Origin of the sequence: Frigidibacter sp. MR17.24, from assembly GCF_037095655.1 — a bacterium.
Taxonomy (GTDB): Bacteria; Pseudomonadota; Alphaproteobacteria; order Rhodobacterales; family Rhodobacteraceae; genus Frigidibacter.
The window spans coordinates 1-56,671 of sequence record NZ_JBAWKE010000007.1 but is presented as its reverse complement, the minus strand read 5'-3'; the positions used below and the strand labels follow the sequence as shown (position 1 = coordinate 56,671).

Annotated in this window: 48 protein-coding genes (1 of these 48 cut by a window edge); 19 read left to right on the top strand and 29 right to left on the bottom strand. The window is 72.2% G+C overall.

The window, feature by feature from the left end; translation table 11 throughout:
• Together V8J39_RS18500 and V8J39_RS18495 are read right to left on the bottom strand one after the other, a co-directional pair.
• Positions 1 to 592, bottom strand: partial view of an MFS transporter gene (locus V8J39_RS18500; RefSeq protein WP_336462440.1) — the 5' portion only. It extends 698 nt beyond the left edge of the window; 592 of the gene's 1,290 nt are visible here — the first part of the coding sequence; the start codon lies at positions 590 to 592; the stop codon falls past the left edge of the window.
• A 318-nt stretch (positions 593 to 910) separates the two neighbouring features.
• Complete coding sequence (locus tag V8J39_RS18495; protein WP_336462439.1) at positions 911 to 2,125, bottom strand: aminopeptidase P family protein; 1,215 nt, start codon at positions 2,123 to 2,125, stop codon at positions 911 to 913.
• 188 nt (positions 2,126 to 2,313) lie between these two features.
• Here V8J39_RS18495 and V8J39_RS18490 point away from each other — a divergent pair, with 188 nt between their 5' ends.
• The 4 genes from V8J39_RS18490 (at position 2,314) to V8J39_RS18475 (ending at position 6,133) form a co-directional block, all read left to right on the top strand.
• Entirely contained in the window at positions 2,314 to 3,327 is a 1,014-nt protein-coding gene (locus V8J39_RS18490) for a P1 family peptidase (RefSeq protein ID WP_336462438.1), read from the top strand.
• Positions 3,328 to 3,395: 68 nt separating this feature from the next.
• Positions 3,396 to 4,874, top strand: coding sequence for an NAD-dependent succinate-semialdehyde dehydrogenase (locus tag V8J39_RS18485; RefSeq protein ID WP_336462437.1), 1,479 nt, complete (start codon positions 3,396 to 3,398; stop codon positions 4,872 to 4,874).
• A 93-nt stretch (positions 4,875 to 4,967) separates the two neighbouring features.
• A complete protein-coding gene (locus tag V8J39_RS18480; protein WP_336462436.1) occupies positions 4,968 to 5,354 on the top strand; it encodes a hypothetical protein in 387 nt (128 codons plus the stop codon).
• Positions 5,355 to 5,425: 71 nt separating this feature from the next.
• Entirely contained in the window at positions 5,426 to 6,133 is a 708-nt protein-coding gene (locus V8J39_RS18475; RefSeq protein ID WP_336462435.1) for a L,D-transpeptidase, read from the top strand.
• Positions 6,134 to 6,259: 126 nt separating this feature from the next.
• Here the strand turns inward: V8J39_RS18475 and V8J39_RS18470 are convergent, their stop codons facing one another.
• From V8J39_RS18470 to V8J39_RS18450, 5 genes are all read right to left on the bottom strand, one after another.
• The gene (locus V8J39_RS18470) at positions 6,260 to 6,724 is read right to left on the bottom strand and encodes an Hsp20 family protein (RefSeq protein ID WP_336462434.1); all 465 of its coding nucleotides are present in this window, start codon (positions 6,722 to 6,724) and stop codon (positions 6,260 to 6,262) included.
• 273 nt (positions 6,725 to 6,997) lie between these two features.
• Entirely contained in the window at positions 6,998 to 7,897 is a 900-nt protein-coding gene (locus V8J39_RS18465) for a trypsin-like serine peptidase (protein ID WP_336462433.1), read from the bottom strand.
• An 83-nt stretch (positions 7,898 to 7,980) separates the two neighbouring features.
• Positions 7,981 to 9,354, bottom strand: coding sequence for a glycolate oxidase subunit GlcF (glcF, locus tag V8J39_RS18460; RefSeq protein WP_336462432.1), 1,374 nt, complete (start codon positions 9,352 to 9,354; stop codon positions 7,981 to 7,983).
• A gap of 11 nt (positions 9,355 to 9,365) precedes the next feature.
• Positions 9,366 to 10,496, bottom strand: coding sequence for an FAD-binding protein (locus tag V8J39_RS18455; protein WP_336462431.1), 1,131 nt, complete (start codon positions 10,494 to 10,496; stop codon positions 9,366 to 9,368).
• Positions 10,486 to 11,991 (bottom strand): FAD-linked oxidase C-terminal domain-containing protein, encoded by a 1,506-nt coding sequence (locus tag V8J39_RS18450; RefSeq protein ID WP_336462430.1) that lies wholly within the window; start codon positions 11,989 to 11,991, stop codon positions 10,486 to 10,488. The genes V8J39_RS18455 and V8J39_RS18450 overlap by 11 nt, the downstream gene beginning before the upstream one ends.
• 92 nt (positions 11,992 to 12,083) lie before the next feature.
• On the opposite strand from V8J39_RS18450, the gene V8J39_RS18445 reads away from it, so the two are divergent.
• On the top strand, positions 12,084 to 12,788 hold the full coding sequence (locus V8J39_RS18445) for a DUF599 domain-containing protein (protein ID WP_336462429.1): 705 nt from the start codon (positions 12,084 to 12,086) through the stop codon (positions 12,786 to 12,788).
• A 68-nt stretch (positions 12,789 to 12,856) separates the two neighbouring features.
• On the opposite strand, the gene V8J39_RS18440 is transcribed toward V8J39_RS18445, so the two are convergent.
• The 5 genes from V8J39_RS18440 to V8J39_RS18420 all read right to left on the bottom strand — a co-directional run bounded on the left by V8J39_RS18440 (position 12,857) and on the right by V8J39_RS18420 (position 20,411).
• Positions 12,857 to 13,429, bottom strand: a complete 573-nt coding sequence (locus V8J39_RS18440; RefSeq protein ID WP_336462428.1) for a YceI family protein — start codon at positions 13,427 to 13,429, stop codon at positions 12,857 to 12,859.
• Positions 13,430 to 13,581: 152 nt separating this feature from the next.
• Entirely contained in the window at positions 13,582 to 15,675 is a 2,094-nt protein-coding gene (locus V8J39_RS18435; RefSeq protein ID WP_336462427.1) for a hypothetical protein, read from the bottom strand.
• Positions 15,676 to 15,691: 16 nt separating this feature from the next.
• A complete protein-coding gene (locus V8J39_RS18430) occupies positions 15,692 to 18,484 on the bottom strand; it encodes a DUF4159 domain-containing protein (protein ID WP_336462426.1) in 2,793 nt (930 codons plus the stop codon).
• On the bottom strand, positions 18,484 to 19,311 hold the full coding sequence (locus V8J39_RS18425; RefSeq protein ID WP_336462543.1) for a DUF58 domain-containing protein: 828 nt from the start codon (positions 19,309 to 19,311) through the stop codon (positions 18,484 to 18,486). Before V8J39_RS18425 ends, V8J39_RS18430 begins: the two co-directional genes overlap by 1 nt.
• Positions 19,312 to 19,373: 62 nt before the next feature.
• The gene (locus tag V8J39_RS18420; RefSeq protein WP_336462425.1) at positions 19,374 to 20,411 is read right to left on the bottom strand and encodes an AAA family ATPase; all 1,038 of its coding nucleotides are present in this window, start codon (positions 20,409 to 20,411) and stop codon (positions 19,374 to 19,376) included.
• Positions 20,412 to 20,496: 85 nt separating this feature from the next.
• Between V8J39_RS18420 and V8J39_RS18415 the strand changes: the two genes are divergently transcribed.
• Both V8J39_RS18415 and V8J39_RS18410 read left to right on the top strand, forming a co-directional pair.
• Complete coding sequence (locus V8J39_RS18415; RefSeq protein WP_336462424.1) at positions 20,497 to 21,165, top strand: DUF1285 domain-containing protein; 669 nt, start codon at positions 20,497 to 20,499, stop codon at positions 21,163 to 21,165.
• Between the two features lie 128 nt (positions 21,166 to 21,293).
• The gene (locus V8J39_RS18410; protein ID WP_336462423.1) at positions 21,294 to 21,716 is read left to right on the top strand and encodes a group III truncated hemoglobin; all 423 of its coding nucleotides are present in this window, start codon (positions 21,294 to 21,296) and stop codon (positions 21,714 to 21,716) included.
• Here V8J39_RS18410 and V8J39_RS18405 read toward each other — a convergent pair.
• Both V8J39_RS18405 and V8J39_RS18400 read right to left on the bottom strand, forming a co-directional pair.
• Positions 21,713 to 22,726, bottom strand: a complete 1,014-nt coding sequence (locus tag V8J39_RS18405; protein ID WP_336462422.1) for a YcjF family protein — start codon at positions 22,724 to 22,726, stop codon at positions 21,713 to 21,715. The two genes, V8J39_RS18410 and V8J39_RS18405, sit on opposite strands and share 4 nt — an antisense overlap.
• Positions 22,723 to 24,144: a YcjX family protein gene (locus V8J39_RS18400; RefSeq protein ID WP_336462421.1), complete on the bottom strand. Its 1,422-nt coding sequence runs from the start codon at positions 24,142 to 24,144 to the stop codon at positions 22,723 to 22,725. The genes V8J39_RS18405 and V8J39_RS18400 overlap by 4 nt, the downstream gene beginning before the upstream one ends.
• Before the next feature lie 223 nt (positions 24,145 to 24,367).
• Between V8J39_RS18400 and mqo the strand changes: the two genes are divergently transcribed.
• On the top strand, positions 24,368 to 26,032 hold the full coding sequence (gene mqo / locus V8J39_RS18395) for a malate dehydrogenase (quinone) (RefSeq protein WP_336462420.1): 1,665 nt from the start codon (positions 24,368 to 24,370) through the stop codon (positions 26,030 to 26,032).
• Positions 26,033 to 26,225: 193 nt separating this feature from the next.
• Positions 26,226 to 27,005, top strand: coding sequence for a tRNA pseudouridine(38-40) synthase TruA (gene truA / locus V8J39_RS18390; protein WP_336462419.1), 780 nt, complete (start codon positions 26,226 to 26,228; stop codon positions 27,003 to 27,005).
• On the opposite strand, the gene V8J39_RS18385 is transcribed toward truA, so the two are convergent.
• The 8 genes from V8J39_RS18385 to acs all read right to left on the bottom strand — a co-directional run bounded on the left by V8J39_RS18385 (position 26,959) and on the right by acs (position 37,176).
• Entirely contained in the window at positions 26,959 to 29,055 is a 2,097-nt protein-coding gene (locus tag V8J39_RS18385) for a 3'-5' exonuclease (protein WP_336462418.1), read from the bottom strand. The genes truA and V8J39_RS18385 overlap by 47 nt on opposite strands.
• Positions 29,052 to 29,477, bottom strand: coding sequence for a response regulator transcription factor (locus tag V8J39_RS18380; RefSeq protein ID WP_336462417.1), 426 nt, complete (start codon positions 29,475 to 29,477; stop codon positions 29,052 to 29,054). The genes V8J39_RS18385 and V8J39_RS18380 overlap by 4 nt, the downstream gene beginning before the upstream one ends.
• A gap of 10 nt (positions 29,478 to 29,487) precedes the next feature.
• Positions 29,488 to 30,006, bottom strand: a complete 519-nt coding sequence (locus V8J39_RS18375; RefSeq protein WP_336462416.1) for a hypothetical protein — start codon at positions 30,004 to 30,006, stop codon at positions 29,488 to 29,490.
• Between the two features lie 120 nt (positions 30,007 to 30,126).
• Complete coding sequence (locus V8J39_RS18370) at positions 30,127 to 31,995, bottom strand: DUF294 nucleotidyltransferase-like domain-containing protein (RefSeq protein WP_336462415.1); 1,869 nt, start codon at positions 31,993 to 31,995, stop codon at positions 30,127 to 30,129.
• Between the two features lie 308 nt (positions 31,996 to 32,303).
• The gene (locus V8J39_RS18365; RefSeq protein WP_336462414.1) at positions 32,304 to 34,106 is read right to left on the bottom strand and encodes a sodium:solute symporter family protein; all 1,803 of its coding nucleotides are present in this window, start codon (positions 34,104 to 34,106) and stop codon (positions 32,304 to 32,306) included.
• Between the two features lie 16 nt (positions 34,107 to 34,122).
• Positions 34,123 to 34,410: a DUF4212 domain-containing protein gene (locus V8J39_RS18360; protein ID WP_336462413.1), complete on the bottom strand. Its 288-nt coding sequence runs from the start codon at positions 34,408 to 34,410 to the stop codon at positions 34,123 to 34,125.
• Between the two features lie 89 nt (positions 34,411 to 34,499).
• Positions 34,500 to 35,174, bottom strand: a complete 675-nt coding sequence (locus V8J39_RS18355; protein ID WP_336462412.1) for an adenylate kinase — start codon at positions 35,172 to 35,174, stop codon at positions 34,500 to 34,502.
• Between the two features lie 16 nt (positions 35,175 to 35,190).
• Complete coding sequence (gene acs, locus V8J39_RS18350; RefSeq protein ID WP_336462411.1) at positions 35,191 to 37,176, bottom strand: acetate--CoA ligase; 1,986 nt, start codon at positions 37,174 to 37,176, stop codon at positions 35,191 to 35,193.
• Between the two features lie 417 nt (positions 37,177 to 37,593).
• On the opposite strand from acs, the gene V8J39_RS18345 reads away from it, so the two are divergent.
• The gene (locus V8J39_RS18345; RefSeq protein WP_336462410.1) at positions 37,594 to 38,079 is read left to right on the top strand and encodes a HugZ family pyridoxamine 5'-phosphate oxidase; all 486 of its coding nucleotides are present in this window, start codon (positions 37,594 to 37,596) and stop codon (positions 38,077 to 38,079) included.
• Positions 38,080 to 38,117: 38 nt separating this feature from the next.
• Here V8J39_RS18345 and V8J39_RS18340 read toward each other — a convergent pair whose 3' ends face one another.
• Together V8J39_RS18340 and V8J39_RS18335 are read right to left on the bottom strand one after the other, a co-directional pair.
• Positions 38,118 to 40,406, bottom strand: a complete 2,289-nt coding sequence (locus tag V8J39_RS18340; RefSeq protein ID WP_336462409.1) for a glycosyl hydrolase family 28-related protein — start codon at positions 40,404 to 40,406, stop codon at positions 38,118 to 38,120.
• A 142-nt stretch (positions 40,407 to 40,548) separates the two neighbouring features.
• Complete coding sequence (locus V8J39_RS18335) at positions 40,549 to 40,974, bottom strand: DUF4864 domain-containing protein (protein WP_336462408.1); 426 nt, start codon at positions 40,972 to 40,974, stop codon at positions 40,549 to 40,551.
• 122 nt (positions 40,975 to 41,096) lie between these two features.
• Here V8J39_RS18335 and V8J39_RS18330 point away from each other — a divergent pair, with 122 nt between their 5' ends.
• The gene (locus V8J39_RS18330; RefSeq protein ID WP_336462407.1) at positions 41,097 to 41,984 is read left to right on the top strand and encodes a CHAD domain-containing protein; all 888 of its coding nucleotides are present in this window, start codon (positions 41,097 to 41,099) and stop codon (positions 41,982 to 41,984) included.
• On the opposite strand, the gene V8J39_RS18325 is transcribed toward V8J39_RS18330, so the two are convergent.
• Positions 41,981 to 43,549, bottom strand: coding sequence for a lysine--tRNA ligase (locus tag V8J39_RS18325; protein WP_336462406.1), 1,569 nt, complete (start codon positions 43,547 to 43,549; stop codon positions 41,981 to 41,983). The genes V8J39_RS18330 and V8J39_RS18325 overlap by 4 nt on opposite strands.
• 113 nt (positions 43,550 to 43,662) lie before the next feature.
• On the opposite strand from V8J39_RS18325, the gene V8J39_RS18320 reads away from it, so the two are divergent.
• Both V8J39_RS18320 and V8J39_RS18315 read left to right on the top strand, forming a co-directional pair.
• Entirely contained in the window at positions 43,663 to 44,106 is a 444-nt protein-coding gene (locus tag V8J39_RS18320) for a tellurite resistance TerB family protein (protein ID WP_336462405.1), read from the top strand.
• Positions 44,107 to 44,207: 101 nt separating this feature from the next.
• Positions 44,208 to 45,083, top strand: coding sequence for a type IV pili methyl-accepting chemotaxis transducer N-terminal domain-containing protein (locus V8J39_RS18315; protein ID WP_336462404.1), 876 nt, complete (start codon positions 44,208 to 44,210; stop codon positions 45,081 to 45,083).
• 256 nt (positions 45,084 to 45,339) lie between these two features.
• Here V8J39_RS18315 and dacB read toward each other — a convergent pair whose 3' ends face one another.
• The 3 genes from dacB to V8J39_RS18300 all read right to left on the bottom strand — a co-directional run bounded on the left by dacB (position 45,340) and on the right by V8J39_RS18300 (position 48,530).
• Positions 45,340 to 46,872, bottom strand: a complete 1,533-nt coding sequence (gene dacB, locus V8J39_RS18310) for a D-alanyl-D-alanine carboxypeptidase/D-alanyl-D-alanine endopeptidase (protein ID WP_336462403.1) — start codon at positions 46,870 to 46,872, stop codon at positions 45,340 to 45,342.
• 163 nt (positions 46,873 to 47,035) lie between these two features.
• The gene (locus V8J39_RS18305) at positions 47,036 to 47,638 is read right to left on the bottom strand and encodes a nicotinate-nucleotide adenylyltransferase (protein ID WP_336462402.1); all 603 of its coding nucleotides are present in this window, start codon (positions 47,636 to 47,638) and stop codon (positions 47,036 to 47,038) included.
• Between the two features lie 133 nt (positions 47,639 to 47,771).
• Positions 47,772 to 48,530 carry a hypothetical protein gene (locus V8J39_RS18300; protein ID WP_336462401.1) on the bottom strand — a complete coding sequence of 253 codons (759 nt, stop codon included), beginning with the start codon at positions 48,528 to 48,530 and terminating at the stop codon, positions 47,772 to 47,774.
• 446 nt (positions 48,531 to 48,976) lie between these two features.
• On the opposite strand from V8J39_RS18300, the gene ettA reads away from it, so the two are divergent.
• A complete protein-coding gene (ettA, locus tag V8J39_RS18295; protein ID WP_336462400.1) occupies positions 48,977 to 50,632 on the top strand; it encodes an energy-dependent translational throttle protein EttA in 1,656 nt (551 codons plus the stop codon).
• 151 nt (positions 50,633 to 50,783) lie between these two features.
• Here the strand turns inward: ettA and V8J39_RS18290 are convergent, their stop codons facing one another.
• Positions 50,784 to 53,177, bottom strand: coding sequence for a DNA topoisomerase IV subunit A (locus tag V8J39_RS18290; protein ID WP_336462399.1), 2,394 nt, complete (start codon positions 53,175 to 53,177; stop codon positions 50,784 to 50,786).
• A gap of 172 nt (positions 53,178 to 53,349) precedes the next feature.
• On the opposite strand from V8J39_RS18290, the gene V8J39_RS18285 reads away from it, so the two are divergent.
• The 5 genes from V8J39_RS18285 to V8J39_RS18265 all read left to right on the top strand — a co-directional run.
• A complete protein-coding gene (locus tag V8J39_RS18285; RefSeq protein WP_336462398.1) occupies positions 53,350 to 53,979 on the top strand; it encodes an SH3 domain-containing protein in 630 nt (209 codons plus the stop codon).
• 161 nt (positions 53,980 to 54,140) lie between these two features.
• The gene (locus V8J39_RS18280; protein WP_336462397.1) at positions 54,141 to 54,980 is read left to right on the top strand and encodes an SDR family NAD(P)-dependent oxidoreductase; all 840 of its coding nucleotides are present in this window, start codon (positions 54,141 to 54,143) and stop codon (positions 54,978 to 54,980) included.
• An 82-nt stretch (positions 54,981 to 55,062) separates the two neighbouring features.
• Complete coding sequence (locus V8J39_RS18275; RefSeq protein ID WP_336462396.1) at positions 55,063 to 55,272, top strand: twin transmembrane helix small protein; 210 nt, start codon at positions 55,063 to 55,065, stop codon at positions 55,270 to 55,272.
• Positions 55,273 to 55,285: 13 nt separating this feature from the next.
• Positions 55,286 to 55,867 carry a cob(I)yrinic acid a,c-diamide adenosyltransferase gene (locus V8J39_RS18270; RefSeq protein ID WP_336462395.1) on the top strand — a complete coding sequence of 194 codons (582 nt, stop codon included), beginning with the start codon at positions 55,286 to 55,288 and terminating at the stop codon, positions 55,865 to 55,867.
• A gap of 135 nt (positions 55,868 to 56,002) precedes the next feature.
• The coding region (locus V8J39_RS18265) for an electron transfer flavoprotein subunit beta/FixA family protein (protein ID WP_336462394.1) at positions 56,003 to 56,671 on the top strand (669 nt) is incomplete at its 3' end.

Below are 56,671 nucleotides of genomic sequence, written 5' to 3'. Positions count from 1 at the left end.
GCCACAGCGTGCCCATCGTGCCGATCCGCGGGATGGCGAGGCTCGCGACCAGCGAGCCGAGCGTCGGCAGCCCGGCGGCATAGGCGAACCAGAACCAGCTGGCGGCCATGCCAAGCCGGCGCGCCGGCGTCGCCGCGGCGATCCAGACGAGGAAGCCATAGGCGAACAGCGGATAGCCGAAGCCGCGCAGGGCGTAGGTCAGCAGCATCATCGGAACGTTCATCGCCCCGATCCCGACGGTCAGGAAGGCGACTTCCAGCACCCCCCAGATCGCGAGGCCGACCCACATGACGCGGCGCGGACCATAGACCTGCGACATCGGGCCCGACAGCCACGAGGCGATCGCGACGGTGATGCCGTAGACGGTGAAGAGAAGCGCCACCTGGCCTTCGCCGATGCCCTGCGACTGCAGGTAGGGGGCGAGATAGCCAAGCTCGATGCCGTCGCCGATCATGAAGACCAGCAGGCCGAGGAAGCCCCATTTCAGGCTGCTTGGCAGGCCGATGCGGTCGAGAAAGCCCTCGCGGGCACCGGCGGTGGAAGACGTGGAGGAACGAGCGGGGGAGGTGTGTGTGTCTGGTGTCGAAGTCACTATGCTTGCCGGGCAGTGCCGGCTGTTGTTGATGTCAGCCCTCCCTGGGCGGCCGCGACCCCCTCCTCCGAGGGTGTTTTGCGACATTCGGCAGGTCGTATATGGCTGGTCATGTGCAGTACAGCACGAAACCGTGACTGCGACGTTGTGTCTGAGCGGAACGGGCAGACATCGGGACCGGTTGCGCCGCCCCGTTCCAAGGCCGGCTTGCGCCGGGTCGGGCCGGGCGGCCCGGTGGAACCCGCCCGTATTCGCCCACCCGTACCGGCCCGGCCCGAGATGCCGGGGCGGCGCGGCCGGGGCCCGCCGCCGCCGCGATCAGCCGAGGATGTTGGTCTCGGGGCCGTAGGGATAGGCGGTGATGTTCTCGGCGCCGTCCTCGGTGATCACGAGGATGTCGTGCTCGCGGTAGCCGCCGGCGCCGGGGGTGCCCTCGGGCACCGTCAGCATCGGCTCCATCGAGATCACCATCCCGGGTTCGAGCACGGTGTCGATATCCTCGCGCAGCTCGAGCCCCGCCTCGCGGCCATAGTAGTGCGACAGGATCCCGAAGCTGTGGCCATAGCCGAAGCTGCGGTATTTCAGCAGGTCGCGTTCGGCAAGGAAGCCGTTGATCCCGTGGGTGATTTCGGCGCAGCTCGCGCCGGGCTTCAACAGGCTCATGCCGAATTCATGCGCCGCGACATTCGCCTGCCACAGCGACAGCGAGGCCGGGTCGCAGGCCCCGGCGAACAGCGTGCGCTCAAGCGCGGTGTAATAGCCCGAGATCATCGGGAAGCAGTTCAGCGACAGGATGTCGCCCCGGCGGATCTCGCGCGCGGTGACCGGGTTGTGGGCCCCGTCGGTGTTCAGGCCGGACTGGAACCAGACCCAGGTGTCGCGGTACTCGGCCTCGGGGAAGCGCCGGGCGATCTCGGCCTCCATCGCGTCGCGGCCCGCCATCGCCACGTCGATCTCGCGCGCGCCGATCCGCACCGCGTCGCGGATCGCGAAGCCGCCGATGTCGGCCACCTCGGCGCCCTGCCGGATCAGGGCGATCTCGGCCGCGGATTTCACCATCCGCTGCTGCATCGTCGCGGGGGCGATGTCCATGCCGCGCTTGACCTGCAGGAACTGGTTCACCTTCTCGGCCTGCACCATGGTCAGGTGGTCGGCCTCGAAGCCCACCGCGCGGCCGATGCCCACCAGCGAGGCCACAGCGCGCCAGAAGTTGTCGCGCGCCCAGTCGGTGTAGGTCAGGCTCTCGCCCACCGACCGCCGCCAGGGCTGGCCCGCGTCGATGCCGGCGCTGACCACCGTCACCTGCCCGGGCGTCACCACGCAGGCATAGGGCCGGCCGAAGCTGCAGTAGAGAAAGCCCGAGTAATAGGCCACGTTGTGCATCGAGGTCAGCACCACGGCGTCGAGCGAATGCAGCTCCATCAGGTCGCGCAGCCCCTCGAGGCGGGCCTCGTATTCCTCGGGCGCGAAGGGCAAGGGCGCCTTGTCGCCGTTGCGGAAGGCATAGCTTTCGGGGCGCAGAGTGTTCGTCATCGTCAGACCTATGGGATGGGGGCCGGGCAAGACCCCGGGACCCCGAAGATCCCGGCGTGCAGGACGCAGGCCCCGGGCGCCGGGGCCAAGCTGGGACCGGTCCGGTCCGACGGGGACGCCATCCCCGCGCGCTCGGGCGGCACCATCGCAGCTTCCGCGCGGGCCGGCAAGCGGGCAGGATGGCCGGCATGAGCGACGAGATGCTGCGGACAGGGCCGCGAAACCTGATCACCGATGTCGAGGGGCTGGCCGTCGGCAATGCCGAGGACCACCGGCTGAAATCCGGCACCACCGTGCTGACCGCCGCGCAGCCCTTCGTGGCCGCGGTCAGCGTGATGGGCGGCGCGCCCGGCACGCGCGAGACCGACCTGCTGGCCCCCGACCGGCTGGTGCAGCAGGTCGACGCGATCACGCTGTCGGGCGGGTCGGCCTTCGGGCTCGATGCCGCCTCGGGCGTGGCCGATGCCCTGCGCGCCGCCGGGCGCGGCTTTTCCGTCGGCGACCAGCGGGTGCCGATCGTGCCGGGCGCGATCCTGTTCGACCTGTTGAACGGCGGTGAGAAGCGCTGGACCGAGAACCCCTATCGCGGCCTTGGCGCCGCGGCGCTGGCGGCGGCGGGGACGACGTTCGCGCTGGGCACCGCAGGCGCGGGCACCGGGGCGATGTGCAAGGGGGTGAAGGGGGGGCTCGGCTCGGCCTCGGTGCGGGTGCCGGGGGGCTTCACCGTGGGGGCGCTGGTGGCGGTGAACGCGCTTGGCAGCCCCACCGTCGGCGAGGGTGCGCACTTCTGGGCCGCCCCGTGGGAGATCGGGGCCGAATTCGGCGGCCTCGGCCTGCCTGCACGGCTGCCCGCGCCAGACCTGCCGCCCCCCGGCAAGGGCGCGCGCGAGGCCACGACCATCGCCATCGTCGCGACCGACGCCGCCCTGACCCAGGCCGAGGCGCAGCGGATGGCCACGGCGGCGCAGGACGGGATGGCGCGGGCGCTCGTGCCCTCGCACACGCCCTTCGACGGCGACCTCGTCTTTGCCGCCGCGACCGGCGCGCGCCCGCTTGGCGATCCGGGCACGGACCTCTTCCGTCTCGGTCACGCGGCCGCGATCTGCCTGGCACGGGCGATCGCGCGCGGCGTCCACCTGGCGCGGCCGGCCGCCGGCGATCCGCTTCCCTGCTGGCAGGACCGCCTGTCCCGCCCTAGATGAGGCCCACAGCCCGGCCCCCCGAGGCCACCCGGGACGCCACCCGGCCGGGCGATCCCGCGGAGACCGCCATGCTCGACCAAACCACAGACCTCGCCTCGCTGCTCAAGGACCCCGGCCTTCTGGTCACCCGCGCCTATGTCGGCGGCGCCTGGACCGATGCCGCGGACGGCGCCACCTTCCCGGTGCGCAATCCCGCGCGCGGCGACGTCATCGCCGACGTGGCCGACCTCGGCCGTCCCGAGGTCGCCCGCGCCATCGCCGCCGCCGAGACCGCGCAGAAGGCCTGGGCCGCGAAGACCGCCAAGGAACGCGCCACCCTGATGCGCGCCTGGTTCGACCTGATGATGCGCCATCAGGACGACCTCGCCACGATCCTGACCGCCGAGATGGGCAAGCCGCTCGCCGAGGCGAAGGGCGAGATCGCCTATGGCGCAAGCTTCATCGAATGGTTCGCCGAAGAGGCCAAGCGCGTCTACGGCGAGACGATCCCCGGCCACATGCCCGACAAGCGCATCACCGTGATCCGCCAGCCGGTGGGGGTCGTGGGCTCGATCACGCCGTGGAACTTCCCCAACGCGATGCTGACGCGCAAGGCCGGCCCCGCGCTGGCCGCCGGCTGCGCCTTCGTCGCCCGGCCCGCGGCCGAGACGCCGCTGTCGGCGCTCGCGCTCGCGGTGCTGGCCGAACGCGCGGGGATCCCGGCGGGGGTGTTCTCGGTCGTGACCTCCAGCCGGTCCTCGGACGTGGGCAAGGAGTTCTGCGAGAACCCGGCCGTGCGCAAGCTGACCTTCACCGGCTCGACCGAGGTCGGGCGGATCCTGCTGCGGCAGGCGGCGGACCAGGTGATGAAATGCTCGATGGAGCTGGGCGGCAACGCGCCCTTCATCGTCTTCGACGACGCCGATCTGGACCAGGCGGTGAAGGGCGCGATGGCGTCGAAGTTCCGCAACAACGGCCAGACCTGCGTCTGCGCCAACCGCATCTACGTGCAGGCCGGGGTCTACGACGCCTTCGCCCAGAAGCTGAAGGCGGCGGTCGAGGCGATGCGCGTCGGCGACGGGCTGGGCGCGCCGGTCGATGCGGGGCCGCTGATCAACGAGGACGCGGCGCGCAAGGTCGAGGACCACATCGCCGACGCGCTGGCCGGCGGGGCAAAGCTGCTGACCGGCGGCAGCCGGCACGCGCTGGGCGGCACCTTCTTCCAGCCCACCATCGTCACCGGCGTGCGCCAGGACATGAAGATCGCGGGCGAGGAGACCTTCGGCCCGCTCGCGCCGCTGTTCCGCTTCGAGACCGAGGACGAGGCGGTCGCGCTGGCCAACGACACGATCTTCGGGCTGGCCTGCTATTTCTACGCCCGCGACATCGGCCGCATCACCCGGGTGCAGGAGGCGCTGGAATACGGCATCGTCGGCGTGAACACCGGCCTGATCTCGACCGCCGAGGCGCCGTTCGGCGGCGTGAAGCAGTCGGGCCTCGGGCGCGAGGGCTCGCGCCACGGGATCGAGGACTATCTCGAGATGAAGTACATCTGTCTCAGCGTCTGATCCCGGCACCCCGTGGCGGCGGCGGCCCTCGCCCCGCGCAGATGTGATCCGCCGCCGCTCGACAGGGGCCGGCGCGCGGCCTAGGGCTGGGACATGCGCCTGCATGTCCTGGCTCTGCACCTGACCGTGATCCTGCTGATGCTGCCCTGGGGCGCATTCGGGCAGCGCCACGCCATGCCCGGCGCGGCGCCCGCGACACCGGCGGTGGTTGCCGAGCGGGCGCAGGCGCCCGCGGTCGCGTCTGCCGTCGCCACCGCGGCGACCTCTGCGGCGGTGCCCACGGTGACCAAGGTGGCCCAGGTCCGCCGCTGCCACGGCCCGGCGCTGCCGGGCGCGCCCTGCGGCCTGTTCCTGCCGCCCGCGGCCGTCGCGCCGCCCCTGCCCTACCTCGCGGCGCGCCGCATCGGCCCCGACGCCGCCGCACGCGCGCCGCGCGACCCGGCCCTGTCGCCGCCGCGCCGCCCACCCCGCCTGGCCTGAGCCGCCGGTTCCCGCGCCGCCCGATCCCGGGGGCGCGCCTTTCCCGCCTCAGACAGACAGGACATCCCAGGATGAACCCCTCCTCGATGGGCCGCCGCGCCCTGCTTGCCGCCCTGCCCGCCGCCGCGCTTGCCGCCTGCGCCCCGCGCCTGCCCGAGACCGCGACGCGGCTCGCGCCGATCACCCCCGACTGGCCGCCCCTGCCCGAGCGCTACGGCGCGATCACCGACGAACCCTACCCGGTGCCCGCGATCCCCGAGGGCGTCGTCGCCCCGCGCCTCTGGCGTCAGGAGGTCGACAACCCGTTCCCCGAGGAAGTGCCGGGCACGATCGTCGTCGATCCCGACGCGGCGCTTCTGCACCTGGTCGAGCCCGGCGACCGCGCGCTGCGCTATGGCGTCAGCGTCGGCGCCGCAGGCTTCGCCTGGTCGGGGCGCGCCGTGCTGCAATACGGGCAGAAATGGCCGCGCTGGAAGGTGCCGCAGGAAATGGCCGAGCGCTGGCCGAAATACGAACCCTACACCGTCGCCAACGGCGGCATGGACCCAGGGCCGGGCAACCCGCTGGGGGCGCGGGCGCTGTATCTCTACAAGGATGGCAAGGACACGCTCTACCGCATCCACGGCGGCTGCGCGCCCGAACACCTGGGCAAGGCGGTGTCGTCGGGCTGCATCCGGATGCTCGACCAGGACGTGATCGACCTCTATGGCCGGGTCGGGCACCGGGTCGCGGTCATCGTGCGCCCCTCGCGCCCGCCGATCCTGCCGCTGGTCTATTGACCCGGCCCAGCGCCGGGCGCTGATCGCGCACGGGAAAGCGGTGCGGAGTCAGCACGGGGGGCCCGAAGCCCCCCGGCTTTCTCGTGCCTGTCAGGCCTCGTGCCAGGCCCAGTGTCAGGCGTCCTGTCAGGCCTCGAGCGCCGTCGCCTCGACGGTCTCGCGGCCGGTTTTGGCCTCGATGGCGATGCGGCGGGGCTTCAGCGCCTCGGGCACCTCGCGCACGAGGTCGATGTGCAGCATGCCGTCGGCATGGGCCGCACCCGAGACCCGGACGTGGTCGGCCAGCGCGAAGCGGCGCTCGAAGGCGCGGGTGGCGATGCCGCGATGCAGGTAGCTGCGCGGGGTCTCGTCCGCGGCCTTCTTGGCCGCCACGATCAGCGCCCCGTCCCGCACCTCGACCGACAGCTCGTCGGCGGCGAAGCCCGCCACCGCGATCGAGATGCGATAGGCATTCTCGTCGGTCTTCTCGATGTTGTAGGGCGGATAGGTCGGCTGGGCGACATCGGTCGCGATCACGCGGTCCAGAAGGTCGGCGATGCGGTCGAAGCCGACGGTGGCGCGATAGAGCGGGGACATGTCGAAGTTACGCATGGGTCATCCTTGTCGAAGCGATGTGTGAGCGTCGCGCTCCGCCCTCCCCTGCGGGACCGGCGGAACCGTCCGGAACCCGTTGTGGCGTCCCGGTAAGGATGATGTGGGAAAGCCCCCGCGCGCTTTCAAGACGGGGGGCGGGACGCAGGCCGCCCCTGCGGCGGGCCCGGGCACCGGCCGCCGTGCCGACCACGGATCGTCAGGAAATTTGCGGCGGAGCGAAGCCGTCCCCGGTGGGGGATGTCCGGTGGCAGCCGGACCCGCGGGTCCCGGTCAGGGCCGCAGGAACTTCGCTCCGCCGGACGCGGCGCCCTCCCCGGCGCCGCGTCGGAACACCATGCCCGACACCGGGTAGAGCGTGCCCGCCAGCTCGGCCTTCAGCGTGCTCAGCGGCGCGTCGAGATCGGTGCCGAGCGCCACCGGGCGCCCCTCCATCTCGGCCTTGGCCGAGACCACCGAGACGATGCGCGCCACCCCGTCGCGCAGCGAGAAGATCGGCGAGCCGGACGAGCCGAAATCGACCGAGCAGCTGGTGATCAGCACCGCGTCCTGCCGGTCGAGCACCCGGCACCGATCCTGCAGCGAGGGCGCCTCGGCCCGGTCGAGCGCGTAGGACACCACCGCGACCCGGTCGCCGATCGCGACATGGGGGTCGGTCTCGTAGGGCGTGATCGAGGGCAGCCGGATCGGCTGCGCCAGCTCCAGCAGCGCGAGGTCGTGGCCGACCTTGTCGATCGCGCCCGAGCCGGTGAAGACATAGTCGGGATGGCCGATGGCGCGGCGCACGTCGCGATAGGCCGCGGCCCGGCCCTGGCGCCAGCCGGCCAGGAACTTCAGCTGCGCCGCCTCGAACCGCGCGCCGCTGGTCTTGTCGTAAAGGCAATGCGCCGCCGTCAGCACGAGGTCGGGCGCGATCAGCGAGCCGGTGCAGAACCCGCGCCCGCCAAGGTCGATCCGGCCCACCGCCTCCCAGCCGCGGGTGTCGTCGGCGGTGTCCAGTTCGCGCAGCGGCCCCGCGGCCGCGCCCTCTCCCGCCCCGACGTCCTGCGATCCGGCGTCCTGCGATCCGGCTTCCTGCGCCCCCGCGCGCGGCGCAAGCGCCCCCGGCGCAAGCGCCAGCCCCGCGCCAAGCGCGAGCATCGACAGAAGACGGAAAGGATTGCGGGAGGGCATCGGGCCGGTGCGTCGGTTGCGGGACCGCGCCATCTAGCCCCGGGGATGTGGAAAGATTAAGCCCGGGGTCCGGCGATTTGCGGTCAGGGTGGCGCCGAAGTCGCACCCCCGCGCCGCAGTTTCGCCGGCCGCGGACCGCCCGTGGCCCAGTCCAGAAGCTCGACCGTGTGCACCACGGGCACGCCGGCGGCCGATCCGATCTGCATCATGCAGCCGATATTTCCTGCCGCGATCAGATCGGGCTTGCGCGCCATCAGCGTTTCGACCTTGCGCGCCTTCAGCTGGCCCGAGATCTCGGGCTGCATCAGGTTGTAGGTGCCGGCCGAACCGCAGCACAGGTGGCTGTCGACGGGCTCGACCACCTCGAAGCCCGCGGCCTTCAGCAGCCGCTTGGGGTGGTCCTTCACCTTCTGGCCGTGCTGCAGCGAGCAGGCCGCGTGATAGGCCACGCGAATCCCCCGCCCCTCGGCGGCCGGCGCCTGCAGGTCGGCCCCCGCGATCAGGTCCCTGGCCGGGGTGACCGGCGCGACCGGCGCCTCGTCCATCAGCTCGGCCAGGATCTCGGTGATGTCCCGGGCCAGCGCCGAGACCTCGGCCGCATCGCCGGCCAGCGGATCGTTGCGGAACATGTGCCCGTAATCCTTCACCGTCGTGCCGCAGCCCGAGGTGTTGATCACGATCGCGTCGAGGCCCCCGGCCCGCTTCTCGGCCATCCAGGCGCGGATGTTGGCGGCGGCCTTGGCGTGGCTGTCGGCGACCTGGCCCATGTGATGCGTCAGCGCCCCGCAGCAGCCCATGCCGCGCGCCACCACCACCTCGCACCCGAGCCGCGTCAGCAGCCGGATCGTCGCGTCGTTGATGTCGGTGTCCAGCGCCTTCTGCGCGCAGCCCGTCAGCAGCGCCACGCGCCGCCGCCGGGGGCTTTCGGGGGCGAAGCTCTGGGGCGCGTCGTTGGGCGAGCGGGCCGGGACCGCCCGCGGCGCCATCGCCAGCATCGCGCGCAGCCGCGCGTCGGGCACGAGCCCGGCGAAGGGCCGCGCCAGCCGCGCGCCCCTCAGCGCCAGCCGGAACCGCCCCGGGTGCGGCAGCACGAAGGCCAGCACCCGGCGCAGCGCCCGGTCCATGAACGGCCGCCGATAGGTCGCCTCGATATGCGCCCGCGCATGGTCGACGAGATGCATGTAATGCACGCCCGAGGGGCAGGTCGTCATGCACGCGAGGCACGACAGGCAGCGGTCGACATGCTTGACCGTCTCGGCATCCGCCGCCCGGCCGCTCTCGAGCATGTCCTTGATCAGGTAGATCCGGCCGCGCGGACTGTCGAGCTCGTCGCCCAGCACCTGGTAGGTCGGGCAGGTCGCGGTGCAAAAGCCGCAGTGCACGCAGGCGCGCAGGATCTCGTTGGCGCGCGCGACGCCGGGGTCGGCCAGCTGCTCGGGGGTGAAGGTGGTCTGCATTGGTGGGATCCTCAGGCCGCGAACAGGCCGCGGGGGTCGAACTGCGCCTTCAGCGCGCGCGATAGCCGCGCCACCGGCTCGGGCTCGGGCGGCAGCGCCGGCGCGCCGAAGCCGCGCACCAGCGTCGCGTGGCCGGGCAGGCCCGCCAGCCGCGGCCGGATGTCCTCGCCCTCGGGCCAGAGCGCCCAGACGAGGCCGCCGCCCCAGTCCATCACCACCTCGCCGCCCAGCCGCCGCGCGACCTCGGCCCCCTCCGAGGGCCGGCACGACACCCGCCAGACGGCGCCCGGCCGGTCGTGGAAGGCCGCGACCTCGCCGATGTCGCGCCACAGGCGCGCCACCCTGGCAGGCTCGCTTTCGCGCACCGCCACGCCAAGGGGCGCGAGGTCGACGGCGAGCCGTCCCGCGCGGTAGTCGACCGAGGCCTCGAGCCCCTCGACCCGGATCAGCGTGCCCGTGCCCGGCACATAGGCCGCGCCGGTCACGTCATAGGGCGACCCCAGCGCCGCCGTCATCGCCGCCACCGCCCGCCCGGCCCCGGCATCGGGCAGGATCAGCGTCGCCGCCGCCGGCGGGATCGGCTGCAGCTTGAACGACACCTCGGTCAGCACGCCCAGCGTGCCCCGCGACCCCGCCATCAGCTTCACGAGGTCATAGCCGGTGACGTTCTTCATCACCCGCCCGCCATTGCGGATCACCTGGCCGCGCCCGTCGACAAAGCGCACGCCCAGAAGCGCGTCGCGCGCCGCGCCCGCCTGGATCCGCCGCGGCCCCGCGGCATTGGCCGCGACCACGCCCCCCAGGGTCGAGGTTCCCGTCGAGGCGCCCGCCGGGTCTCCCGTCGGGCCACTCGCGCGCCCGGTCAGCCGCTCCATCCGCGGCGGCTCGAACGCCAGCCGCTGGCGCTCGGCGGCCAGCACCGCCTCGATGGTGTCAAGCCGCGTGCCCGCCTTCGCGACCAGCGTCAGCGAGGCGGGCTCGTACAGCACCACCCCCGTCAGCCCGCCGGTCTCCAGCACCTCGGCCGGGCCGGCGCCCGGCCCAGGGCCGCCCAGCGCGCGCGTCCCGCCCCCGGTCACCCGCAGCGGGCCGGTGGCGGCGCGCACGATCCCGGCCAGCGCCTCTTCGCTCTCAGGCCGCATCCTGTCCTCCCCGCGTCTGTCCGGCCCCTGTCTGCCCGGCCCCTGTCTGCCCGGCCCGCGTCTGCCCGGCCCGCCGCCCGGCGCTCACCTCCAGCGGGAAGACCTTGGCCGGGTTCAGCAGCCAGGCCGGGTCGAACACGTCCTTCACCCGCATCTGCGCCTCGAGGTCAAGGGGCCCGAACTGCACCGTCATCAGGTCGCGCTTCTCGATGCCGACGCCGTGCTCGCCGGTCAGGCAGCCGCCGACCTCGACGCACAGCTTCAGGATCTCGGCCCCCAGCCGCTCGCACAGCTCCAGCTGGCCGGGCGCGTTGGCATTGTACAGGATCAGCGGGTGCATGTTGCCGTCGCCGGCGTGGAACACGTTCGCGACCTTCAGCCCGAATTCGTCCGACAGCGCGCCGATCCGCCCCAGCACCGCCGGCAGCGACGACACCGGGATCGTGCCGTCAAGGCACATGTAGTCGCCCATCACCCCCATGGCGCCGAAGGCCGACTTGCGGCCAAGCCAGATCCGCTTGGCCTCGTCCTCGGACCGGCTCTCGCGGAACTCCACCGGGTCGAACCCCTGCGCGAGGGCGCGGATCAACCCGATCTGCTCGGCGATCTCGGCCTCGGATCCCTCGACCTCGATGATCAGCAGCGCCTCGCAGTCGGGATAGCCCGCGCCGCAGAAGCTTTCGGTCGCCTCGATGCAGGGTCGGTCCATGAACTCGATGGCGACGGGCAGGATGCCCGCGCGGATGATCGCCGCGACGCAGGCGCCCGCCACCTCGGCCGAGGGGAAGCCCACCAGCACCGGCCGCGCGCCCTCGGGCTTCCTGAGGATGCGCAGCGTGGCCTCGGTCACGACGCCCAGCTGCCCTTCCGATCCGCAGATCACCCCCATCAGGTCAAGCCCGGGCGCGTCGAGGAACGGCCCCCCCAGCTCGATCACCTCGCCCTGCATGGTGACCAGCGTCAGCCCCATCAGGTTGTTGGTGGTCACCCCGTATTTCAGGCAATGCGCCCCGCCCGAGTTCATGCCGATGTTGCCCGCGATCGCGCAGGCCAGCTGACTGGACGGGTCGGGGGCGTAGAACCAGCCCTCGCCCTCGATCGCGCCGGTGACGGACAGGTTGGTGCGCCCGGCCTCGACCCGGATGAAGCGGTCGTCGAAATCGACCTCCAGCACCCGGTTCATCCGCGCGAGGCCCAGGATCACAGCATCCTCCGAGGGCATCGAGCCGCCGGCAAGGCTGGTGCCCGCGCCGCGCGGCACCACCTTGACCCCTTCGCGCGCGCAGACCTTCAGCGCCGCGGCGACCTCGGCGGTGGTGCGCGGCAGCACCGCCGCCAGCGGCAGGCAGCGATAGGCCGAAAGCGCGTCGCATTCATAGGCCTTCAGCTCGCGCGGGTGGTCGATCACCGCGTCGGCGGGCAGCACCGCGCGCAGCGCCGCGACGATCTCGGGCTTGCGCGCCAGCACCTGCTGGTCTGGCCGGGGCATCTGCATGGCGTCTCCCTCCTCCGGATCTGCCGATGCGGTCAACTAATATGACCAATATCAGGGTTTGGCAAGCCGTGACCGCTCGGCTAGATGGTTCCATGACCCAGGACGCGCTTCTTCACTTCACCTGGCTCGACGCTGTCGGGCTTGCCCTGCTGTGGATCGGCTGGCTGGTGATCGGCCGGGTGGTCGAGCATCCGCCGAAGGGCCGCCCCTCGGTCTCGGTGATCATGCGCGGCTATAGGCGCGACTGGATGCGCCAGATGGTGACGCGCACGCCGCGACTGTTCGACGGCAACGTGGTCAACAGCCTGCGCCAGGCCACCAGCTTCTACGTCTCGGCCACGATGCTGGCGATCGGCGGCGGGCTTGCGCTGCTGGGCAAGGGCGACCAGCTGGCCAGCCTTGCGCGGGACTTCACCGCCACCCCCACGCCCGAGGTGGTCTGGGACGTCAAGATCTTGGTCACGATCCTGTTCGTGGCCGATGCCTTCCTGCGCTTCGTCTGGGCGCACCGGCTGTTTGGCTATTGCGCGATCATGATGGCCGCGGTTCCCAACGACATCGATGCCCCCGACTGCTATCCCCGGGCCGAGCAGGCGGCGACGGTCAACATCCAGGCGGCGAAGAACTTCAACGCCGCCCTGCGCTCGATCTACTTCGCGCTGGCCTGCCTGCCCTGGCTGATCGGCCCGGTGCCGCTGATCGTCGCGGTGATCGGCACGCTCTATGTGCTGTGGCGGCGCGAGTTCAACTCCAGCTCGCGCCGGGCGATGCTGGCCCGCGTCCCCGACAGCGTCTGACCGCGACCCCGGCCCCGCGCCCGGCACCGCCCCCGGCCATGGCGTCGGGACCGGTCCGCCGCGGCGGGTCACACCCGCCGCAGCCGGGCCCGGACGGTGAAATCGACCCGGTCGCCGACCAGATCGGCATAGCCGGTCGAGCCGAAGTTGGCGCGGCTGATCCCGCCGTTCAGGGTCACGACGATCTGGCTGAGGTCATCGACCCCGGCCGCGCTGTTGACGCGGCCGCCGAAGGTGACGGGCCGGGTGGTGCCGCGCATGGTCAGGTCCCCGTCGACATCGGCGGCCGAGGGCGCGCCGGCGACGCGGGTCGAGACGAAGGTGATCGTGGGGTTGCGCGCGGCGTCCAGCACCGCTTCGCTCAGCATGGCCGAGCGGGCGAAGGGCATGCCCGCATCGGCATGGGCCGCGTCCAGCACCACCTCGACCGAGCTTTGCGGCAACCGGTCGAGGTTGATCTCAAGATCCGCCGACAGCGCCGCCATCCGGCCGGTGACGGGCGCGCCGTTCAGGGAATAGGTGAACTTGACCTCGGTCTGGCCGGGGATCAGCGCCCAGTTGGCGCGCCGGGGGCCGCCCGCGGCACGCGTGGCCAACAGCGCCAGCGGCGCGGCGATGACGAAGCGACGGTCGATCAGCATGGCCAGCCCTCCCCTGGTCGGCACTGCGGAAACCTTCCCACCAAGGCCTTAACGCGGCATTGACCATCGGGTTCCGCGGCGCGTGGCCGAAGCCGCGCGACCGCAGGCCCCGGGCAACAGGGGTGGGCAATCGGGTCAGGCGGCGGCGCGGCTCAGCGCCGGCCCTCGCGCAGCCAGGCGCCCAAGATCAGGCCAGTGGCGATCAGCAGGAAGGCCCAGGCCGGCAGCAGCGGCGCGACCGACAGCCCGACGGTGGCATGGGCATCGCGCGGGGTGATGCCGACCCAGCCGCGCCCGGCGGCGGGGCGCCCCTCGCGCACGGCGCGCACGTCGGGCAGCCCGTCCTCGATCCGCACGCTGCCGCCGTTCGTCGCCGCCATCGGCTCGGCCAGCGCCTCGTCCCCGGCGATGGTCTGCTCGAACTCCTTCGGGGCCGAGGGGCCGACGGCATAGACCCGCTCCATGTCGCCTTCCTTCAGCCGGTAAAGGCCGATCTCGGGCGCGTCGAAGACGGCGGTGAAGCGGCCGGGGCCGGTCTCCTCCATCGGCAGGACGATGGCGGTGCCGTCGGGCGCGGTGACGGTCACCTCGCGCGGGCCCTCGCCCAGGGTGCGCCGCGTGATCGTCATCCGCTGGCCCTGCGCGGTGGCGGTCAGCGCCTCTTCCTCCAGCTCGGGCTCCTTCATCATCCAGTGCGCGAGCCGGCGCAGCAGTTCAAGCTGCGGCCCGCCGCCCTCGAACCCGCGCCCCCACAGCCAGGCTTGGTCCGAGGCCAGCAGCGCGATCCGCCCCTGCCCCGCCCGGTCCAGCACCAGAAGCGGCTCGTCCTCGGCCCCGGTCATCACCGTCTGCCCGCGGGTGTCGCCCAGTTCGATCTGGCGCATCCAGCGGCCCCAGCGCGGCGCGCCCTCGGCCCGCCCGGGCAGGTCGGTGCCCTCGGGCTCCCACGTCTCCTCGAGCCCCTCGGTCACCGGGTGGCGATGCCCGAGATCCGAGACCCGCGGCAGGTAGCCGCGTTCCAGCACCCGCGCCGTCGGCCGCGCCGGCAGGATGTCGGCCAGCGCCGAGTGATAGAGGCTTTCCACGCTGGCGAATTCCGGCCCGGCCGAGACCAGCACCGCGCCGCCGTTCTCGACATAGCGCTTGATGTTCTCGAAGTAGCTCGGCGGCAGGATGCCGCGCTGGGAATAGCGGTCGAAGATGATCAGGTCGAACTGGTCGATCTTCTCGACGAACAGCTCCTGCGTCGGGAAGGCGATCAGCGACAGCTCGGTCACCGGCACGCCGTCCTGCTTTTCGGGCGGGCGCAGGATGGTGAAATGCACGAGATCGACCGAGCTGTCGGATTTCAGCAGGTTGCGCCAGGTCCGCTCGCCCGCGTGCGGCTCGCCCGACACCAGCAGGACCCGCAGCCGGTCGCGCACGCCGTTGATCTGCACGACGGCCTCGTTGTTGCGGTCGGTGATCTCGCCGGCGGCCGCCGGGACCGCGAACTGCACCACGTTCTGCCCGCCGTGGGTCAGCGTCAGCTGCAGCTGCAGGTCGGTGTTGACCGGCATCCGGTAGGTCTGCGGCTCGGCCCCGTCGATCGACAGGCGCACGTCCACGTCCTGCCCCGCCTCGGCGGCGGGCATCGCGCCCATCTCGTCCACCCGCACCGTGACCGCGAGCGGCTCGCCGATGATGCCGAAGGCGGGCGCGGTCTTCACCACCAGCCGGCGGTCCCAGTCGGCGCCGCGGCCCGACATCACCAGCGTCAGCGGCGCCGGCATCGACGGCGTCGCGGCCAGGTCGTGCGCGCGCCCGTCCGACACCAGGATCGCGCCCGCGACCCGCGCCCGCGGCTCCTCGGCCAGGGCTTCGGACAGCGCGCCCATCAGCTGGGTGCCGGCATCCTCGGGCCCGTCGCCGACATCGACGCGGCGCAGCTCGGTGTTGGGCATCGCCGCGACCTCGGCCTCGATCCGGGCGGCGGCGGCGTCGGTCTGGGCGGCGCGGTCCGACAGGCCCTGGCTCGACGAGCGGTCGACCACCATCAGCACGATGTCCGACAGCGGCTGGCGCTCCTCGGTCTCGATCGAGGGGCCCATGAGCGCGACGAGCAGCGACGCCGCGGCCAGCCCGCGCAGCCACCAGCCCGGCAGGCCCCGCCAGAGCGCCAGCGCCACCATCAGCACCGCGAGCGCCGCCGCGACCCAGATCACCGGCCAGGGGACGAGCGTGTCATAGACGAGACGACTGATCATGCGGTGCCCCTCGCGGTCACTGGCCCAGCCGCTCGAGCAGCGCGGGCACGTGAACCTGGTCGGATTTGTAGTTCCCCGTCAGCACATGCATCACGAGGTTGACGCCGAAGCGATAGGCGATCTCGCGCTGGCGCTCGCCGCCATAGCCGCGCCCGACAGGGAACATCGGCTGGCCCGCGCCATCGACCGCCCAGGCCGCGGCCCAGTCGTTGCCGCCGACGACGATCGGCGTCACGCCGTCGTTGAGGTCGCGGAACGGCATGCCCTCGGCCTGTTCGGCGGCGGGGGGCGAGGCCTCGACCCAGATGCCGCGGCCGGCATAGCGGCCGGGGAAGTCCTGCAGCAAATAGAAGGTCCGGGTCAGGACGTGGTCGGCCGGGATCGGCTCGATCGGCGGGATGTCGAGCGGCGCGGCCAGCGCCTGCAGCCGCCGGCCCTCGGGCGTGGCGGTGCCGAAATCGGCGACATCGGCATCGCGGGTGTCGAACAGGATCATGCCGCCGGTGCGCAGGAAGCGGTTGAGGCGCAGGTAGGCCTCGGGCGAGGGCGCGGGCTCGTTCGCGGTCACCGGCCAGTAGAGGAACGGGAAGACCGACAGGTCGTCGGTGTTCAGATCGACCGCCATCGGCGGCCCCGGCTCGACCGAGGTGCGCGCGCGCAGCACCTGGCTCAGCCCGGTCAGGCCGGCCATCGACACCTCGTCGACGCTGGCATCGCCGGTCTGGACATAGGCCAGCACCACCTCGGCGGTGGCGCGCAGCGCCTGCTGGTCGGCGGCGGCGCCCTGCGCCTGGGCGCGCCCGCCCGGCAGCGCCGCCAGCGCCGCCAGCGCCAGCCCGGCCACCAGCACCGTCGCCGCGGCCCGGCGCATCCGCGACAGCCGCCCGCCCAGAAGCAGCGAGGCCAGGATGTCGGCCAGAAGCAGCCCCAGCGCCAGCGCCAGCAGCGCCCCTTCCAGCGGCGTCTCGCCCCCCGCGCCCTCTTCGGCCAGCACGAGGCCGGCGGGCCAGCTGGCCGGGGTCAGCGCGCGGCCCTCGGGGATCGCGTTGATTGCAAGGCTGCGGTCGTCGCTGGCATAGATCCCCGGCGGCAGGTCGGCGCCCGGCACCGGGTCGGCCAGCCGGTCGCCGGGCACGCCGGCCATCTCGCCCGCGTCCGAGAGCGCGCCAAAGCCGTCGAGCACCCGCTGCGGCACCCAAGTGGTGCCGGCAAGATCGCCGGGCTCGGGCAGCGCGGCGCGCGTCGCCAGCGACAGCCGCTCGAGCATCTGGACGAACAGCCCCGACAGCGGCAGCGTCGACCACTCGGCATTGGCGGTGACGTGGAACAGGATCACCTGCCCCTGCCCCTCGCGCTTCTCGGTCACCAGCGGCGTGCCGTCGGCCAGCGCGGCGATGGTGCGCGCCGAGAGGTCGGGATCGGGTTCGGCCATCACCTGCGCCGTGACCGTGACATCCTCCGGCACCGCAAGCCCGTGGAAGGGCGAGCCCTCGGGGAACGGCGCCAGCGTCTTCGGCTCGCCCCAGCTCATCGCGCCGCCGATGCTGCGCCCGCCGGCGCGCAGCCGCACCGGCAGCAGCGGGTCCTCGCCCGAGCGCCCCTCGTCCGAGGCGGCGAGCCGCTGGCCCGCGAAGCGGATCAGCAGGCCGCCGCGGTCGATCCAGCCCTGGATCTCGTCGCGCTCCTGCGGGGTGATGCGGGCGACGTCGGCCATGACGATCGCGTCGGGATCGGCCAGCACCAGGTCCGACAGCGTGCCGCGGATGATGTCGGCCGAGGGCGCCAGCGCCTGTTCGAGGTAATGGGTGGGCGACAGCAGCTCGAGCCCCTCGGCATCGGCGCCGCCGCCGTCGACCAGCGCGATCTTGCGCCGCCGCAGGCTGTCGCCGGCCAGCGCGACGGCCCCCGCGGTCTGCTCGCCGACGATGTCGAAGCGGGTCACGCGGTTGCGCAGCTCGGGCGGCAGGTCGAAGCTGGCCTCGGTCCGGTCGGCGCCGGGCTCGAAGGCGACCTCGGCCCGGGCCAGCTCGCGCTGGATGCCCTGCGGGTCGAGCCCCATCGCGGCGACCTCGGCCGTGGCGGCGGCGCCGGTGCCGGCGCGCAGCACCGGCACGACCAGCAGCTGGTCCTCGATCCGCGCCGGGCCAAGGCCGCGGATCGCCCGGCCGCTTTCCAGCACCGACACCCGGCCATGCGCCTGCAGCGCCGCCAGAAGCGTGTCGCGCCCGGCACGTTCCAGGCCGTCCGACACCCACAGCGTGTCGAACCCGCCCTCGGGCAGCGACTCGGCCAGCGCCGCCATCTCGGACGCGCCCGGCTCCCAGGCCGCGGGCTCCAGCCCCGGCAGGTGCCTCGCCACCTCGGAGGCCGGGGTGAAGACCGGGTCCGGCGGCTCGTCCGAGGTCAGCGAGACCAGCGCCGCCGGCTGGCCGGCGATCCGCGCGCTGTCGAGCGCGGCCTCGATCCGGCCCTGCGCCCGGGTCCAGTCGCGGGCCGAGGCCCAGCTGCCGTCGGACACGATCATCAGCGGCCCGTCGCCGGGCCCGCGCGCGACCGGGTTCAGCACCGGCCCGGCAAAGCCCAGGATCGCCGCCGCCACCGCCAGGATCCGCAGCGCCAGCAGCCACCAGGGCGTGCGGTCGGTCACCTGTTCCTCGTCCGACAGCCCCAGCAGCAGCGCCACCCCCGGGAACCGCCGCCGGATCGGCGCGGGCGGCACCGCGCGCAGGATCAGGTACAGCAGCGGCAGCGCGATCAGGCCGACCAGCAGCCAGGGCGACAGGAAACCGAGGGGGCCGAGCGTGAACATCAGGCCATGCGCTCCATCGCGTGGTACAGCCACAGAAGCGCCCCGGGGGCCGGGTCGCCGGTGTGGTGGCAATGGTACTGCCACCCGGTGCGCTGCGCGAGCGTCTGCAGCTGCGCCTTGCGCTCGGCCAGACGTTCCAGATAGCGGCCGCGCAGGTCGCCGGCCTTGCGGGTCTCGTGCATCAGCCCGCCGGTCATCGATTCGAAGATGGTGCGGCCCTGGTAGGGGAAGGCCTCCTCGACCGGGTCGAGCACCTGCAGCAGCGCCCCCGTCACCCCGCGGTCCGAGGCCTGTGTCAGTGCCGCCTCGACCGCCGCCGGGTCGCCGAGGAAGTCCGAGATGAACACCGCGCGCGATTGCGGCAGAAGCGCCCGGCCCACCGGCGCGCCATAGTCGGCCTCGCCCGCGTCGGCGGTGAATCGGGTGGCCAGCCGCACCAGCTGCACCTCGCCCGCGCGGGGCGGGATCTCGGGGTCGGCCATGCCCACGCGTTCGCCCGCGCGGATCAGCAGCACCCCCAGCGCCAGCGCCAGCAGCCGCGCGCGGTCGGCCTTGGTCGGCCGCCCCTCGTCGCCGGTGAATTCCATCGAGCGGGCGTCATCGACCCACAGGTGCACCGACTGCGCCGCCTGCCATTCCCGCTCGCGCACGAAATGCGCGTCGGCCCGGCCGGACCGGCGCCAGTCGATCGCCCGCGCCTCGTCGCCGGCGGTGGCGGGGCGGTACTGCCAGAACTCGTCGCCCAGGCCCGCCTGCCGGCGGCCATGCGCGCCCAGCTGCACCGTCGCCGCCAGCTGCCGCGCCGCCGCCAGCAGCGGCGGCAGCATGTGCGACAGTTCCTCGGCCCGGCGGCGCAGGCCGGCCGAATTGTGGCTGATCGTCTGCGGGCTCAAGCCGCCGCCTCGATCCGGGTGACCTCGGTCGCGACGCTGTCGATGATCTCGGGCAGGCTCTCGCCGCGGGCGCGGGCCGCGAAACTCAGCGCCATGCGGTGCGTGAGCACCGGGCGCGCGAGTGCCGCCACGTCCTCGATCCCCGGCGCGAGGCGGCCGTTCAGAAGCGCGCGGGCGCGCACGCCCAGCATCAGCGCCTGCGCCGCGCGCGGCCCCGGGCCCCAGCTGACCGCCTGCCGGACGCGGGCCGTCGCCTCGGCCTCGCCGGGGCGGCAGGCCCGCACCAGGTCGAGGATCGCCTCGACCACCTGCTCGCCCACCGGCATCCGCCGCACCGTGGTCTGCGCGGCGAGGATCGCCTCGGGCGTGAACACCTGCGACACTTCGCCGGCATCAAGCCCGGTGGTCGCGAGCAGGATCGCGCGCTCGGTGTCGCGGTCGGGATAGTCGACGTCGATCTGGACGATGAAGCGGTCGAGCTGCGCCTCGGGCAGCGGATAGGTGCCCTCCTGCTCGAGCGGGTTCTGGGTGGCGAGCACGTGGAACGGCCGGCCGAGCGGGCGGTGCTGGCCCGCGACCGTCACCTGCTTTTCCTGCATCGCCTGCAGCAGCGCCGACTGGGTGCGCGGGCTGGCGCGGTTGATCTCGTCGGCCATCAGCAGTTCGCAGAACACCGGCCCCTCGATGAAGCGGAAGGCGCGGCTGCCGTCGGGCGCGGTCTCCAGCACCTCGGAGCCGAGGATGTCGGCGGGCATCAGGTCGGGGGTGAACTGGATCCGGCTCGACTTCAGCCCCATCACCGTCGAGAGCGTGTCGACCAGCATGGTCTTGCCCAGCCCCGGCAGGCCCACGAGCAGCCCGTGCCCGCCGCACAGGATCGCGGTCAGCACCAGCTCGACCACCTTTTCCTGGCCGATGAACCGCCCCTCGACGGAACCGCGCGCCTGGGCGAGCCGTTCGGCAAGGGATTCGATCTCGGCCACGAGGGCGGCACCGTCCAGCGCGGCGGAGGGGGTGAGGGAAGGCCCGGCCATGACAACGTCTCCTCGCTTGTCCATATACCGACAATAGAGGCAGATGTTGAGGACACCACCAATGGGAAAAAAGCCTGACACAGTTGTGAAGCAGGCGGAGGGTGCCTCCGCCCCGGCGTCAACCGTCTCCGGCGGCGGGGGGGCGGGCGATGCCGCGGGCCGGCTGGCCGCGGCGGCGAGCGCCGGCGCCAAGGGCCGCGGGCTGCCGCCGGTGCACCTGTGGAACCCGCCGTTCTGCGGCGACCTCGACATGGAGATCCGCCGCGACGGCACCTGGTTCTACCTCGGCACGCCGATCGGGCGGCCGGCGCTGGTGCGGCTGTTCTCGACGATCCTCAAGCGCGAGGGCGATGCCTATTTTCTGGTCACCCCGGTCGAGAAGGTCGGCATCCGCGTCGAGGACGCCCCCTTCGTCGCCGTCGACGCCGTGATCGAGGGCGCGGGCGACAGTAAGGGCGAGAGCGCGGGCGAGAGTGCGGGCGAGAGCGCGGTGATCACCTTCGAGACCAATGTCGGCGACCGCGTCGCCGCCGGGCCGGACACGCCGATCCGCGTCGAGCGCGACCCGGCCACCGGCGAGCCCGCGCCCTATGTCATGGTGCGCGCGGGGCTCGAGGCGCTGATCGACCGCAAGACCTTCTACCGGCTGGTCGAGGCCGGGGTCCGCGCCGAGCGCGACGGGGTCGAGTGGTTCGGGCTGTGGTCGGGCGGGGCGTTCTTCCCGGTGATCGCGGCGGCGGAGCTGGACGGCTAGGACGGGCGGACAGGACCGGCGGGGGCGCTCCCCCCGCGCCCCCGGGATATTTGGGCCAATGCGAAAGCAGGGCCGCGGTTGCGGGGGGCGGCCGGCGTGGCTAGCCTGCGCCGCGAAGGAGACCCAGCATGGCCGAGGCCGAGACATCTTCCGGGCTGCCGCCGCGCTTCGACGTGACCGGGGCCGAGATCGAGCGCGTCGTGGCGCGGTTCTATGCCGGGGTGCGGCTGCACCCGGTGCTGGGCCCGGTGTTCGGCGCCCATGTCGCGGACTGGCCGGCGCACGAGGCCAAGATCGCGCGGTTCTGGAAGAACGCGATCCTGATGGAGCGCGGCTACGAGGGATCGCCGATGGCGGCGCATCTGCGGGCCGGCAACGTGCGGCCGGGGATGTTCGAGCCCTGGCTCGCGCTGTTCGACCGCACCCTCGCCGAGGAGCTGGCGCCCGAGGCGGCGGCGGCGTGGTCGGCGCTCGCGCACCGGATCGGCCAGGGGCTGCGCTTCGGGCTGGTCGAGACGCCCTCGAAGGGCGGGGTGCCGATCCTGCGCTAGGCGCCGCCGCCGGTGGGGAACAGGCCGGCAAGGCCGCGGGCGATCAGGTTCGACACCTTCGGGCGCGGCAGGGCGCGGAACGGCAGCGGCCGGCAGACATCCATCGCCGCGACGCCCACACGCGCGGTCAGCGCGCCGTTGACGATCCCCTCGCCGAAGCGGCGCGACAGCTTGGCCAGAAGCCCGCCGCCCGCCACCGTGTGGATCACGTCGTCGCCCACCGCCACCGCCCCCGTCGCCACCAGATGCGTGAAGACCGAGCGCATCAGCCGCAGCGAGCCGAGCGTGCCGGCGCGGCCGCCGTAGATCTCGGCGATGCGGCGGATCATCCGCAGGTTGGTGGCCAGCGCCGTCGCCACGTCGGCCAGCGCCAGCGGCACCACCGCCGTCACCGTGGCCACCGTGCGCGCCGAGGCCTCGATCTCGCGCCGCGCGGCCTCGTCGAGCGGGCCCAGCAGCTCGGCCTCGGCGAGGTCGAGCAGGCCGTCGGCATCAAGCAGGTCCGGGGTGCGGGCCGCCAGCCGGTCGCGGCCCCAGGCCAGCTCGGGCCGCCCGGCATAGAGCGCGGCCATCCGCCCCGCGACCTCGCGCGCGGCCGACAGGTCGGCGCCGGCGATGGCCCTGGTCGCGTGCTGCTGCAACCGGTCGAGCCGCGCGAGCCGCGCGAAGGCCGCCAGCTCGCGCAGCGCGAGCGCCAGCACGGCGGCGAGGAACAGCCCGAACAGCCCCGTCGCGATCCAGCCCAGCGTCGGGTACTGCGCCATCAGCCCCTCGACGAAGCGCCAGGCGGCGATCGAGACCAGGAACGACACCAGCGCCCCGGCCGAGGCCCAGAAGAACCGCCCGATCCGCGAGGGCGGGCGCGCGGCGACGCGGGCCGCGATCCGCATCGCCCGGCCGTCCGGCAGCCCGCCGCCCGCGCCGCCCTCGTCAGGAAGCGGCGGCGCCTCGGCGGGGCTCGGCCCCGTGTCGTCGCGCTCGATGATCACCGGTCCGCGTCGCTCGGTCATGTCAGCCGGTCCCCGATCAGGAATTCCGCCGCGCGGTCGAGGCGGATGTGCGGCGGCCCCTCCCCCGGCACGAGGTGGATCGCCGCCGGCAGGAAGGCCATCGCGCCATAGTCTGCATCGAGCCAGCGCTCGGCCCCCTGCCGGGCGGGCACCAGCAGCTGCGCGGGATCGGCGGGCAGCGCCCCCGGCCAGAACGCCGCCTGCCGGCCCGTGGCCAGCCGGCCGCGCACCGCCGGAAGGCTGGCGCCGGCGTGGTCGATCCGCTCCTCGACCGTGGCGCGCAGGCTGGCGATCGACATGGCGGCGGTCTTCGCCCCGGCGAAATCGGCGCGGTCCCTGGCGTCGCGCAGCAGCGCGGTGACGATCGCGGTCAGCTGCGGGTGCTGTTCGTGGTGCAGGTGGTCGGCCTTGGTCGCGGCGAACAGGATCCGCTCGACCCGCCGCGCCCCCAGAAGCGACATCAGCCAGGACCCGGTCCCGGGCCGGAACGCCGCGAGGATGTCGGCCATCGCCCGGCGCAGGTCCTCGACCGCGCGGGGGCCCGCGTGGATCGCGCCCAGCGCGTCGACCAGCACCACCTGCCGGTCGATCCGGGCGAAGTGGTCGCGGAAGAACGGCTTGACCACCCGGGACTTGTAGGCCTCGAACCGGCGCTCCATCTCGCGCCAGAGGCTGGTGCGCGCGGGGGTGCCCGCGGGCTTCATCAGCGGCGCGAAGGTCAGCGCCGGCGATCCCGCCATCTCTCCGGGCAGGAGGAACCGCCCCGGCGTGCAATCCGACCAGCCCGCCGCCCGCGCCGCCTGCAGATAGCCCGCGAAGCTTTCGGCCAGGCCCTTGGCGCGGCGCTCGTCCATCGGCTGCGACGGGTCGGTGCCGCCGGCCTCGGCCAGGAAGGCCGCGGCCTCGGGGCGCGCGCCGATCCGGCCCAGCACGTCGGCCGCCCAGTCGTCGTAGCCGCGCTCCAGCAGCCCGAGGTCCAGCAGCCACTCGCCCGGGTAGTCGACGATGTCGAGATGCACGGTGCGCAGGCCGCGCAGGCTGCCCACCAGCCCGCCCGACTGCACCCGGAACGACAGCCGCAGCTCGCTCACCGCGCGGGTGCTTTCGGGCCAGTGCGGCGCGGGGCCGGTCATCGCGGCCAGGTGGCTTTCATAGTCGAAGCGCGGCACCGTGACGTCGGGCTGCGGCTGCAGGAAGACCGAGCGGATCGTGCCGTCCTGCGCGCCGCGCAGCTGCGCCATCCGGCCGCGGTCGAGCAGGTTTGCGACCAGCGAGGTGATGAACACCGTCTTGCCCGCGCGGCTCAGCCCCGTGACCCCGAGCCGGATCACCGGCTCGAAGAACGCCTCGGAGACCTGCGCGCCGAGGCTCTCGACCCCGCGCGCCACTCCGTCCGCAAGATCGCCGATGACCCGCACAGCCGCTCCTTCTGTCGTTCCGGCACCTACATAGGGGGCCGATGCGGCCCTGAACAGGGGCGGCGCGGGACGGCCGAATCCGGCAGTTTCGGCATACATATGCACACTGCGCAGCCGACCATTGCAAATACTGCATACCTGCTCCTCCCTGTGCGCGCTTGTCGCACCCCACCGACAGGGATAGGTCCCGACCGGGGAGGACGAACTGCGAAAGATCAGGACTTTGACTAAACTCTCCCAGGTCAAGACGTCTCGGCGCCGCACCCCCGCCACCTCCCCCGCCTCCTCTCCGGACGCCGCCTCCGCAGGCCAGGACGCCCCCGCCCCGCGCGAGGTCGACGTGCTGCTGGTCGGCGGCGGCATCATGAGCGCCACGCTCGGCGTCATGCTCAACGAGCTCGAGCCCGGCTGGACCATGCACATGGTCGAACGGCTGGACGGCGTGGCGATGGAAAGTTCGAACGGCTGGAACAATGCCGGCACCGGCCATTCGGCCCTGTGCGAGCTGAACTACACCCCCGAGGACGATCTTGGCACCGTGCGCGTCGAAGCGGCGCTGCGCATCAACGAGCACTTCCAGGTCTCGCGCCGCTACTGGGCGCACCAGGTCGAGCGCGGGGTGCTGCACGATCCGCAAAGCTTCATCCGCTCGACCCCGCATGTCAGCTTCGTCTGGGGCGAGAAGAACGTCGACTTCCTGCGCCGCCGCCACGCGGCGCTGGTCGGCCACCCGCTGTTCGCGGGCATGAAGTTCTCGACCGACCCGGCCGAGATCGCGAACTGGGTGCCGCTGATGATGGAGGGCCGCGACGGACGCGACCCCGTCGCCGCGACCTGGGCGCCGCAGGGCACCGACGTGAACTTCGGCGAGATCACCCGCCAGTCCATCGCCCATCTGCGCGCGCAGCCGGGCTTCAGCCTGGCGACCTCGTCCGAGGTGAAGCGGATCCGCCGCACCGCCGATGGCCGCTGGGAGGTCTCGACCACCCGCCACGACGGCCCGAAGCGGCGCGAGACGGTGACGGCGCGGTTCGTCTTCATCGGCGCGGGCGGCGGCTCGCTGCCGCTGTTGCAGATGTCGGGCATCCCCGAGGCGCGCGACTACGCGGGCTTCCCCGTCGGCGGCTCGTTCCTCGTGTGCGAGACCCCCGAGGTCGTCGAGCGCCACATGGCCAAGGCCTATGGCAAGGCCCCGACCGGCGCGCCGCCGATGTCGGTGCCCCATCTCGACACCCGGATCCTCGACGGCAAGCGCGTGCTGCTGTTCGGGCCCTTCGCCACCTTCTCGACCCGGTTCCTGAAGGAAGGCTCGCTGATGGACCTGCCCGCGTCGATGACGCCGGCGAACCTGCTGCCGATGGTCAACGTCGGCACCCGCAACTTCGACCTCGTGCGCTATCTCGCCCAGCAGCTGGGCATGTCCAAGGACGACCGGATGGCGGCGCTGCGGGACTACTTCCCCAATGCGCGCACCCGCGACTGGCGGCTGTGGCAGGCGGGCCAGCGGGTGCAGGTGATCAAGCACGAACCCGGCAAGGGCGGGGTGCTGAAACCCGGGACCGAAGTCGTCAGCGCCGCCGACGGCTCGATCGCGGCGCTGCTCGGCGCCTCGCCCGGGGCCTCGACCGCGGCGCCGATCATGGTGTCGCTGCTGCACAAGGTCTTCGGCGAGCGCTGCGCGAGCCCGGCCTGGGCCGAGGTGCTGGAGCGCATCGTCCCGGGCGGCGGCGCCGCGCTGGACGACCACCCCGAGACCGTGGCCGAGGAATGGACCCGCACCGGCGCGGCGCTGCAGCTCGAGATCGCCGCCCCGGCGATCGAGCAGCTGATGCACGCCCCCGCCGCGGCCCTGGGCCGGGTGCTGCCGGTGGCCGACATCGCGCTGTGAGACGGGCGGCCGGAGGGGGAGGCTCCTCCGGCGGCGGGCCCGGCCCGCGACTGTCGGAGGGGGCGCCGCGCTGCCCGGAGAGGGTCGGAGGGGGCGCTGCCCCCGCGGCCTGCGGCCGCCCCCCGGGATATTTGAACAAAGTCGAAAGCGGCCGCGGATTGCCAAGGCGGCGCGGCTGATCTAGGGGCGGGGCATGCCCCGCTACGCGCTTCTCATCGACTATGACGGCACGCCCTTCTGCGGCTGGCAGCGCCAGGCGGCGCAGCCCTCGGTGCAGGCGGCGGTCGAGGCCGCGCTGCGCAGGCTCGAGCCGGACTGCCCGGGGATCGCCGCGGCCGGACGCACCGACGCGGGCGTCCATGCCACCGGCCAGGTCGCCCATTGCGACATGGCGCGGGACTGGGACCCGTTCCGGCTGTCCGAGGCGCTGAACTTCCACCTGAAGCCGGCGCCGGTCGCGGTGCTGGCGGCGGCGCGGGTGGACGAGGAATTCCACGCGCGCTTCTCGGCCGTCGAGCGGCGCTATCTGTTCCGGCTGGTGCAGCGGCGCGCGCCGGTGACCCATGACCGCGGCCGGGTCTGGCAGGTGCAGAACCCGCTGTCGGCCGAGGCGATGCGCGCGGGGGCGCGCCACCTGCTGGGGCGGCACGACTTCACCACCTTCCGCTCGACCATGTGCCAGTCGGCCTCGCCGGTGAAGACGCTCGACGAGATCGCGCTCGAGGCCCTGCCCTATCCGGGCGGCGGCACCGAGTTCCGCTTTGCCCTGCGCGCGCGCAGCTTCCTGCACAACCAGGTCCGCTCGATCGTCGGCACGCTCGAGCGGGTGGGCGCGGGCGCCTGGCCGCCCGGGCGCGTGGCCGAGGCGCTGGCGGCGCGCGACCGCGCGGCCTGTGGGCCGGTCTGCCCGCCGCAGGGCCTGTATCTCAGCGGCGTCGGCTATCCGCAGGATCCGTTCGGTTCAGATCCCTGAGCAGCCGCGGGTGGCGGCGCATCGCCGTCACCGCCTGGCCGAAGGTCTCGATCCCGCGCGCGCGCAGCATCGGGATCAGCCGTAGGAACACCTCGGCCGTCACCTCGACATCGCCCATCGCCCGGTGGCGCCGGCCCTCGGGGACCGGGACGGCCAGCCGCGCGGCCAGCGCGTCGAGCGTGTGCACCTCGGCCCGGCCGAAGACGGCCGCCGACAGCAGCACCGTGTCGAGCACCGGCACCTCGAGCGGCTGCCCCCGCGCCCGGCCCACCAGCTCGAGATCGAAGGGGGCGTTGTGGGCGACGATGGCGGCCCCGCGGGCGAAATCCACGAAGGCCGCCGCCGCCGCCGCGGGCCCCGGCGCGCCCGCGACCGCCGCATCCGAGATCCCGTGCACCGCCTGCGCCGCGGCCGGGATCGGCCGGCCCGGGTCGACCAGCGTCTCGAACCGCTCGCCCGGCACGATGCGCCCGGCGGTGACGCGCAGCGCCGCGATCTCGACCAGCGCGTCGCGCGCCGGGTCGAGCCCCGTCGTCTCGCAGTCGAGCACGACGCAGGCCATCGCGTCGAGCGCCCGGTCGGCAAGCTCGGCCGGCAGCTCGCGGCGCATCAGCGTGAAATCATAGGCCAGCGGCCGCGCTTCGGGGCCCTGGGCCGCGGCGCGCGCGGGCGCGAGCGGCAGGCACAGCGCCCAGCCGCCGCCCGCGCCCCCGCTCTCGGCCCCGCTCTCGGCCCCGTTCTCGACACCGTTCTCGACCCAGGGCTCGGTCCAGCCCTCGGGGCCGAGCCAGCCCTCGAGCGTGGCGAGCGGCAGGGCCGCACCGCGCCAGCCAAGCCGCAGGAGCGCGCCGGCCGCGCCCGGCGCATCGGTCCCGGGCTGGACCCCGCGTTCGGTCGCGTGTTCGGACCCGGCTTCGGCCTCGGGCGCGAGCGCGACCCAGGCCGGGATCCGGCCGCCCTCGGCCAGGCGCTGGCCAAGCGCGGCGATCCGGCCGGCCAGCGCATCGGGATCGGCGGCAAGGTCCACCCCGGCCGCGCCGGCGAGCGGCCGGATCGCCACCGGCAATCCGACCCGATCGAGCGCCGCCGCCAGCGCCGCCAGCAGCGCCCCCCCCGGCGCCGCCAGCCCCGGCACCCGCGCCGCAAGCCGGCGCTCGGCCTCGGCGGCGTCGGCAAGGTCGCCCAGCGCCGCCGTCAGCCGCCGCGCCTCGAAGGCGAGCGCCGCGCGGGTGGCGGCATCGGGCGGCGGCGCGAGCGGGTCCTCGAGCAGCTCGGCCAGCGCCGAGAGCGCGGCGGCGGGCCGGCCCAGATCCTCGACCAGCGCCGAGAGCCGCGCCGCCCGGGCCTCGCGCCGCGCCGTGACCTCGGACACGTCGCGCAGGGCGATGACATAGCCCGCCTCCTTGCGCCGCAGCTCGGCCGCGATCAGCCGCCCGGCCGCGCTGCGCGTGGTCAGCGCGGTCACCGCGCCGGGCCCGGTGCGCGCCAGCGCCGCGCGCACCGGGCCCGGGTCGATCAGCGCCGACAGATCCTGGCCCAGCGCCAGCCCGTCGATCAGCCGCGCCGCCTGGGCGTTGTAGAAGGCGACCTGGTCGTCGCCGCCCGCGACCACCACGCCGATCGGCAGGCCGGCGAGGATCCGCTCCAGCCGCCGGGTGCTGTCGTCGGCGGCCGGCGGCACCGGCGGGGGCGCGGCGGCGCGCGCGGCCAGCGCCGCCGCCGCCGGCGCCAGATCGCCAAGCCAGCGCGCCTCGAACCCGCCGCCCGCGCCGGCATGGGCCCGCGCCCGCAGCGCGCCCGACAGCCGGTCGAGCGCGCGGGCGACATGTTCGTCGAACAGCATCCAGGCGCCGGCGAGGCCCGCGAGGATCGCGATCCCGGCCACCACCCCGGCCTGCACGAAGCCCGCGGCGGTGGCGCCGCCGTGCCGGGCGCCGACCACCAGCCCCAGCACCAGCCCCGCCAGCAGCACCGCGCCGAGCCCCGCGAAGATCAGCCCGATCCGCAGCCGCAGCCCCAGCCCGGCCAGGCGCGCGGACAGCCCGCTCATCCCGCGCCGCCCAGGGGATGGCCGCCGCCCGGCGGCAGCAGGCGGCGGATCTCGTCGCGCAGCTCGGCCAGCTGGAAGGGCTTGGCGATGAAGCCGTCGGCGCCCAGCGCCAGGCCCTTGCGCCGCTCGGCCCCGGCGCCGCGCGCGGTCATCATCAGCAGCCGCACCGCGTCATAGGCCGGGTCCATCCGCAGCTGCTGGCAGATCTCGAACCCCGACAGCCCCGGCAGCATCACGTCGAGCAGCACCACCTCGGGCCTCAGCGCCCGGATCCGGTCGAGCGCGGCCTGCCCGTCGGCCACCCGCTCGTGCCGCAGCCCCTCGCGCGTCATCAGGTAGCTCAGCGCCGCGGCGATGTTGTCCTCGTCCTCGACGATCAGCACCAGCGGCGGGGCGGCGTGGTGGCGATGCGGCTCGGCCATGGCGCCGCCCTCAGCCGCGGCCGCAGGCGGCGGCCAGCATCGGATCGTCGGTGCCGACATGGCTCCAGCTGCCGCCGGTGAGCGTGCCGTCGGGCGACAGCGTCGCCGCGACCAGCTCGGCCCGGGCGCCGCCGGCGCAGTCGAAGGCCACCGGCACCCGCTGCGTGCCCGCCCAGCGCTGCACCAGCAGCGCCTCGGTCCGCACGAGGTCGGGCCGCGCGGCCGAGCGTTCGACCGCGCCGCGGTCCAGCGCCACGAAGCGCGTCACCACCGGCGCGACATAGGTCCAGGGCCGCCAGGGATTGCTCTCGCGCACCGGCTGCACGATGGCGACGCTGTCGGGCAGCGCGGCGCGCACCCGCGGGAACCAGGTGTATTCGTTCCAGACCGCGAAGCTGATCACCGCCCAGCCGATCGCCGCCGGCATCAGCCAGCGCGGCAGCCGCCGCCCCATCAGGCGGTTCGCCAGCAGGTAGACCCCGACGATGAAGGCCCCGACCGCGATCATGGCGATGAAGTCGATGAGCATGGCAGTCTCCTCAAGTCGCCGCGGCGCGGCCATTCCAGCGTGCCGCGGGGCGCGGCGTCGTCACTCTGCCGCCCGGCGGCCGTCGAAGGGGGCCGCCGGGCGGCCCGTCACGCCGATCCCTCACGTGGCCGCGACGCGGCCGTGGCCCAGGGCCGATTGCATCGTGCGCACGACGACGAAGGCGTCGCGCAGGTGGCTGCGCTCGAATTCGGACAGGTCCGAGGGCGCGAGGAAATTGTCGGGCTTCCGGCCCGAACGGACAAGCGCCGCCTGCATCGCCAGCCGCTGGTCGGCGATCAGGTCGTAGGCCGCGACCAGATCGCGCCCGCCCGCGACCGACAGCACCCCCCGCCCCTCGGCCGCGACCAGCCGCGCCCGGGTGTTGACCGCCGGGATCCGCGCCAGCAGCGCATAGACCCGCGCAAGGTCCGTCACCGGCACCACCCCGTTCAGCTTCATGTCGATCTGGTGGCGGTGCTCGCCCGAGCGGATCGTCGCGAAGCCGCGCAAAAGCCCCAGCGGCGGCGCATGCTTGAGCGAATTGGCGATCATGTGCGCGGTGAAGATCGTGTTCTGCGACGCCGCCGCCAGCGTCTCGGCCTGCAGCGCGTCGAACAGCCGCCGGTCGCCGGCGATCGGGCGCAGGTCGAACATCACGCTGGCCAGCATCTGCGCCATCGGGTCGGGCCGCGCGATCCAGCCGCGGAAATAGCCCTGCCAGACCGCCAGCGGCTGGCACCAGCGCGGCGTCATCGCCATCATCTCGCCCGGGCAGAACACGTAGCCGCAGGCATCGAGCCCGGTGCAGACCTCTTGCGCCAGCGCCTCGAACCAGCGCCGGTCGTCGGCGGTGGCGGCATCGTCGAAGATCAGGCAGTTGTCCTGATCGGTGTGGCCGGTCTGCTCCTGCCGGCCCTGGCTGCCGCAGGCGGCCCAGACATAGGGCACCGGCGCCGGGCCCAGCCGCGCCTCGGCCAGCGCGACCAGCCGTCGGGTGACGGCATCGGCCACGTCGGTGATCAGCCGCGTCACCACCTCGTGGCTCTGGCTCGCGCCCACCAGCTGCACCAGCAGCGCCGGGATCCGCCCCGTCGCCTGCGCCAGCGCCGCCACGTCGCCCGCCGCGCCGATGTCATGGATCAGCACCCCCGCCGTCACCGCCTGGAAGCGGGTGAGGTCGGTCTGCGTCACCATGCCGACGAAGCGCCCGGCCTCGGTCACCGGCAGGTGGCCGACCCCCCGCCCGAGCATCAGGCTCAGCACGTCCGAGCCCAGCGCCTCGCGCGGCAGGGTCACCGGGTCGCGGGTCATCACCGCCTCGACCGCGACCGCGGGGTCGCGCCCCTCGGCCAGCACCCGGTCGCTGAGGTCGCGCTGGGTGACGATGCCGACCAGACGCCCGTCGCCGTCGGTGACCCCGAGGCTGGAGACATGGGCGTCGCGCATGGCGCGGGCGGCCTCGGCCACCGAGGTCGCGGGCGCGCAGGAGATCGGGGCGCGGGTCACAAGCTCGGCCACCCGCAGCGTGGCCAGCGTCGCCCCCCGGCCCGGGGGGCCGCCCCGGCCGGCCGTGGCGCTGCCGCCGTCGGGGCGGGCCGCGGCGCCGCGGGTGAAGAAGCGCGCGAAGGCGGGGCTGTCGTCGACCAGCCGGCGGAACCGCGCCGCGGGCAGCATCAGCACCGTCGCCGCGCCCAGCGCCCGCGCGGTGGTCGCGGCGTGGCCGTCGCGCATCAGCCCGCGCTCGCCGAAGGAATTGCGCGGCCCCAGGATCGAGACCGGCGCGCCGTTGGCGTCGGTGATCTCGACCTGGCCGCGCTCGACCAGGAACAGCCCGTCCAGCGCCTCGCCGAAGCGATAGGCCGCGGCCCCGGGCGGCAGGCTGCGGCGCTGCATCGCGCCCGCGACCTCGGCCAGCGCGGCGGGGGGCAGCGTGTCGTAGGGATGGATGCCTTCGAGGAAGGCCAGGACGGTGGCGGGGTCGGAACCCATGATGCCCTCTCGTGCCGGTGGTGATGCGGCCGGTGGCGGATGGGAGGGTTCGGCCCGGGCGCCGGCCCGACGGGCGGCACGGGGGCCAGAATCTCTCGGAGGCCTTCGGGGATCTCCCGGCACGCGCCCGGGTGGTCCCTGGGGTCGGCCCGGCGATCTTCGGGTCGGGCGGTCCTCGTCGGGGGCTGCCCGGTCATCTGCGGTTCGGGCGGTCCCCATCGGGGGCCGCCCGGTGATCTCCGGCTCGGGCGGTCCCCCGCGGGGGGCCGCCCGGTGATCTCGGCTGCGCCCGGGCGCAGAGCCCTGGCTCAGTGGCCTTGGGCCGCGCCCGCGCCGCGCGGGATGCGGATCGATTCCACCAGGTCCTGCACCTCTTTCGGCGGGGCCTGGGTCGCGTTCGACACCAGGAAGGCCGAGGCAAAGTTCAGCACGGCGCCGATCGTGCCGATCGACAGCGGCGAAATGCCGAACATGTAGGCCGAGGGCACGTCCTCCAGCATGTTGGTGCCGGGGATGAAGAACCAGCCCTTGTACAGGAAGATGTAGACGGCGGTGAAGATCAGCCCGACCAGCATGCCGACGATCGCGCCTTCCTTGTTCACCCGCTTCGAGAAGATCCCCATCATCAGCACGGGGAAGATCGTCGCCGCGGCAAGCCCGAAGGCCAGCGCCACCACCTGCGCGGCGAAGCCGGGCGGGTTGAGGCCGAGGTAGGTCGCCACCACGATGGCGAAGCCCATCGAGACCCGCGCCGCCAGCAGCTCGCCCTTCTCCGAGATGTTGGGATTGATCGAGCCCTTGATCAGGTCGTGGCTGATGGCCGAGGAAATGGCCAGAAGCAGACCCGCGGCGGTCGAGAGCGCGGCGGCGAGCGCACCGGCGGCGACCAGCGCGATGACCCAGCCGGGCAGCGCGGCGATTTCCGGGTTGGCCAGCACCATGATGTCGTTGTCGACCTTGGTCAGCTCGTTGCCGGTCCAGCCCTTCTCGTTGGCGATCGCCTGCATCGCGGGCGACTTGTCGTTGTAGTACTGGATCTTGCCGTCACCGTTCTTGTCTTCCATGACCAGAAGACCGGTCTTCTCCCAGGTGGCGATCCAGCCCAGCGCCGGGTCCGAGTTGATCTGCTCGAGGCTCAGCGCCTCGCCGTCCAGCGCCTTGCCGGTGGCGGCGGCGGGCCACATCGTGGTCGACAGGTTCAGCCGCGCCATCGACCCCACGGCAGGGGCCACGGTGTAGAGAAGCGCGATGAACACCAGCGCCCAGCCGGCCGAGGACCGCGCGTCGGCGACCTTGGGCACGGTGAAGAAGCGGATGATGACGTGCGGCAGGCCCGCGGTGCCGATCATCAGCGACATGGTGAACAGGAACGTGTTGAACATGTTCGGGCTGTCGGCGGTATAGGCCGAGAAGCCAAGCTCGGTCACCACCTCGTCGAGCTTTTGCAGGAACGCCACGCCCGAAGCCTCGTGCGTGCCGATGAAGCCCAGCTGCGGCAGGAACGAGCCGGTCAGCTGCAGCGAGATGAAGATCGCCGGGATCGTGTAGGCGATGATCAGCACGCAGTACTGGGCGACCTGGGTGTAGGTGATGCCCTTCATGCCGCCGAACACGGCATAGGCGAAGACGATCGCCGCGCCGATGTAGAGGCCGGTGTCGGTCGACACCTCGAGGAAGCGCGAGAAGGTGACGCCCACGCCGCGCATCTGCCCGATGACATAGGTGACCGAGATCACGATCAGGCAGATCACGGCCAGCAGCCGCGCGCCCGAGGAATAGAACCGGTCGCCGATGAACTCGGGCACGGTGAACTTGCCGAACTTGCGCAGGTAGGGCGCAAGCAGCAGCGCCAGCAGCACATAGCCGCCGGTCCAGCCCATCAGATAGGCCGAGGTGGCATAGCCGCCGAAGGCGATGATCCCGGCCATCGAGATGAACGAGGCCGCCGACATCCAGTCCGCGCCGGTGGCCATGCCGTTCAGGACCGGGTTCACGCCCTGTCCGGCGGCATAGAACTCGGCCGTGGACCCGGCCCGGGCCCAGATCGCGATCCCGATGTAGATCGCGAAGGTGATCCCCACGAAGATGAGGTTGAGAGTGAACTGATCCATCTGTCCCCGCCCCCGCTTATTCTTCGACGCCGTGGTCGCGGTCGAGCTTGTTCATCCGCCAGGCATAGGCGAAGATCAGCACCAGGAAGACGTAGATCGACCCGTTCTGCGCGAACCAGAACCCGAGGTCGGCGCCGCCGACGTGGATGCCCTTGAGCATCGGGCGCAGGATGATGCCCAGGCCGAACGAGCAGAAGAACCAGATCGCCAGCGACCACAGGATGATCCGGATGTTCGCCTGCCAGTAGCCTCTCGATGCCGCGTCATGCCCCAGGTAGGCATCCGATGTTGTCTTGTCCGCCATGTCGTCTCTCCCCATGACATGTGACTCCGTCCGCCGTCCCGGGACCGGGGCGGCAGCCTCCCTTCGTGCGGGCCCTCTCCTCAGGGCCGTCAGGCGGATCGCGCGCCGACGATCTGGCCAAGCGCGCCGGCGATCTGGTCGATGGGTCCCATCGCGTCGATCCGCTCCAGCACGCCCTTCGCGTCGTAATGCGCGATCAGCGGGGCCGTCTGCGCGTGATAGGCCGAAAGCCTCGCGCGCGCCGTCTCGGCCGTGTCGTCGGCCCGGCGCTTGAACGCCGTGCCGTCGCATTTGTCGCAGACCCCGTCCCGACGGGGCTGCTTGAAGTGGTCGTGATAGCCCTCGCCGCAGGTGGCGCAGGTGAACCGCCCCGACACCCGCTCGATCATCGCCGCGTCGTCGACCTCGAGGCTGACGGCGGCGGTGACCTTCTGCCCCGCCCCCTCCAGCAGCGCGTCCAGCGCCGCGGCCTGACCGTCGGTGCGCGGGAAGCCGTCCAGGATCACGCCCCGGGCGACGTCGGGATCGGCCATGCGGTCCTTCAGGATCGCCAGCACGATCTCGTCGCTGACCAGCCCGCCCGCCTCCATCACCGACTTCGCCGCCAGGCCCGCTGGCGTGCCCGCGGCCACCGCCGCGCGCAGCAGGTCACCCGTCGACAGCTGCACCAGACCGAACCGGTCCTCGAGCATCCGCGCCTGGGTGCCCTTGCCGGCGCCCGGGGGCCCCAGCAGGATCAGCACCGCAGGCTGGGTCTCGGTCACACACGCGCCCGCACCCTCATGCATCCTGCTTCCCCCTGTTCATGCGGTTGGCGATCAGGTCGTCCACGACCGACGGGTCGGCCAGCGTCGAGGTGTCGCCAAGGCTGCCATAGTCGTTTTCGGCGATCTTGCGCAGGATCCGGCGCATGATCTTGCCCGAGCGGGTCTTGGGCAGGCCCGGCGCCCACTGGATCAGGTCGGGGCTGGCGATCGGGCCGATCTCGGTGCGGACCCATTTCACCAGATCCTTGCGCAGATCCTCGCTGGGCGTCTCGTCGTTCATCAGGGTGACATAGGCATAGATGCCCTGGCCCTTGATCTCGTGCGGATAGCCGACGACCGCGGCCTCGGCGACGGCGGCATGGGCGACCAGCGCCGATTCCACCTCGGCCGTGCCCATCCGGTGGCCCGAGACGTTGATCACGTCATCGACCCGGCCGGTGATCCAGTAATAGCCGTCGGCATCGCGCCGGCAGCCGTCACCGGTGAAGTAATAGCCCTTGTACTGGCTGAAATACGCCTCCTGGAAGCGCTCGTGATCGCCCCAGAGGGTGCGCATCTGCCCCGGCCAGCTGTCGGCGATGCACAGCACTCCCTCGGCCTCGACCTCGGACATCTTCTTGGCGCTCGCCGGGTCCAGCACCACGGGCTTCACCCCGAAGAACGGATGCGTGGCCGAGCCGGGCTTGGTCGGCGTCGCGCCCGGCAGGGGCGTGATCATGTGGCCGCCGGTCTCGGTCTGCCAGAAGGTGTCGACGATCGGGCAGCGGCCCTGGCCCACATGCTCGTCGTACCAGGCCCAGGCCTCGGGGTTGATCGGCTCGCCGACCGACCCCAGCAGCTTCAGGCTCGACAGGTCGTATTTCTCGACCCATTCGGTGCCCTGCCCCATCAGCGCGCGGATCGCGGTCGGCGCGGTGTAGAACTGGGTGACCTTGTGCTTTTCGCACACGGCCCAGAACCGGCCGGCATCGGGCCAGGTCGGCACGCCCTCGAACATCAGCGTCGTCGCGCCATTCGCGAGCGGGCCATAGATGATGTAGCTGTGCCCGGTGACCCAGCCCACGTCCGCCGTGCACCAGAACACGTCGCCGTCATGATAGTCGAACGTGTACTGATGCGTCATCGCCGCATAGGCGAGATACCCGCCCGAGGTGTGCACCACCCCCTTCGGCCGCCCGGTGGACCCCGAGGTGTACAGGATGAACAGCGGATCCTCCGCCCCCATCGGCCGCGGCGGGCAATCGGGCGCGACCACCTCCATCAGCGCCTTGACGTCGATGTCGCGGCCCTCGATCCAGGTGGTCTGGTCGCCGGTGTGCTTGACCACGAGGCAGCGCACCTTGTCCGAGCAATGCAGCAGCGCCGCGTCGGCATTCGATTTCAGCGGCGTCTTGCGGCCCCCGCGCGGGGCGGTGTCGGCGGTGATCACCAGTTTCGCGCCGCAGTCGTTGATCCGGTTCGCCAGCGCGTCGGGCGAGAAGCCGGCGAAGACCACCGAGTGGATCGCGCCGATCCGCGCGCAGGCCAGCATCGCATAGGCCGCCTCGGGAATCATCGGCAGGTAGATCACCACCCGGTCGCCGCGCATCACGCCCTGGCTCAGCAGGACGTTGGCCATGCGGCACACCTTCTCGTGCAGCTCGCGATAGCTGATGTGCTGCGCCGGCGCGGACGGATCATCGGGTTCGAAGATGATCGCCGTCTGGTCGCCCCGGGTCGCAAGGTGGCGGTCGATGCAGTTCGCCGCGACGTTCAGCACGCCGTCCTCGAACCACTTGATCGACACCTGGCCGTATTCGAACGTGGTGTTCTTCACGATCGAATAGGGCTTGATCCAGTCCAGCCGCTTGCCCTCGCGGCCCCAGAAGCCCTCGGGATCGTCGATCGAGTCCGCATACATCGCGCGGTAGGTCGCCGTGTCCGCGTGGCTCGGGCCGAAACTCTCCGGCACGGCGCGCACGATCTCGCCCTCGAGCTGGTGGTGTTGCTGCGGTTTCATGCAGGTCGCTCCTCCAATCGGTCAGCCGCGGCACGGCGGTCTCGCGACCTCCGCACACGGCATGCTCCTCCCTCGGGGATGAGTGTAAACCGATTTCAGAAGAAGGCGTAACCCTTTTTGCAGGAATGATTTTTGTGTAAATTACTTCACAGGAACAGGTGCCGTTTTGTAAATGATCCGTGTTTTGCCAAGATTTTGCCGCAAGATAACAGCGCCTTGAGTCTCCGCCGCGGCGCGCCGGCGCCCGGCTTTGCAAACCCACGGCGCAAGCCCCTGCAAATCGCCCGGCAGTTGCGGCACCGCGGCATGGCGCGCCGCGCCGCGGCACCGGCGGCGACCGATTCGGTCTGGCCCCGGCCCGCCCTTGCCCACCCGGCCCGGCCGCGCTAGCCCTTGGGGCGACCGAGGGACCCCGCCATGACCGACCAGCCGCCGCCGCCCGCCCCAGACGGCTTCCGCCCCGCCGACGACGCGGCGCGCGCCCTCGCCCGAAGCCTGCTCGACCTGCCCCACGCCGCACTCGCGGTGCTCGATGCGACCGGCGCGCCGGCGATCAGCCGCATCGCGCTCGGCCGCGGCCCGGACGGCGGCCTCGTGACGCTGGTCTCCGACCTCGCGGCCCATGCCGGCGCGCTCGCCCGCGACCCGCGCTGCGCGCTGCTTCTGGCCGAGCCGGGACCGAAGGGCGATCCGCTGACCCACCCGCGGCTCTCGCTCACCTGCACCGCCCGCCCGGCCCGGCACGACGACCTGCGCGCGCACTGGCTCGCGGACCATCCGAAGGCGAAGCTCTACATCGACTTCGCCGATTTCCGCTTTCTCGCCTTCAGCGTCACCGCGGCCAGCCTCAACGGCGGCTTCGGCCGCGCCCACCGGCTCAGCGCCACCGACCTCGGGCTGTAGCCCCGGGCCGCGCCCCGGGCCGCCCCGGCCGGGGGGCCTCAGTTCGCGTTGTCGCAGCGCAGCCGCAGCTGCAGCCGCCCGCGCGCGGCCTGCGACCAGTTCACCCGCGCCTCCTGCTTGCTGGTGCCCTGCTCGACCGCGACATAGGGCATCTCGGTGATGCGCCCGCCGCCCGCGGTCAGGATCGCGCCCTCGGCCACCAGGCTCTCGACGTTGCGCACCCAGCCGCCGAACGGCATGTAGGCGCCCGCGTTCAGCACCCAGGTCGTCGCCGCCGTGGTCTGGTCGATCTGCAGGTAGACCGGCGAGGCCGTGACCTGGTCGATCGAGGTGAAGGTGTTGTTGTCGAACACCACGTTGCGCATCCGCCCCATGTCGAGGTTGGCAAAGGTGGTGTCCACGCTCTCGACCCGGCCGATCGCGCCGTTCAGCACCTTGAAGACGTTGCCGGTCACGGTCAGCCCCTGCACGAAATGGCCGGTGCCGTGCGGCTTGACCACCAGCCAGTTGAACCAGGGCGCCACGTCGTTGGCGGTGAAGATGTTGCCGGTGATCGTCAGCCCGCCGAAGGAATACTGGTCGACGAAATTCGGGTTCACCTCGTATTCGTTGGTCCACTCGACGAAATTGTTGTCGATGTAGTTGCCGACGATCAGCGCCTTCATGTTGGTGTTGGCCAGGATCAGCCCCGCCACCCGCGGCCCGTTGTCGACCTCGTCGCCCTGGAACCAGTGGTTGCCCTCGATCATGTGGCCGTTGCCGGTCAGCACGCCGAAATGGCCAAAGCGCATCGCCCGGTTGTGGCGGATCTTGGTGTCGTTGGCATTGACGTTGAACACGATGCTCTGGCGCGCGGTCGCCGCCAGCGTCAGCTCGTTCGAATGGAACAGGTTGCGGTCCAGCACCAGGTCCTGGCAGCCGCCCCCGATCGAGGTCACCACCCGGTCGCGCGGCCGCGCGACCGAACAGTCGAGCATCTGGAACATGTCGCCGTCGGGCGCCAGCATCACCGTGCTGGCGATGCCGTTGCACAGGAACTCGATCCCCGCGAGCACGAAGCGGCTCAGCGCCTCGAAGCCCGAGAAATCCAGCATGTAGCGATAGCGCGAGAAGGTGAAGTTCTGCACCCCGGTGCCGCCGTACAGCGGCTGGCTCAGCGTGATCGTGCCGGCCGAGACGTTCTTGTCGCGCACGTAGACCTCGCGCCCGACGCCCACGCCCGACACCCGCGACCCGACCTCGATCGCGCCGATATTCTGCACGCTGCTCAGCCGCGACGGGTTGGCCACGTTGTAGCTCGCCTGCGCCGTCACCACCCCCGTCGTCCAGGCGCTGCCCTCGATCGCGTTGATCTGGCCGTTGCGGATCACCCGGGTCGAGGCGAAGCTGGTCTGGTTGCCGACCACCGCCGCCACGTCCAGCGGCGCCGTCAGCTCGACCCGCCGCCCCATCATGTCCAGCGTGTCGTGGTCCGAGAAGTTGAACAGGCACTGGATCGCCTTGCCGAAGGCCACCGTCTCGTCGCCGAAGGCGTCGATGTAGCTGTCGAGATCGAAGTTCCGGCTCAGCTGCAGCCGCGCCGCCGCCGGCATCGACACCTTGCCCACGAAGCGCACCGGGTTCGAGATCGTGATCGTCGAGTTCAGCCGGTAGGTCCCCGCCGGCACCAGCACCGTGCGCCCGTTCGCGGCCGAATTCGCGGCGACGAAGGCGGGCTGGTCGTCGGTCACCCCGTCACCCACCGCGCCATAGTCGCGCACGTCGACCGTGCCGATGATGTCGAGCAGGAAGTCCCCCGTCGCCTCGGCGATCTCGATGTCGTCGATGCGCACCACACCGCCGTTCGCGCCGACAAGATCGATGCCGACATGGCCGTGATCGACCGTGCGCGGCCAGACCATGTCGACCCCCGGCCGCGCGCCCGAGCCGATGATCGCCGTCACCGTCTCGACCCGGCCATAGGTGGTCAGCTGCGTCGTCGGGCCCGCCTCGATCAGGCCCGTGACGTGACTTTCGTTCGACGCGACCGGATAGCCCGCGATCCGCACCCCGGGCAGCGCGCCGCTGATCGCCTTCACCCGCACCGTCACCTTCAGGTACAGCCCCGGCACCATCGGCGTCTCGCCCGTCCAGCGCAGCCGCTGCGTCGACTGGGTCTTCTGCAGCTCGAGACAGCCGCCGAAATCGGAATCCGAGGCGACCAGCGCGGCATTGGCAGCCCCCTGGTAGGTGGCCGAGCCGGGCACGCCGGTCTCGCTCGACCACTGGTTCAGCCCGGCCTCGAAGGCCGCGGGCATCAGCACCATCCCCTCGGTCAGTGAACTCATCTCGCGCCCCCTCGTCCGCCGCACCGGGATCGCGCCCCCGGCAGGGCTTCAGGGATAGGCGAGCGGCGTTAACGGCCGTTAACCCCACCGTACGCTGGGCCCGCACGCTGGCGGGGTACGCTGGCCCGCTGCCCGGGCGGCTTCAGACCGCCGGACCCTGCGCGACGGGGGTCACGCCGTTGATCCGCCAGCCGCCGTCGGTCTCGACCATCTCGTAGTCGAACAGCCGGCTGCTGCCGTCCGGCGCCACCACCGACAGCCGCTCGACCAGCCTGCCCCCGACCTCGCGCAGCCCCAGAAAGCGCACCGTGCCCGGGTTGGCGATCGCCGGATAGCCGCGCGCCACCATCGCCGCGAAGGCCTCGGGCGAGCCGAACATCGACCGGATCGCGGGCGAGGCATGGCCGAAGGCCGCCGCCGCGTCACCGTCGCGGAACGCCTGCATCTGCGCGCCGATCTCGGCCTCGATCGCGGCGCCGGCCTGCGCCGGCAGCGCCGCCTGCGCCAGGGCCGGCAGCGCCGGCATCATCATGACCGCCACCTGGACGGCGAATCCCCGAACGAACATCGTGGACCTCCCCAAAACCTGCGACCGATACGCGCGCCGGCGCCGGTCGGTTCACCCGGCCCTTGCCCTTCGCGAAGCGGATCGGGGATGATCGGCGCCAGACGCCTGCGGGAAGACCACCGATGACCTACGCGCTCCTGCCCACCGACCGCGACCTCGCCACCGCGCTGCGCCGCATCGCCGGCGACGAGATCGCCGAGGCCCGCGCCCTCTTCGACGCCCCCGCCCTGTCCGAGGGCGAGCGGGTGCACCGGCTGCGCAAGCACGTGAAGAAGCTGCGCGCGCTGCTGCGGCTGTCGGCGGCGCGGTTTCCCGGCCACAAGGCCGAGGACCGGGCCCTGCGCGACGCGGCCCGCGCGGTCTCGGGGCTGCGCGATGCCGAGGTGCTGCGCCAGACCCTCGCGCGGCTGACCGCCAAGGCCCCGCCCGAGGCCGCCGCCGCCACCGCCCATCTCGGCGCCGTCCTGGCCGAGCGTCACCGCGCCCAGAGCGAGACGGTCGGCCCCGCCGCGCTCGCCGCCTTCGCCGCGACGCTTGCCGCGGCACAAAAGCGCGCGCCGGGCTGGGACTTGCGCGGCAAGGCTTTCACACTGGTCGAAGATGGCCTCGCAACCGCTTGGACAACCGCGCAAAAATACCAAAAGCGCTCGGCCGATTCCGAAAGCCTCGACGAATCCTTCCACGACTGGCGCAAGGCGGCGAAGGACCACTGGTACCACGCCACCCTGTTCACGCCGATCTGGCCCCAGATCATGGGCCCCCGGACCGAGGCCGCGGGCGATCTCGCCGACCATCTGGGCGATCACCACGACCTTGCCGTCTTCCGGCTCGAGATCGGCAAGCTCCTGCCCCGGTCCGAGGCAGAGCCGCTCGACGCGCTTGCCGCCAAGCAACAGAAACGGCTGGAGAAAAAGGCGCAAGGATTGTCCTCGCGCCTGTTCGCCGGCCCCGCCGCAGCCGAGATCGACCGCTGGCGGCTGTGGTGGGAGCTGTGGTCGAAGCGGCGTTAGCGCGCCAGCGCCGCCTCGATCAGCGCGACGGTCTCCTCAACGCCGTAGAGCGCGATGAACCCGCCGAAGCGCGGCCCCTGGCTCTGGCCCAGAAGCACCTCGTAGAGCGCCGTGAACCAGTTGCGCAGCGGCTCGAACCCGTGCTCCTTGCCGACCGCGAACACCAGGCTCTGCAGCGCCTCGTCGTCAAGCCCGCCGTCCCAGGCCTTCAGCCGCTGGACCAGATCCTCGAGCGCGGCGCGCTCGGTCGCGTCGGGCGCGCGGAACACCAGCGTCGGCTTCACGAAATCGTCGAAGTATTTCAACGCATAGCCGGCGGCCGCATCCAGATCCGGGTGGCTTTCCGGCGAGGCGCCCGGCGCATAGCGGCGGATGAAGCCCCACAGCCCCGCCTTGTCCTGCGCCCCCGCCACGCTCGCCAGGTTCAGCAGCATCGCGAAGGGCACGGTCAGCGTCGAATCCGGCACCTGCCCGCGATGGATGTGCCAGACCGGATTGGCCAGCTGCTGATCCGGCGTCTGCTCGCCGAAGGCCCGCAGCTGCTGGTGGTATTCGTCGACCGCCTTCGGGATCACGTCCCACCACAGCCGCTTCGCGGTCTTGGGCTTCTGGTACATGAAATAGCTCAGCGATTCCGATGCGGCATAGCTCAGCCACTCGTCGATCGACAGCCCGTTGCCCTTGGATTTCGAGATCTTCTGGCCCTTGTCGTCAAGGAACAGCTCGTAGGTGAAATGCTCGGGCGCCCGGCCGCCCAGCACCCGGCAGATCCCGTCGTAGATCGGCGTGTTGGTCGAATGGTCCTTGCCGTACATCTCGAAATCGACGTCGAGCGCGGCCCAGCGCATGCCGAAATCGGGCTTCCACTGCAGCTTCACGTTGCCGCCGCGCACCGGCATCGTCACGTCGCTGCCGTCCTCGTCGGTGAAGGTGATCGTGTGGTCCTTCGCGTTGACCTCCTTCATCGGCACGTACAGGACGCGCCCGGTCGAGGGCGAGATCGGCAGGAAGCACGAATAGGTCTGCTGGCGTTCCTCGCGCAGCGATTTCAACATGATCGCCATGATCTCGTCATAGCGCTCGCAGGCCAGGCCCAGCATCGCGTCGAAGCGGCCGGCCTTGTAGTAGTCGGTCGCGGAGGCGAATTCGTATTCGAAGCCGAAGGTGTCGAGGAAACGCCGCAGCATGGCGTTGTTGTGGTTGCCGAAGCTGTCGTATTCGCCGAACGGGTCGGGAACGGCGGTCAGCGGCTTCTGGATGTTGGCGTGCAGAAGCTCCTGGTTCGGCACGTTTTCCGGCACCTTGCGCATGCCGTCCATGTCGTCCGAAAAGCACAGGAGCCGCGTCGGGATGTCCGAGATCATCTCGAACGCGCGGCGGATCATCGTGGTGCGCGCGACCTCGCCGAAGGTGCCGATATGCGGCAGGCCCGACGGACCGTAGCCGGTCTCGAACAGGACATGCCCCTTTTCGGGGTTCTTCTTCTCATAGCGCTTGAGCACGCGACGCGCTTCCTCGAAAGGCCAGGCTTTGGAGTTCATCGCGGCATCGCGGAGCGTCGTCATGGGCTCGTCCTCGGATCCGCCGCGCCCCATGCGCGGCATCAGCGCAAGGCCCTATTGAACGGGCCCCGGATCGTCAATAATTTGCCCTCGAAAACGTCGAAAGGGCCCCTCCCGTGCAGGATCAGACCGCAGAAAAGCAAAAGCCGCTCGCCTCGCTGTCGGCGCAGGACGCGCTGGTGGCGGTGATGGTCGCGGTTTCGGTCTCGGACGAACACATGCGCACGGTCGAGCTGCTGGCGATCAGCCGCATGGTCGATTCGATGCCGGTGTTCGGCGATTACGACGCCGACCGCATCGGCCGGGTGGCGCAGACCGTCTACACGCTGTTTCTCGAGGAGGAGGGGCTGGACGCGCTCTTCGGCCTCGTGCGCGGCGCCCTGCCCGAGCGGCTGTTCGAAACGGCCTATGCCCTGGCCTGCGACGTCGCGGCCTCGGACGGCAAGCTTGGCCAGCAGGAGCTGCGGATGCTCGAGGAGATCCGCTTCGAGCTGGACATCGACCGCCTGCACGCGGCGGCGATCGAACGCGGGGCCCGCGCGCGCCACCTGACGCTGTAGCCCCGGCGCCCGCTCTCGGGCCGCGCCGGTTCGGGTGAAGGCAAGGCTTTGTTCACCCTCCTGAGCCACTCTGGCCGAAAGGTCTGACTCGGGGGATCATCATGACAGTGTCGGCTGTGGCGCGGGGCCTGGCCCTGGTGGCGGCGGTCGGTTTTCTGCATCAGGCACCGCCGGGCTACGGCGGCGCGGCCTGGGCGATGGACGCCAAGCAGGTGACGGCGCTGCGGGTGAACATCGCCGGGCGGCAGCGGCTGCTGTCGCAGCGCGTTCTCGCCTCGGCCTGCCTCAGCGCCCGCGGCATCGACGCGGAACGGCAGGCGCGCGTGCTGACCGAGGCGGGCGCCAGCTTCGTCAGCGCGCTCGACCGGCTTGAGAACGGCAGCGTCGCCGACGGCCTGCCGCCGATGGAGGATCAGATCACGCTGGTCACGCTCGGAACGCAGCGCTCGGCCTGGACGGGGCTGTCGGCGGCCGTGCTGCAGGCCGAGGGCGGCGACGCCGCGGCGCTGGCGCAGCTGCCCACCGCCGCGGCCGAGGTGCTGCGCACCGCGCTCTCCACCGTGCAGTCGATGGCGCTGACCGGCACGACGGGCGAGCAGGAGCTGGCGCGCTATGTCGACCTGGCCGGGCGGCAGCGGATGCTGTCGCAGCGGATGGTGGCCAACAGCTGCCTGGTGTCGGCCGGCATCGGCGGGGCCGAGCTTCAGCAGCGCATCGCCGACGACGTGGCGGAATTCGACGCCAATCTCGGCCGGCTGGCCGAGGGCGATCCGGCGACCGGGATCGTCGCGGCGCCGTCGCTGCACATGCTGATGGCGCTGGACGCGCTTGCGCCCTGGTGGCAGCCGGTGCGGGCTGCGGCGCTGCAGGCGGCGTCGGGCACGCTCGACCCCGCGGCGCTCGAGGCGATGGCGGCGGGATACGAGACGCTGCTCGAGCGGCTCGAGGAGACGGTCTGGCTCGCCGGCGAGATGTGACCCCGCCCTCCGTCCCGGTCCGCCGCTGCCGGTGCCAAACGCCAGGACGTCCTAAGCGCCGCTGCTGCCGGGTGCCCGCAGGTTTCGCGGCAACTCGCGGGAGACACGCGTTGCGTGGCCGCGGGATGGCCCGGTACCGGAACGTGGGGGCTGGGCCTCGCCCCGCCGGGCGCGGGGCATCCGAAAGGACATCCTGACGGGGTGCCGACAAGCCGCGCTGGCAACACGTGGTCCGGGGCGGTCGCGGCCCGGGCGGTCAGGCCGCGTAGACCGCGGCCCAGCGCTCGATCAGCTGTTGCTGCAGGCGCTTCGAGCGGCGCACCCAGTCGGCGCCGCCCGGGGGCCGCTCGCGCTGGCTGTCGGGGATCGCGTCGCGGCGCGCGACGTCGCCGGTGAAGATCGCGAAGATCAGGTCCGTGCCGTCGGGCGCCGTCATCCAGCCCGCGAGCGTCGAGACGAAATTCAGCGTGCCGGTCTTGGCGTCGACCTGGATCGGGGCGTTGCGCATCGTCTTGCCGTTCGCGTCGCGGAAGGCGAATTCCTTCAGCAGCGGCCGCAGCCCCAGCCCCGGCCCCAGCGTCGCGATCGCGCGCACCATCTCGACCGGCGCGATCCGCGAGGCGCCGCCCAGCCCGGAATGGTCGACCAGCCGGGCCGAGACCCCGGCCTGCGCCCGCAGCCAGTCGGCCATCTCGGGCCCCGAGTCGGCGTGGCGGCCCAGCGGCCCGCGCTGAACCGAGCTGGCCATCCCCACCGCCTCGGCCGTCAGGTTGTTGGAATATTTCAGCATGTCGCGCAGGACCGTGGTCAGCGGATCGCTCTGGCTTTCGACGATGACGCTGCCGCCGGGCAGGTTGCGCACCTCTTCGGGCGCGGGCAGCGCGAGGCCCTGCGCCCGTGCCAGCGTCTGGAACACGTCGCCGGCATAGGCCTCGGGCCGGCGCACCGGCAGCCAGCGGCTGCCGCCGCGCCCCAGCGCCGTCACCGCGACGGTCCAGTCCTCGCGCCCGCGGCGCTGGTCGTAGGTGTAGACCGGGGTGTCGCGGTTCACGACCGTCATGTCGGCGGTGTAGACCGGCGGGGCGAACCGCTCGCCCCGCGCGTCGAACGAGGTCTCGTAGCCCTTGCCCGAGCGGCTCCAGACGAAGTTCACCCGGTTGAAGTTCAGGTTCATCCCCGAGACCGCGGGGTTGTAGCCCAGCCAGTCGCCCTGCGCCTCGTCGATCGCGCGGACATAGGGCAGCGCCCCGCCCCAGACGAGGAACCGCCCCGAGACGCCGGTGACGCCCTTGGCGCGCAGCGCCGCCGCCATGTCGCCCAAGCCATCGGTCGACAGCGTCGGGTCGCCGCCGCCCGCCAGCACCAGGTCGCCGCGGATCACGCCCCCCTGCACCGGGCCGGTCGCGATCAGCCGGGTGCGGAAGCGGAACCCCGGCCCCAGATGCGCCAGCGCGTAAAGGGTCGTGAGCGCCTTCATCGTGCTGGCCGGGGGCATGCCGCGGTCGCCGTCCACCGCCTCGAGCAGCCGCCCGGTGCCGGCATCGGCCACCGCGAAGGCGACCTCGCCGCCCAGCCGGGCCTCGGCGATCAGCTGCGCGGCCCCGGGCACGGCGCGCGCCTGCGCCACGGCCGGCGCCGCGACCTGCGCCGAGACCGGCGTGACCTCGAGCCCGGCGCGCGGCATCGGCCGCAGCGAGCGCATCGGCGCATCGGCCGCCGCCATGCCCGCCGCCCCGGTCGCGGCCACCGCGGCCAGGCCGCCCAGAACCCGTCGTCTCGTCGTCGTCATCGCCATTCCCCGTGACCGTCCGTCACCCTACCAGCGCCCCGCGCCGGCCGGCAAGCGGCGGCGCCCGGGCCGTTGCCGACCCGCCGCCCGGCCCCTGCCCGCCTGCGCTCCGGCAACCGGGCAGCCTCCGGCACCGCCCGGACGCTGGCAGCGCGGCCGCGGCTCAGCGCCGCCAGTCGCCGCGGGCGCGGATCGCGGTCGAGCTGTCCGATACCATCGGAATATTGACGAAACACCATGCCGGCGGCGCCAGCTGCGGCAGGATCGACGCAGCGGTCGCGGGCACGCGGTAGCGCTCGAACCGGTCGGCCGCCTTCGACATCCGCCCGGTCAGCCGGCTGCCCGGCCGCGCGATCACCCCGATCGGCACCGTGCGCATGATCGTCTCCCACCGCTGCCAGCGGCCGAACTGCGCCAGGTTGTCGGCCCCCATCAGCCAGACGAACCGCACCCCGGGATACAGCGCGACCAGCCGCCCCAGCGTCTCGGCGGTGAAGCGGGTGCCCAGGCGCGCCTCGATGTCGGTGATCTCGACCCGCGGGTGGCGCATCACCGCCCGCGCCTGCGCCAGCCGCCGGTCCAGCGCCGCCGGCCCCTCGCGCTTGAGCGGGTTGCCGGGCGAGACCAGCCACCAGACCCGGTCGAGCCCGAAGCGCTTCATCGCCTCGCGGGTGATATGTGCATGGCCGCCATGGGCCGGATCGAAGGATCCGCCCAGAAGTCCGATCGCCATGCCGGGCTGCGCCCGGGGCAGTCCCGCGCGCATTCGCCCTCCGCATCCGGCCCTGCGCAACGTTTACGGGTGAAGCCGGGCCGGCGCAATCACGTGCGATCACGGGCGCGCGCGCCATGCGATCACGGGGGGCGCCCCCGCCGGGCGATTGCGGGCGCGACCGGCGTCAGTCCTGCCGCGCCTCGGCGGTGACCACGGGCCGCAGCAGCGTCGCGCTGCCGCCCTCGGGGATCGGGTCGGGGCCGGGGCGCGCGCCGCTCGTCAGCTCGGGGGATGCGGCCGCGGCGGATCCGGCCGGCGCCGGCTCGCCAGTGGCGGCGGGGGATGCGGCCGCCCCGGCCGCGGGCAGGCGCGGCGCGGGCGGCGCCGCCTCGACCTCGTCCTCGACCTCGTCGGCGGGGACCCGGCCCACCACGGCCTCGACCCGGGCCGGGCGGTCGTCGGGGTGGCGGGCATAGACGACGCAGCCGTCCACCACCGGCACGCACAGCGCGTTGACCCGGGTGGTGGAATTGTTGTCGCCCGCGAATTCGATGTCGGTCAGCTTGCCGTTGCGGAACCGCATCTGCGTGTTGCAATAGCCGCCCGAGCTCATCCCGACCGAGCCGTTCAGCCCCGGCATCGCCCCCCCCATCTGCACGGTCGGGATCGACATGCTGACGCTGCCGCGCGGGCGGGCACGCTCGTAGGTCCAGATCTCCTCGCCGTTCTCGAGCGTGAGCGAGCGCGAGGGGAAGCCCGCGCACATCCGCACGTCGGACGTGTCGAGCCCGGGCATCAGCTGGCGGGCGGCGGCGATGGTCGGCGCCTCGTAGGCGCGTCGCGAGGTGTCGGCGGGAATCGCGCAGCCGACAAGCGCAAGACCGGCCAGGGCCAGCGTCGGGAGCAGGGCCAGGGCCGGGACGGAACGTGTCGCGACGGTCATGACGTCAGCCTTTCGGATCGCGTGGGGGGGCGCGCGCCCGGGGAGGGAACGGGTCCTTGCTGGACCGGTCGGCCCCGAGTTTCAAGGCGCGAGCCGCGCCCGCGGGCCGCCGCTAACCGGAAGGTGAACGGCCGGGGCCGCCATCGCGCGCCAACCGCGCGAGGGTCGGGCGGGGATCCGCCGCCGCGCCCGGCGGCTGCCGCCGCAGGCGCCGCTTTGCCCGCGAAACGGGCGCCCCGCGCACCCGTGCCCCACCGGGCGTCCGTCGGCCCCGCAGCCCCCGCCCCTGCGCCCCGCCGTCGTGTGGCAGCGGCCCGGGGGGGGCCTGGAGGGGGGACGGCGGCGCGGGGCATGATGGCCGCGCCTCGGCCCTGTCGCCCGGATTGCCCTTTGCGCCGCCCTTCTCTAGATGGGGGGAAACGCATCCCCCAAGGAGATGAGGCCCAATGGCATCCTACCAATATGTCTACCACATGGATGGCGTGTCCAAGACCTATCCCGGCGGGAAAAAGGTCTTCGAGAACATCCGCCTGAACTTCCTGCCCGGCGTCAAGATCGGCGTCGTCGGCGTCAACGGCGCCGGCAAGTCCACGCTGCTCAAGGTCATGGCCGGCTGGGACAAGGACTTCCAGGGCGAAGCCTGGGCCGCCAAGGGCGCGAAGATCGGCTACCTGCCGCAGGAGCCGCAGCTGGACGAGAGCCTGAGCGTGCGCGACAACGTGCGCCTTGGCGTGGCCGAGAAGCAGGCCAAGCTCGACCGCTACAACGAGCTTGCGATGAACTACTCGGACGAGACCGCCGAGGAGATGGCCAAGCTGCAGGACGAGATCGACGCCGAGAACCTCTGGGATCTCGACAGCCAGATCGACGTCGCGATGGAGGCGCTGCGCTGCCCGCCGGACGAGGCGGACGTGACCAACCTGTCGGGCGGGGAACGCCGCCGGGTCGCGCTGTGCAAGCTGCTGCTCGAGGCGCCCGACATGCTGCTCCTCGACGAACCGACCAACCACCTCGACGCCGAGACCATCGCCTGGCTGCAAAAGCACCTGATCGAGTACAAGGGCACGATCCTCTGCGTCACCCACGACCGCTACTTCCTCGACGACATCACCTCGTGGATCCTCGAGCTGGAGCGCGGGCGCGGCATTCCGTGGGAAGGCAACTACTCGAGCTGGCTCGAGCAGAAGGCCAAGCGCATGGAGCAGGAGGCGCGCGAGGACAAGGCCAAGCAGAAGGTGCTCGAGAAGGAACTCGAGTGGATCCGCTCGGGCGCCAAGGCGCGCCAGACCAAGTCGAAGGCGCGGATCGCGGCCTACAACAAGCTGGCAGACGAGTCGGTCAAGGAACGCTCGGGCGACGCCAAGATCGTGATCCCGAACGGGCCGCGCCTCGGCTCGAAGGTGATCGAGGTCGAGGGCCTGAAGAAGGCGATGGGCGACAAGCTCCTGATCGAGAACCTGTCGTTCTCGCTGCCGCCGGGCGGGATCATCGGCGTGATCGGCCCGAACGGCGCCGGCAAGTCGACGCTGTTCAAGATGCTGATCGGCGACGAGAAACCCGACGAGGGCACGGTCGAGATCGGCGAGACGGTGAAGATGTCCTTCGTCGACCAGTCGCGCGACGCGCTCGACCCCGACAAGACCGTCTGGGAAGAGATCTCGGGCGGGGCCGAGCTGATCCAGCTCGGCGACGCGACGATCGCGTCGCGCAGCTACACCGGCGCCTTCAACTTCAAGGGCTCGGACCAGCAGAAGAAGGTCGGGCTCTTGTCGGGCGGTGAGCGCAACCGCGTGCACATGGCCAAGCTGCTGAAGGAGGGCGGGAACCTGCTGCTCCTCGACGAACCGACCAACGATCTGGACGTGGAGACGCTGCAGGCGCTGGAAGCCGCGATCGAGGACTTCGCGGGCTGCGCCGTGATCATCTCGCACGACCGCTTCTTCCTCGACCGGCTGTGCACGCACATCCTCGCCTTCGAGGGCGACGCCCATGTCGAGTTCTTCGAAGGCAACTTCGACGACTACGAGAAGGACAAGATCCGCCGGCTCGGCGCGGATGCCGCCCGTCCGACCCGCGTGAAGTACAAGAAGTTCTCGCGCTGACACCAAGGCCGGGGGGCTGCCTGCCCCCCGGACCCCCCGGGGATATTTGGACAAAGTCGATAGCCCATCGACTTTGTCCAAATATCCCGGGGGAGTCGCGGCAAGGCCGCGACGGGGGCAGAGCCCCCGCCCCTTCCCCTGTTGAGACGGCTCAGGTGAAGCGGTTGTCACGCGGGAAGCCGCGCGGCGCCATCCGGCCCGCGGCCGCGCGCTTGGCCACCCATTCCACGAGATCGGCCTCGGTCTCGGTGCGGGTGCGCCCGGCCGGGTCCTTCCACGACAGGCCCTGGGCCAGGGTGAAGGTGATCGCGTCCGACAGGCCGCCATCCTTGTACTTCTGCAGCCGCACGCCCTTGCCGCGGCCCATCTCGGGCAGCTCGCCCAGCGCGAAGACCAGCAGCTTGCGATTCTCGCCGACGACGGCGACATGGTCGCCCGAGACCCGGCGCATCAGCTTCGCCTTGGCGCCGGCGCCGAGGTTCAGCACCTGCTTGCCGGCGCGCGTCTGCGCCACCAGCTCGTCCGAGGCCGCGACGAAGCCGTCGCCCTCCGACGAGGCCACGAGGTATTTCTCGCCCGCGCGGTGCACCGCCATCTCGACGATGTCGGCCTCGTTCGGCAGGTCGACCATCAGCCTCACCGGCTCGCCCATGCCCCGCCCGCCGGGCAGGTTGGCGCCCAGCAGCGTGTAGACCCGGCCGTTGTCGCCCAGCACCAGCAGCCGGTCGGTGGTTTCGGCGTGGAAGGCGAAGCGCGCGCCGTCGCCGTCCTTGAACTTCACCTCGGCCTCGAGCGGCTGGTGGCCCTTCATCGCCCGGATCCAGCCCATCTTCGAGCAGATCACCGTGATCGGCTCGCGCTCGATCATCGCCTCGATCGGCACTTCCTCGACCTGGCCGGCCTCGGCGAAGCCGGTGCGGCGGGCGCCGCCGGGGGCGTCCTTGCCGAAGCGCTTCTGGATGTCCTTCAGTTCGGACGCGATCTTCTTCCACTGCAGCCGGTCGCTGGCCAGAAGCTCGAGCAGGCCCGCGCGTTCCGCCGTCAGCTCCTCGTGCTCGCGCTTGAGCTCCATCTCCTCGAGCCGGCGCAAGCTGCGCAGGCGCATGTTCAGGATCGCCTCGGCCTGCGCCTCGTCGAGCCAGCGCGTGCCCGAGGCCGAGAACATGACCTCGGCCTCGCCCTCGGGCCGGACCGCCCGCGCGGGCGGCACGTAATCGGCCTCGGACAGGGCGCGGGGGTGGGTCGCGGCCCAGTCCTCGGCCACCAGCGCCGCCTTCGGATCCTCGTCGTAGCGGATGATGTCGATCACCCGGTCGAGGTTCAGATACGCGGTGATGAAGCCCACCAGCACGTGCAGCCGGGTCTCGATCTTCTCGATCCGGTGCTGCGAGCGGCGCACGAGCACGTCGCGGCGGTGGTCGAGGAAGGCGCGCAGCACGCGCGAGAGCGAGCAGACCTCGGGCACGCGGCCGTCGATCAGCACGTTCATGTTCAGCGAGAAGCGGATTTCCAGATCCGAGTTGCGGAACAGCATCCCCATCAGCATGTCGGGCTCGACCGTGCGGGCGCGGGGTTCGAGCACGATGCGCACGTCCTCGGCGCTCTCGTCGCGCACGTCGGCCAGCGCCGGCACCTTCTTGGTCGCGATCAGTTCCGCGAGGCGCTCGATCAGCTTGGATTTCTGCACCTGGTAGGGGATCTCGGTCACGACGATCTGCCACTGGCCGCGGCCCAGATCCTCGACCGACCAGCGCGCGCGCAGCCGGAAGGCGCCGCGCCCGGTCCGGTAGGCCTCGAGGATGTTGGCCGCCGGCTCGACGATGACGCCGCCGGTGGGGAAGTCGGGCCCCGGGACCAGGGCCACGATCTCGTCCTCGGTCGCGTCGGGGCGCTTGATCAGCAGCTGGCAGGCCTCGATCAGCTCGTCGAGGTTGTGGGGCGGGATGTTCGTGGCCATGCCGACCGCGATGCCGCTCGCGCCGTTCGCCAGAAGGTTCGGGAAAGCCGCGGGCATCACCGCCGGCTCTTCCAGCGTGCCGTCGTAGTTCGGGCGGAAATCGACCGCGTTCTCGGCCAGCCCCTCCATCAGCGTCTCGGCGATCGAGGTCAGGCGGGCCTCGGTGTAGCGCGAGGCGGCCGGGTTGTCGCCGTCGATGTTGCCGAAGTTGCCCTGCCCGTCGACCAGCGGGTAGCGGACGTTGAAATCCTGCGCGAGCCGCGCCATCGCGTCGTAGATCGCGGCATCGCCGTGCGGGTGGTAGTTGCCCATCACGTCGCCCGAGATCTTGGCCGACTTGCGGAAGCCGCCGGTCGCCGACAGCCGCAGTTCGCGCATCGCATAAAGGATGCGCCGGTGCACCGGCTTCAGCCCGTCGCGGGCATCGGGCAGCGCGCGGTGCATGATCGTCGAGAGCGCATAGGTCAGGTAGCGCTCGCCGATCGCGCGCGACAGCGGCTCGGAGGAGGTGGCGCCAGTGGCATCCGGGGCGCCGTCGAAGGCGCCGTCGGCGTTGTCGTCTGCGGGATCGTCGGTCGGATCGGTCATGTTCACCGGATACTGCGGCCGGGGCCGGTCGGTCCAGATCGAAATCGCCGGACCGGGCGCGGCGGTGCGATCGGCGGGGAACCGCCGAGGCGGCACCCGCGTTGGCGGGGCAAGCGGCGGCCCCAGATCTGGGCGGGGCCGCGCAGGGCGCAAGACGGCGAAGGGGTGGGCGATGTTCCTGATCAGGCTGATGAAACTGGTGACGGTGACGGTGCTTGCGATGCTGGTCGTCGCGCAGATCTGGGGCCGCCCGCCAGAGGGAGGCGCCGGGGGCGGCGCGGAAAAGATTGCCGACGCCACGCCCGGGCGGATGCCCGATGCGACCGGCGCCGACAAGCGCGCGGCGCTGCTCGACCTGATCGCGGGGGCGGCGCCCGCCACCCGGGCCGAGGCGGCCGAAGCCGCGCCGCGGGTGATCCCGGCCGCGCAGGTGCAGAGTGCGCAGGCGCAGGCCAGCACGGCCGGTGCGGACGCCGCGCCCGCCTGGCGCATCACCCGGCCCGAGCGCGGGCTGCCGGTGATCCACCGCGCCGCGGATGACACCGCGGCCGCCGGGACCGCCCCCGGTGCCGCGACCGACGCCGGCGCCGCAGCCGGCCCCGTCGGCTATGTCACCGCCCGGCGCGTGAACTTCCGCGAGGGGCCGAGCACCGGCGACGCCGTGGTCGACACGCTGTCGCGCGGCGAGGCGGTGACGCTGGTCGGCGCGCCGGTCGACGGCTGGCAGCGGATCCGGCTCGAGGGGTCGGGCGGCGAGGGCTGGATGGCCGCGCGTTTCCTGTCCGAAACCGCCCCGAACTGAGCACCTGACCCGGGCACCCGAACCGCACCGGTTGGCCGAACGGGGCGCCTGATCCGGGCGCGCGATGCCTGCCGCCCCCCTCAGCCCCCCAAATCCACCCCCTTGCCCTGCCCCGCGCCGCGGCCTAGCCCTTGGGCCTTGGCAGCGCTTGGGGGCGACAGATGGCAGACCGGACCCGCAGCATCCTGATCACCGGCTGTTCCTCGGGGATCGGCCACGACGCCGCGCACGGGCTGAAGCGCGCGGGATGGCGCGTCTTCGCCACCTGCCGCGCCGAGGCCGACTGCGCGCGGCTGCGCGCCGAGGGGCTGGAAAGCTTCCCGCTCGACTATGCCGATCCCGCCAGCATCGGCGCCGCGCTGGACGAGGTGCTCGCGCGCACCGGCGGCACGCTCGACGCGCTTTACAACAACGGCGCCTATGCCTGCCCCGGCGCGGTCGAGGACCTGCCGCGCGACGCGCTCGCCGCGATCTTCGAGACCAACCTCTTCGGCTGGCACGACCTGACGGCGCGGGTGATTCCCGTGATGCGCGCGCAGGGCCACGGCCGGATCGTGAACTGCTCGTCGGTGCTGGGCCTCGTCGGGCTGCGCTGGCGCGGCGCCTATGTCGCGACGAAATTCGCGCTAGAGGGGCTGACGGACGTGCTGCGGCTGGAACTCGCGGACACGCCGATCAAGGTGGTGCTGCTCAACCCCGGCCCGATCACCTCGCGCATCCGCGAGAATTCGATCCCGCATTTCGAGCGCTGGATCGACTGGCGCGGCTCGGCCCGGCGGGCGCAGTACGAATCCAGCCTGCTGCAGCGGCTTTACCAAGAGAAGGACCGCCCCGACCGGTTCGAACTGCCGGCGGCGGCGGTGACGGCCCGGCTGATCCGCGCGCTCGAGGCGCCCCACCCCGCGCCGCACTACTACGTCACCACGCCCACCTACCTGATGGGCGCGCTGCGCCGGCTGCTGCCGGGGCGCGCGCTGGACTGGGTGGCGCGCAAGGGCTGATCGCGGCGCGGCGGGTTTTGCCTTTCCCGCGGCACGGCGCTATGGTCCGGCCCCGACAGGCGCATCTGCCGGGGGGGATGGGATGCTCAGGGACGATCCGCTGTTCTACGTGGTGGTTGCCGCGGTTCTGGGGGTGCTGGTGATCCTGATGATCGGGATCGGCGGCTTTGCGAAGGGCGGCGAGTTCAACCGCCGCCACGCCAACCGGATCATGCGCTACCGCATCATCGGCCAGGCGGTGGCGATCGCGCTGATCCTGCTGTTCGTCTGGCTGCGCCGCGGCATGATCTGAGGGAATACGCACGATGGTGGTGCTGAACCGCATCTACACGAAGACCGGCGACAAGGGCGACACCGCGCTTGGCAACGGCGTCCGCGTCGCCAAGTTCGACGCCCGCGTCACCGCCTATGGCACGGTGGACGAGACCAACGCGACGCTGGGCCTCGCGCGGCTGCACGCGGCCGACCTGCCCGAGATCGACGCCGCGCTCGCCCGGATCCAGAACGACCTCTTCGACCTCGGCGCCGACCTGTGCCGGCCCGAGATGGACAAGGATGCCGAGGCACCCTACCCGCCGCTGCGGATCGTCGCGGCGCAGGTCGCCCGGCTCGAGTCCGAGATCGACGCGATGAACGCCGGTCTCGCGGCGCTGCGCAGCTTCATCCTGCCCGGCGGCACGGCGCTGGCCGCGCATCTGCACCTCGTGCGCACGGTCTCGCGCCGGGCCGAACGCTGCACGGTCGAGCTGGCGGCGGCCGAGCCTGTGAACCCCGAGGCGGTGCGCTACCTCAACCGGCTGTCGGACTGGATGTTCGTCGCCGCGCGCGCGGCGAACGCGGGCGCGGGGCGCGACGACGTGCTTTGGGTTCCCGGCGCGAACCGGTGACGCCGACGACGCGGCGTTTGTCGATTTTGGCCTGTCAATGCCGCAGGGCAGCGGCTAACAAAATTGCGGAAAGTCGGCCCCGGACCGTCGCGGACGGGGCCCGGCAGACACGATGACCAAGGAGAAGTGCACCCCATGAAGGTTCTGGTCCCTGTGAAACGGGTGATCGACTACAACGTGAAGGTCCGCGTGAAGGCGGACGGATCGGGTGTCGATCTGGCCAACGTGAAGATGTCGATGAACCCGTTCGACGAGATCGCCGTCGAAGAGGCGATCCGGCTGAAGGAGAAGGGCGCGGCGGAGGAGATCGTCGTGGTCTCGATCGGCGTGAAACAGGCGCAGGAAACCCTGCGCACCGCGCTCGCCATGGGCGCGGACCGCGCGATCCTGATCGTGGCCGCCGATGACGTCCATACCGACATCGAGCCGCTGGCCGTCGCCAAGCTGCTCGCGGCCGTGGTCAGGGAAGAGGCCCCCGGCCTCGTCATCGCCGGCAAGCAGGCGATCGACAACGACATGAACGCCACCGGCCAGATGCTCTCGGCGCTGCTGGGCTGGAGCCAGGCGGCCTTCGCCAGCGAACTCGCGATCGAGGGCGACAGCGCCGTCGTGACCCGCGAGGTCGACGGCGGGCTGCAGACGATCAAGGTGAAGATGCCCGCCATCGTCACCGCGGACCTGCGCCTGAACGAGCCGCGCTATGCCTCGCTGCCGAACATCATGAAGGCGAAGAAGAAGCCGCTCGAGGAGAAGACCGCCGCCGATTACGGCGTCGATGTCTCGCCGCGGCTGACCATCGTCAAG

Coding starts and splice junctions, on each gene's coding strand:
- V8J39_RS18430 (WP_336462426.1), bottom strand. CDS start 18,484: ATGTTCACGCTCGGCCCCCTCGGTTTCCTGTCGCCCTGGCTGCTGGTC.
- V8J39_RS18270 (WP_336462395.1), top strand. CDS start 55,286: ATGGTGGTGCTGAACCGCATCTACACGAAGACCGGCGACAAGGGCGAC.
- V8J39_RS18315 (WP_336462404.1), top strand. CDS start 44,208: ATGACAGTGTCGGCTGTGGCGCGGGGCCTGGCCCTGGTGGCGGCGGTC.
- V8J39_RS18330 (WP_336462407.1), top strand. CDS start 41,097: ATGACCTACGCGCTCCTGCCCACCGACCGCGACCTCGCCACCGCGCTG.
- V8J39_RS18450 (WP_336462430.1), bottom strand. CDS start 11,991: ATGCAGATGCCCCGGCCAGACCAGCAGGTGCTGGCGCGCAAGCCCGAG.
- V8J39_RS18485 (WP_336462437.1), top strand. CDS start 3,396: ATGCTCGACCAAACCACAGACCTCGCCTCGCTGCTCAAGGACCCCGGC.
- ettA (WP_336462400.1), top strand. CDS start 48,977: ATGGCATCCTACCAATATGTCTACCACATGGATGGCGTGTCCAAGACC.
- V8J39_RS18490 (WP_336462438.1), top strand. CDS start 2,314: ATGAGCGACGAGATGCTGCGGACAGGGCCGCGAAACCTGATCACCGAT.
- V8J39_RS18495 (WP_336462439.1), bottom strand. CDS start 2,125: ATGACGAACACTCTGCGCCCCGAAAGCTATGCCTTCCGCAACGGCGAC.
- V8J39_RS18480 (WP_336462436.1), top strand. CDS start 4,968: ATGCGCCTGCATGTCCTGGCTCTGCACCTGACCGTGATCCTGCTGATG.
- V8J39_RS18345 (WP_336462410.1), top strand. CDS start 37,594: ATGACCGACCAGCCGCCGCCGCCCGCCCCAGACGGCTTCCGCCCCGCC.
- V8J39_RS18290 (WP_336462399.1), bottom strand. CDS start 53,177: ATGACCGATCCGACCGACGATCCCGCAGACGACAACGCCGACGGCGCC.
- V8J39_RS18425 (WP_336462543.1), bottom strand. CDS start 19,311: ATGCTGCCGCCGCTGCTGGCGGCGGCGCGGCAGCTGGCGGCGACGGTG.
- V8J39_RS18305 (WP_336462402.1), bottom strand. CDS start 47,638: ATGCGCGCGGGACTGCCCCGGGCGCAGCCCGGCATGGCGATCGGACTT.
- V8J39_RS18280 (WP_336462397.1), top strand. CDS start 54,141: ATGGCAGACCGGACCCGCAGCATCCTGATCACCGGCTGTTCCTCGGGG.
- truA (WP_336462419.1), top strand. CDS start 26,226: ATGCCCCGCTACGCGCTTCTCATCGACTATGACGGCACGCCCTTCTGC.
- glcF (WP_336462432.1), bottom strand. CDS start 9,354: ATGCAGACCACCTTCACCCCCGAGCAGCTGGCCGACCCCGGCGTCGCG.
- V8J39_RS18375 (WP_336462416.1), bottom strand. CDS start 30,006: ATGCTCATCGACTTCATCGCCATGATCGCGGTCGGGGCCTTCATCGTC.
- V8J39_RS18465 (WP_336462433.1), bottom strand. CDS start 7,897: ATGCCCTCCCGCAATCCTTTCCGTCTTCTGTCGATGCTCGCGCTTGGC.
- V8J39_RS18470 (WP_336462434.1), bottom strand. CDS start 6,724: ATGCGTAACTTCGACATGTCCCCGCTCTATCGCGCCACCGTCGGCTTC.
- V8J39_RS18365 (WP_336462414.1), bottom strand. CDS start 34,106: ATGGATCAGTTCACTCTCAACCTCATCTTCGTGGGGATCACCTTCGCG.
- V8J39_RS18410 (WP_336462423.1), top strand. CDS start 21,294: ATGGCCGAGGCCGAGACATCTTCCGGGCTGCCGCCGCGCTTCGACGTG.
- V8J39_RS18405 (WP_336462422.1), bottom strand. CDS start 22,726: ATGACCGAGCGACGCGGACCGGTGATCATCGAGCGCGACGACACGGGG.
- V8J39_RS18300 (WP_336462401.1), bottom strand. CDS start 48,530: ATGACCGTCGCGACACGTTCCGTCCCGGCCCTGGCCCTGCTCCCGACG.
- V8J39_RS18455 (WP_336462431.1), bottom strand. CDS start 10,496: ATGCGGCCTGAGAGCGAAGAGGCGCTGGCCGGGATCGTGCGCGCCGCC.
- dacB (WP_336462403.1), bottom strand. CDS start 46,872: ATGACGACGACGAGACGACGGGTTCTGGGCGGCCTGGCCGCGGTGGCC.
- V8J39_RS18340 (WP_336462409.1), bottom strand. CDS start 40,406: ATGAGTTCACTGACCGAGGGGATGGTGCTGATGCCCGCGGCCTTCGAG.
- V8J39_RS18380 (WP_336462417.1), bottom strand. CDS start 29,477: ATGGCCGAGCCGCATCGCCACCACGCCGCCCCGCCGCTGGTGCTGATC.
- V8J39_RS18325 (WP_336462406.1), bottom strand. CDS start 43,549: ATGACGACGCTCCGCGATGCCGCGATGAACTCCAAAGCCTGGCCTTTC.
- V8J39_RS18285 (WP_336462398.1), top strand. CDS start 53,350: ATGTTCCTGATCAGGCTGATGAAACTGGTGACGGTGACGGTGCTTGCG.
- V8J39_RS18275 (WP_336462396.1), top strand. CDS start 55,063: ATGCTCAGGGACGATCCGCTGTTCTACGTGGTGGTTGCCGCGGTTCTG.
- V8J39_RS18370 (WP_336462415.1), bottom strand. CDS start 31,995: ATGGGTTCCGACCCCGCCACCGTCCTGGCCTTCCTCGAAGGCATCCAT.
- V8J39_RS18445 (WP_336462429.1), top strand. CDS start 12,084: ATGACCCAGGACGCGCTTCTTCACTTCACCTGGCTCGACGCTGTCGGG.
- V8J39_RS18475 (WP_336462435.1), top strand. CDS start 5,426: ATGAACCCCTCCTCGATGGGCCGCCGCGCCCTGCTTGCCGCCCTGCCC.
- V8J39_RS18360 (WP_336462413.1), bottom strand. CDS start 34,410: ATGGCGGACAAGACAACATCGGATGCCTACCTGGGGCATGACGCGGCA.
- acs (WP_336462411.1), bottom strand. CDS start 37,176: ATGAAACCGCAGCAACACCACCAGCTCGAGGGCGAGATCGTGCGCGCC.
- V8J39_RS18435 (WP_336462427.1), bottom strand. CDS start 15,675: ATGATCAGTCGTCTCGTCTATGACACGCTCGTCCCCTGGCCGGTGATC.
- V8J39_RS18440 (WP_336462428.1), bottom strand. CDS start 13,429: ATGCTGATCGACCGTCGCTTCGTCATCGCCGCGCCGCTGGCGCTGTTG.
- V8J39_RS18385 (WP_336462418.1), bottom strand. CDS start 29,055: ATGAGCGGGCTGTCCGCGCGCCTGGCCGGGCTGGGGCTGCGGCTGCGG.
- V8J39_RS18420 (WP_336462425.1), bottom strand. CDS start 20,411: ATGGCCGGGCCTTCCCTCACCCCCTCCGCCGCGCTGGACGGTGCCGCC.
- V8J39_RS18335 (WP_336462408.1), bottom strand. CDS start 40,974: ATGTTCGTTCGGGGATTCGCCGTCCAGGTGGCGGTCATGATGATGCCG.